Source organism: Methanothrix soehngenii GP6, assembly GCF_000204415.1.
GTDB lineage: Archaea > Halobacteriota > Methanosarcinia > Methanotrichales > Methanotrichaceae > Methanothrix > Methanothrix soehngenii.
Genome location: NC_015416.1, coordinates 1654011 through 1711681, shown reverse-complemented (window position 1 = coordinate 1711681; position 57671 = coordinate 1654011). Strand labels below are relative to the sequence as shown.

The window sequence follows — 57671 nt, the reverse complement described above, 5'->3', positions numbered from 1 at the left end:
GCAGTATGCACTGAAGATCCTGTTGAACAGCTTCTATGGCTACTCGGGTTACGCCCGGGCGAGGCTGTACAGCCTGGCTTTGGCCAATGCAGTCACCTCCTTTGGCCGGGAGAACATTATCCGGACGAAGAAGATCATAGACGATATAGGATCGGTCTATGTGATCGAAGGCCGGGCAGTCTTCAAGGACGAACTGAAGCTAGGAGCCCCGACAGGAAAGGGATTCGACCTCAATGTGGTCTATGGGGATACTGACAGCGTCTTCGTCCGTCTCAGTCCCCATAATGAGCCGGTCTCACTGGAGGATGCGGGCCTGATCGGAAAGAAGATCGCCGAGACGGTCACATCCAGCCTTCCCCAGCCAATGGAACTTGTCTTCGAGGCCTTCGCCCGAAGGGGCATATTCCTGGCCAAGAAGCGGTATGCCCTCTGGATCTTCGAGCAGATGGGGGAGGAATGGAAAGATAGGATCAAAGTCCGGGGCATGGAGACCGTGAGGCGGGACTGGTGCGGCCTGACCTCCGGGACCCTGAAGACATGCCTGGAGCTGGTGCTCAAGGAGGGGAAGGTGGACGAGGCGGTAGAGCATGTCAGATCGGTGGTGGTCCGGCTGCAGAACCTGGACCTATCCCAGGATCCGGGAATACTGGAGGAGCTGACCCTCACCAGGAGGTACACCAAGAGCACGGGCTCGTACAAGAACAAGCAGCCTCACATCCAGCTGGTGGAGAAGATGAGAGAGAGAGGGGGAAAGGTGCCCACTGTCGGAGACAGGGTGCCCTTTGTGATCATCCGGGGCAAGGGCGGCAAAAAGAACAAGACCCTTTTCGTGGACCGGGCGGAGGACCCGGAATTTGTGCTGGAGAACAATATCTCTCTGGATACGGAGTACTATGTGAACAAGCAGATCCTGCCGCCGGTGATGCGCATATTCGAGAGCTTCGGGGTGAACAAGGACCGGCTCTGCTCCAGCCGGGCGCAGAGCAGCCTGTTCAGCTTTGCCGGCGAATGCAACAAGCCACAGAAGCAGAAGTCTCTCTTCGACTTTTAGGGAGGTTTGGCCTTCAGCCTCCAGCCATTGACTGATAGATGTTCCAGGCTCCAACAGCCGCGAAGTTCACCGCCACTGCTCCCAGGATCAGGCCCATTACTCGGTTCAATACCATCACCCCGGTGATGCCCAGCACCCGATCGATGTAATCGGAGAACTTGAGGACGATCAGGGTCACAGTATAGGTCAGGGCGATTCCCAGGATGACAATCGACTTCTCTGCGATGCTTTCTGCCGATCCCATCAGGACCACCACCGTGGTGATCGCACCCGGTCCGGTGAGAAGGGGCGTGGCCAGGGGAAAGACGGAGATATCCTCCCTGCTATTGGCATCCTTCAATTCCTCTTCCGTTACCTTCTTCTGCTGGTGGACTCCTCTGAGCATGTCTATGGCCACCAGGAAGAGGAGAACTCCTCCAGCCACGGATAGGCTGTCCGTGGTGATGCCGAAGAGGCGGAGAACGAGATCGCCTGCCATGGCGAAGAGAATGGCAATGATAAAGGCGACCAATGTGGCCCTCTTATAGATACGGCTCTTTTCCAGAGGGGGCAAGCCGATGGTCAGGGTGACATAGACCATGGTGGCCTCGATGGGATTGACTATCACGAAGATGGTGCTGAAGACATATACGAAGTAGAGTAGGTAATCGCCTGCATCCATTGAATTTCCCTTTTGGCCATTTTGTTCTGCGGCCTACAGCTCATATGTGGCCCTTGCCTTAAATAGATCATCTCATCCAATCCAGCTCTCCCAAAGGTGGAGGATGGTTACGGAGAGTATGGCCAAAAGGCTGATGATAACCAGGGCAGTGAAGGCCAGATGCTGTTTTGACCATCTGTCCCCTGGCTTATCCCGGGGAGATATGCCCTGCACCAGAAAGGTGCCAACCCCTGCCAGGTTGATGCTGGCGATGTTCACCAGGAAGAGGAGGAACGCTCCATAAGCTAGAGTGGTGTATCCCGCCCCTAAGAGCAGGCCGGAGGTCACCAGCGGGGGGAGGAGGGCAACTGCCACTGCTACTCCGATCAGAGTTGCCGGGGCGCCAGAGGTGAAGGCCAGCGTTCCCGCGCAGCCTGAGACCAGGGCGAGGAGTACCTCGTCCAGGCCCACGGCCGTTCTGGACTCGATCTCAGGAATGGTGGGATCGACGGCCAAAAAATAGCCCATTGCAATGGAAAGGGCGGCGGCAATGGCCAGACCAACCACATTTGTCTTTAATGCATTCTTGGCCAGATTGATATCGCCCAGTGCGGCGGCTAAAGATAAGGCGACATTGGGGCCCAGCAAAGGGGCTATGACCATGGCACCGATTATTATTGCTACGCTGTTATTCCATAAACCAATGGCAGCAACTATAGCAGAGAGGATCACCAGAACCACATAGACACGGGTCAGCTTTGTGGCAGTGGAGATATCCTCGTAAAGCTCCTCCCTGCTCAGCCGGAAGCTCTTGTTCTCCTTATCCCCGGAGAGGTCAGCGGCGTCAGTGGATTTCACTGCCATCTCTTCCGCGGGAAGGGAGGCCTCGACGGGGATTATATTTATTCGGAAACCATCCTCGTCCGAGAACCTCTCCTGCAGGGACTTGAGCAGACTCTCGCTCTCCTCGGCAAAGACGAGGATCTTCACCAGGATTTGTTCTTCTGAGAGGCGGCTGTACATCACACCCTTTACCGGATGCTTCCAGACCCCTATGATATGCTGCATTCTAACATCTAAAGCTTCCTTTCTTTCGCTGAGCAGCTCTTCGATCTGCTCTTTCTTCCCTTCAGGAAGGGTTATCTCAATTGAACGCAGGGCCATTATTCACTCCAGCAGCCGCCTTCTTGTCCTCCTGTTTTAATAGAGGCATCTTGCTTATAAATTCTGCCATGTTGGGCCAAATAGGAAGCTAGCTTGAGGGATGGCGTTTTATACCCAAAAACCAGTTCATCGGCTGTGTGAAGGCCATGGCAGAAAAGGGATCCATTCTTTTGGCAGTATCGCTTGCGTTCATCCTGTTCACGGGCCCTGTAAATGGTGATATCACCGTCCATTCAGGCGACCGAATTCAGAAGGCGATAGATTCTGCTGCCCCAGGAGAGATCATACTGGTTTCTAGCGGCAGCTACAATGAGAGCCTGGTGGTGGACAAATCGCTCGTCCTCCGGGGGATAGATACTGGCGGGGGCCAGCCTCAGGTGCAGTCCGACGAGGGGCCGGCCATAATCCTGTTGGCGAAGGGGGTAACCATCGAGGGATTTGCGATAAAGAGCCAGAGCAGCAGGAGGGAAAGCGCTGGTATACTGATCCAATCTAATGATAATCTGATAATCGATAACCTGGTCCATGGCTGTGGGAATGCGGGTGTTGTCCTGAGCCATGCTATAAATAACACCATCCTGAGCAATCTGATAGAAGGAAACGGCAATGAGGGTATGTACCTGAAGAACTCCAGCCGAAACCGCCTGGAAGGGAATCGGATTAGGGATAACAGGTACGGCCTGAGGCTGGAGGACTCCCATACCAATGAGATAGTCGGCAATCTATTGCAGAATAACCAGTTCGAGGCCATGTATCTCCAGGCCAGTCACTCCAATCTGATCGAAGGCAATCTTGCTGAAGATAATGAGGTGGGGCTGGTGATGGAGAAGAGCCGGAGCAACGTGGTGGCTAGGAACGATATCCAGGGAAATGAAAAGGGCATCTCCCTCACAAGTCAAGAGTCTTCTATAGCGGTCTCAACAAAGGGAAAGGGGGTTTTCATATCCTATAATGCCACCCCTTCCGGGGCAATAACCCCCTCCAATAACACCATTTATCTGAATAACCTTTCCAACGAGGCGAATGCATATGACGATGGCCTAAACCGCTGGGATGACGGCCTCATCGGCAACAATTACAGCGATTTCAATGATCCAGAGGAGGGATGCAGAGGAAGGACGATCTGCGCTACCTCCTATTCGATACCTGGCGGCCCCAGCATAGACGAGCACCCCCAGGCTTCTCCAATCCGGGAGCCCGGCCTTGTCAGCGGCAGGGGCGGCGCCTTCATGCAGCTTTCTGGCACGAGCTTCCTTCCCGGGGGCGAGATGAGGCTGAACTATACAACCCCAGCGGGTATCGATGCCTGGCTGGGCCTCCAGTCTATTGCCCTGGATGAAGAAAATCTGGCCCAGGATCTTTATCTGGGAGAGAACATTTCCGGAGACATCCTGCTGACTGCTCCTTATATGGAAGGCTCTTTCAAGCTCGTAATGCACGATTCTAATGCTACTGCCGTCATATCCCTGCCGTTCAATGTCTCCTCCCCCCAGATCAGTGCATCGCCTTCCTCCGTCCTCACCTGCGAGAAGATCACTGTCTCCTTCCAGGGAGCGCGGGGAGGGGAGAAGGACTGGATCGGCATGTACAGGTCTGAATCATCAAATGCCCTTTCCAGCCAGAGCCTGGCGAGAAGGGAAAGTGGTGCCGTCACATTCACCGCTGAGGAGGCTGGAAGCTATGTGTTCAAGCTGTTTGCCACGGGAGAATCAATTCCACTAGCATCAAGCAATGCTGTCGAAGTGAAGGCCGACTCCGGCCATAAGATGGTCGCCGAGCCATCCCAGGTGGCTGCAGGGGGGACGGTCACAGTCACCTACTGGGGCGCCGCACCGGCGAGCGTCATCGGCATGTATGGCCTTACCAGCCCGGACAAGTTCGACTCAGGAAAGCGTTCCACCGGAGGCAAGAGCTGCGGCAGCATGGTCTGGCAGCTTCCGTCCAAGCCCGGGCAGTACGACTTCCGCCTTTTCGGAGATGATGTTAACCGACCGATCCTGGCCTACAGCAATGTGGTGACTGTGGCATAGGGCAGATGATGCAGGAGTACTGCCGGCAGGACTTCATCCCGCCCAAATCCACATTTTTTTCGAGCGAATCCGGGGCGGGGAGCTCCTGTCTCATGCAATGAAGCTAGTTATTTATGCAAATAAGATGCATAATTCAATTGATGATCGACTCCCTCATGCTTCTGATTATCCTGGCAGTTTTACTCCTTGTAGCAGGCTACTTTGTGATGACCTATAACCGCCTGCAGAGCCTGAGAAATGGCGCTGATGCCACCCTCTCCCAGATTAAAGTGGCCATGAAAAAGAGGCTGGACACCATCGAGCAGCTTGTAGACTCCATAGAGAGCTATGCCCATTTCGAGAGACAGACCCTGGAGAAGATCACGGGGATGAGATCGGGGCTACAAGAAGCGGGGGCGCAAGAATTGGGAAGGGTGGAGAAGGAGAGCCGCGGGGTTTTGGGCAACATCCGCCTGGTGGCAGAGAGCTATCCCGATCTGAAGACCTCCCAGGCAACGATAAACTCCATGAATGCCATCCGGGAGCTGGAGGATGAGATAGCCAGACACAGGTACACCTACAACAACATCGTGCAGGAGTTCAATACCATGCGCGATACGTTCCCCTCCCGCTGGATAGCTGCCTCCATGCCCAGGCTCGACTACCTCAGCTTCGAGGAGGATGAGCTGCGCCGGGCGGGATATTATACCGGAGAGGAGACAGAACCATCACGGCCAAAGGTGGAGTGGAAATAATAACATTTGACCACAATCCGCAGCTCCAAGAATGAAGGTGGCATGGGATGAAAGAGGAGAGGCAAGCAGCTGTATTAATTGGCATTGTGGCCCTGATCGGCCTTGGCGGGCTTTATCTAACCGGAGGCATTCCATTCCTGGAGGAGCCCTTCCCGGCAGGCCTCTTTTTGGGGGATGTGTATGTTGACAGCTACCGGGCAGATCTGTACCTCAACGGCACTCTGGCTGAGAGGTTCGACTATCAGGTGAAAAGCTCGGGGAAGTACCGGATGCTCTACCGCAATTGGAAAATGCCCCTCTCCAGCCAGAGCCTGGACATCCCTTATATAGAGCCCCTGAGTATCCTCCCCACCTCGGGGGCTGTGCCCTATGTAAGGGATCATAATGGCACAGTTCAGATATTATCGGCCTCAGGCAATCGCTACAATAGCGAGATCGCCTCCCTGGCCCTGGTGAATGAGGCGGGAGGCTACTATCCCCAGAGGTTCTCTACCGGGCAATATCAGATGGAGTATCTCTTCCGCATTCATCCCTATCTGGAGTGCGACCAGGAGTTATGCCACTGGAACCTCATGCTGGCGAATGAGCATCTGCCCTACCGGCAGATTGCGATATACATTCATGACCCGGACGAATTGATAGTAGAGCTTTTCACTCATCCTCAATTGAGAACTCAAAAGGAGGGAGAGATTTGGGTCATCACTGGTGGCAGCCCCAAAGATGAGCTGATAGAGGTTGAGATGCTTCTCCTGCCCCAGACAGCGAATATCATCGAGGGCATCACCCGAGAGGTCTCGAATGTCTATCAGAGGACCATCACCGCTCAGGAAAGTGAGGGATCAAGCCTATTGTTCGTATTGCGCTTTTTAGTGGCTGCACTGCCAATGCTATTGATTCTCGTCTACCTGCTCATTGGCAGGGAGAAGAGATATACCGTGCCCAGGGCCCTTTCCACCCCACCCAGCAGGAGAAGGCCCTGGCAGGTGAATATGCTCTTCAAGGGGGATGCCTTCGATTTCGATCAGGACGGATTCTATGCCACGTTGCTGGATCTGCATAAGCGGGATATCATCAGGATAGATACATCCCACATCCCGCATGTCTCTCATCCGATATAGCATTTTTCACATCCTAGGCCGAACAACTTGATAATTTTAATTTGTTCTTCATTTAGATTAATGACCTCTCGATGAACCGATCCCTTCAGTTCAATAATTGCCTCATTTATATTCCTGAACTTTTGGAATATCCATTTCAACGTAGGACATTGCGTGGGTTTCCCTAGCTGGTTTAACACAGTTTCTCCTGATTCTTTCAGCCTCTTCCGAATCATCCATTCTGCAATCGAATAGATCAACAGAGATAGAACCATTATCATGGATAGAGCTTCGATCCTTTCCTCTTTCTTGAGATAGACTTCTGCCACTCGGAAGCTTTTGTCTTTTAGGAATCGAAAGCCTTTCTCGACAGCGTTTTGGCCTTTGTAATATTGAAGCATCAATTCCCCCTCGAGAGTCTTATCGTTACTCGCCAGGACGAATCTGCCAAGTCTAGATCTCTCGTTAGCGATCGTTGCCTCATTTCGCTGAACTTCTCCTTCAATGAGATAGCCTTTCTCAAGCTGCTCATCCTTCTTTGGACGGCCTCTCTTTGAGTCGATGCGTTTGGAGATTTCACATATACTTAAGCCAGTTAGTGTGAAATGAGGATTTTCCGATATCCATCGATCTGCAGCCTTTCTGGCATCAGCTTCACACGCAAAAACTATATATCCCAGTTTCTTAAGCGATTTTCGCGCTTCAGTGAACTCTTTGCCGATCCGTCTATCGAAAGTCTTTGCCTTACTAGCATGCATTTCTCTGGAATCGACCACAACCCACTTCTGATCTATTCCTCCATAGTTAATTTCCGTCTCAAAGATACTATATCGATCATCAGAGCATGTTTTCATCTCTAGATCTAGTCTCTGAAGATCTTTAACCTCACGAACGGTTGTTGGAACGCGAGTTATCCATAGAGTGCTATCGCCAAGAAGACGAATATTCTCGGAACTGAAGAGGGCGCTATCTGCCGCAAAGTAGTTCTTTCCGGAGAAGTCCAGATTAGACTTGAACATCTGAATCGTCTCAATAAGAGTTTTCTTATCCGATTTATTTCCTGAATGGGCCTGGACAAAGAGAGGAATACCGCATTGATTGGTCACCATGCTCACAATGAACTGTTTTAGATCCCAGCGACCGTCTTTAGGATGACCAAGAGTTATCTCCATAGCAGGATTGCAGTCCAGTCCTTCGTAATCGCCATGAACACCAAAACTCGTGGTATCAACATGGTAGATATTAGTGCCAAAAGCGAGCTGTTGCATGCATTTCATGGCTATATTATTGAAAAGAGCCGTCGAGCCAAATTTATTGATCCGGTCGAGGGTTCTGCCGACAACATCCTCGTTAAAATCTTCTGGGACAACACCAGGATTAAAAAGACGTTCTAGCGCTAAATTTTCAAAGTAGCTGGGAAATATATACAGTCTGCGTTCCGCGAAACCCAATCCGTTGATCACCATTGCTTTTATTATCGCAGAATGGCTCAGTTTGCAGTTACGAGTCTTAGGAATCGATTCATCAATCACCTCTGAAATTCCCAAAGCATCGAATATCGCGGCAACTAAACCTAAGTGGTCAAGCGATAGCGTTGATAATTTCATTTCAAGCCCCTTCATATCCCTTTTCCACTTAAAAGATCATGTCAACATAAAAATGTTTCATAAAAGAAATGCCACCTGCGGGATGTGGGATACATTATCCGGGACCGAGATAATGGTCCTCTCCCCATCTGCACCGGATCTCGATGACTATGAGAGAAGGGTGATCGAGTTTCTCCAGGATAACTCTCGAGGAGGGGCGTTCTCTGCTCCGGGCTTTGAGGCGGAGGTGAAATCCCTGGCAAAGTCCAACGATACAGTCCAGCTGGCCAGGCTGCGCAGCGCCATGGACGAGATCCTGCATTACGTTGACAAGGATGTGGTTTCCCGTCATGCGGTCGGCAGGGGCATCAGAGCCCTGGGAATCGGGATTCAGACCAGGCATCTAATCCTTCCCCTCATCTGGGGAGCTCTCTTCATCGTCCCCTTTATCATGGGTTCGGGCGTCCTGGGAGATCCGGTGGCAATCACGGCTATGATTCTGCTCTTGCAGTCAAGCCTGGCGGTATCTGCCCCCTCCACCCTCTTTGGTCGCTGGAAGGAGGACTACTATAAAGAGAAGCTGGAGTGGGATGCCTTTCGAACCTTTTTGGGCGACTATGCCATGATCCAGCGGTATTCACCCAGTGACCTGAATATGTGGAAGGAGTGGCTGATCTATGGCACTGCTCTCGGGGTGGGGGACAAGGTGGAGAAAGCATTGAAGGATTTTAACATCCCCATTCCCGAAGCGGTGGCCATCCATACCATCCATACCAGCTTCGGCCATGCCTACTCCTCCAGCTCTCCCAAGTCCAGCAGCTCCGGAGGATTCGGCGGGGGAAGCGGGGGCGGATTTGGCGGTGGCGGCGGTGGGGGAGGAGGCGGTGGAGGGGCGAGGTAGCACCTCCCTCCCCTCACCGTCTGATACTTTAGGAACTATTATGAGCATTATCTGCGCATCGAATTTCCTCTTTTGGCGGCAAATTAGGGGCAATAAAATCCTCCAGGCCATATGATCAGATCATGATCTAGAGAGGAATAACGCAATCCTCCAGCGTTATCTTCAGAGATCCAGAAGAAAACGGATATGAATTATTATGATCTTTTCTTAAATAGCTTTAAACTTAAAACATAGATATTTATGGTTTGGCTCTGGCAAAAAGGGCCAAGCTTAAATAAGTGGAGATTTGGACAGCCCATAAACCGTGGTTCAAGAGAGTGGGAATAATGCTCAGCGTGGAGAGAACAAATAATAAAGGAGAGGTCGAGGTAGCGATCTGTCCGTTGTGCAACTTGCAGGTGGAATTCATGGGCGCACCAATGGTCAGGTGTTATACCACTGGGGAGACCTATGAGCAGGATGAGATCGTGTGGACTCCCAAATCCAGGGTCTCCAAGAGGACAGGGTATGATGCAGAGAACATAAGAGGAAATGGTGTAGAGGACTTCCTGCCTAATGCCCTTCCCGCAGAGGAGGAGTGTGAGGAGTAGCAGCATGGGCCGAGCGGGCTACTGATGCATATTTTTCCAACAGAGTGCAATTTGCATTTAGCCGTTTGATTTGGCTGATCTATTCGATTCGTGGATCCTAAATCATGATGAAATGCATATGGGAAATTGAATTGTTCGGGCACTTTCGCTCGGCCCCCCCGCAAAAAATACATTAACTTATCCTGTTGCTATTTTCAGTGAGTGATATATATCCCAAAGAAGTATTCCTCAACTTCTGGTAGTCGAATTTGAGTTTTTCTTCTCGCGAACCTCGAAATATATTTGTGTTATCAATGAATATCATTAGCCGCTTCATTGAACCACGTAGGTCCAACCTTATTATGAGATTAAGAAGCTAACTGTGATTTAACTGGTAAAATAGCGCCGAGGGTGGGATTCGAACCCACGATCCGCGGAGCGGAACAGGTTTAGCAAACCTGCGCCATACCAAGCTAGGCGACCTCGACTCTGACCCTCGAAGCTTTACCTAAGACTATTTAAAATCTGCGTTGCGGCAGCAGCAAACCGCCAGTCGCGAATTTCTAATAGTCATGCTCCTATGTTGCATCAACCCCATACAAGGATAAATAGATTGCTGATACCACAGCGCTTAACTTGTATCATACATATATCACTTTTTTCGAGTGTGAAGCAAGCCATCCAAGCATTCTACGCCACAGCGACATAAAGACAACAATGAAATACCTGAACCAAGCCGACGATATCAAGCGATCCAAGTATGATAAGTTCCTAAAGCTGTAGGCTGTAATACTCATGCCAAATGCTACTATCTTTACCCAAAATTATTTCTAGCAAGTAATCTATCAGAGATTTAGAGTGATTAATATGAAAATCAAAAAAAGATCTTGGGAAATAGAATCAGAACGTGTGGGCGAGATTGAAATAAAAGGAACTGGACAAGGCTTGACGGGTGGTAGACAAACAACTGTGGTCTTATCTTCTTTGACACTTACCGAAACAAGTCCGAATGGAGAAAAACGCTATGACGGTACTTTTGAAACTGAAAATGATTCTCGCTTGGATAGTGTCGGCCAGCAATTTCGGATTATTTTGAGCCCAAATGGAGATGAAGCACCACCTTTCAGGGAACTAAGAGGATGCGGCATGATAGGTTTAAGGAATACGCGGACATCATTTATGGCGTCAGAAGTTATCTGGGAATAAACTCCAATGGACTATTTGGCTATTCACAGTCCTAATTTGTTAAGACAAGGGACATAGTGTATAACTAAATGTTGCTGCAAAAAAGGTGCCGGAGAAGAAGTGAAGTCTTAACCTGCTTCACTTCACCTTTTTCTCAATATGTAAGGTCTCCAGTAATAACGCAACGTCTTTATCTTGATCAAGATGTTGAGTATGCACTTGCACAAAGGTGTTTGAATCCAATGCGTATGATACTACACACATATGCGGTTTATTCGGTCGTTCAGAATTAAATGACTCGTATTTTCTTCCAGTATGTCCATCTATCCTAAAAATGCTTCCATAATCAAATACCTTATAACCTCTCCTGTCCACAAGACTTAGTGAATCAAATGGATTCGTTGGTTTATATTTTGCAGGCCCTATATAATCTGCTATTGTTATTATTAGGTCATGATCATGACCCATTACAAATAAATCCATCGTGAAGTTTTCTGTATGGTAATACTTACCTGTTCCTACTGTTTTTGACACTACATTAATACATGGTATTATTTCCATTTCATAAATAGTTCTTATTTGAAAACTTATCTCGCAATTATTCAGTGGAACAGTAACTAACTTACTGGATTCGTAGTCTCCTGTTGTGATTTTGATACCAGTATCATTGAAATACGATTGATATCTTTTCTTTCGTTCTTTTTCAGCTAGTATAGACGCAGCTGATTCTGCTTGTTGTCTTGCTTTAGTATCATCAAATTCGAAATAACGTGCAATACCATCACGATCTTGTTCCATACCTCGATCTACACCAGCATTATATGTGCCCATGTTACTATGTATATCTGAAAGTACATAGGCAGCAGTAGTCCCATATTCTAATATTGAAGGAGTAACTGTCCGCAATTTCAAGAATCGGTAATAACACTCCACCGTACCATTGTAGTCATTTTGTTCAAATAGAATGCTAGTTTCATTAAGCAAATTATTGCCAAGTACTATGAGCGCATCACATTGTCGAATAAAGTCATATGCTTCATTTTCGGTAAAATACAATGACTCATCATATTTTCCTACATAATCAGAATTATATCGTTTTTCTTTATAAAAGTTCTTCTGATCTTCTAAAATATCACCTAGTGCTAATAATGTTATATATGATTCATTGGTCGCGTCGTATTCATAATATCTTGATTCGATTATTTTTGAATAAGAATATGGACCAATGGATTTGAGATACGAATCGCCGGCTGATACGTTGTATATACCTGTAGTTTCGTTGTACGTGTAATCCATTCCCTGTCCTGAACCGTCTCCAATACAATTGCATGCTATCAAGATCACACACACCGCAACTAAACTGATTTTTAGCAATGAAATTCCTCCAACGCGACCCGTAATCATCCATTAAATCATAAAAAGGTTTTGACCGCGGCCAGTGAATCACACTACGCCTCATATCCATACGATTTCCTGAACCTGTGGGCCGTTCTCTCAGCGTCTTCTTTTTCCAGCTGACATGGTCGGGCTCCAGAGCCTACGGCGTCCCCCTTCACAAGTGAAGGGACGCCTTCGGCCCCTTCGCCCTTCCCCCCCTTTGCGTCGTTTGCGAAAAAAATAGTGTTCACGCGATAATCGGCTCAACATCTTCTGAAAACACTTCGCTGCTGCTGTCTTCCAGGCTAATTAAGACGCATCTGCAATTCGGGTGAAGTCCCGGACACATTACGCCACCAGAAAACATTTCATCGATAGGTACAACCTCATAATCCATAGCGACACATTCCGGGCAGCTTCTTTCATCGTTAGGACATCGCCACATCTTGTACTTGTGGCCAGCAGCCTTTGCCCGTACCACTATGCCCTCATTTTGGGCTCGAACGTACTCCGTCCTATAGATCTTGTCTAACCTTGCAGGCCCCTTATATTGATCCTCAAAAGCGGCTCTAAACGCATCCGGACCCTTGCCCCAATTCTCAACCATCTGGCCCTTAAGAATCTGGATGTCGGTCGTTGATAAAGTTTTCACTAATTCCATTCCATGCTCTAAAAAATATTTAATAGCTGCATCAGACCCTACTAAAGCCGGTGCTACCGTTCCAACTGTATCGCCAACAGTGCCCATCTCAAAAGCCCCTTGTATAGCGTCTTGCCACGCCTTTACCCACAACTTCCAATTAGCGTCTTTAATGCCTTTGCTAAATTTCGCTAGCACTAAAGGCCATATAGTCACAAGCCAATCCGGGTCTTCTTCCTGATCGTCTTCCAATACAATACTATCAATCAGGTCTTGTATTTCTTTAGGGATATCAGACATATCTATCCCGAATTATTTTTAAAATATCCGATATCCTTCAAGGTGCTAACAATATCCGGCATTAATGGGGCCTTTTCAATCCCGCCTTGCTTACTAGCATTACTTATTTCCTGTCCGTTCATAGGAACGGGTTTTGCCCATTGTTGTGGTGGCGGTGCTTCTCGCTTGATGCGTTCCATCTCTTCATCAGCTTCTTCTCGCGTGCAACCATCCAAGCGCATAATTGCAGACGACCTCGACGTTAGTCCAGAATTGGCTCTTGTCTGCTCGATCATGCTGTTTTCAAGGTCATCGCTAGGCAGTCCATCCTGCCAACTGATTATGCTAAGTTCCACAACAGTAGCATTCTTTATGCGGCCATTAACATCCAGAATGCTTGCAGCCTTTATTGCCCGTTTAAGAACTTGATCAAAACGAACCCTGATCCTATTACAATGCGAAATTGTCCTCAAAAGCAGTCGCCTTAAAGCACTACCAGAAGCAACCGCTCCCCCACTAAAATCTCCAATCGCTGCCGGATTCAAATCCGTCACAGCATAAATCATACTAACAAGTCTGTCCATTTCTTGGAAGCTACTATCCAGTTTCCCATCCCAAGTAATGTATTCGGGCTTATCCTCGTCCTTATTGACCGCGAAGAACCTGCCGTTTATGCGCATCGTTTCTTCGCCCGTTTCCATATCGGTAGTGAGCATAGATGAAGGCCCTGTCATCGCGGGCCTTGAATGAATATCAAGAATAGAAGATACTTTTATAATACGTGTTTCAAGTTCCTTAACAAGGTTTTCAATGCTATCATAGTCGCTTATGCCATAAACGTCATTGCGCTTCTTGATATTAGACACTACAAAAACAAGGGGGTAAGGCACTCCCGTCTCAATATGCTTAGGCACATTAATATATTTACTACTTATATTTAATTCGACTTCATGATCTATCTCATCGCCATTCATCCAATAAAGATGATTATCGATAGCGCCAGCAGTGTGTACTTCAGTCCTAAGCAAGCTGGCCACACTGCTACCAACCATCTCTTTAAACTTCCAGGCCAATACATGACAACTGTATTCATTAACATTGTCAGGATTGACTACCGGGAACCAGATACTTGGATCCACATTTTCTATAATACTGCCGGGTTCTGATCCTGTCCCAACAAACCGGACCTTCAGAATAGCATTACCAAACTGAATAAAATTATTACAAGCATTATAAAGCACAACACTCAGATCACTTCTATTAACAATGCCGTCCAATTCAGTTTGTCCTACCGGATTCATAAGGCGTGGCGGCTCTCCTACCACCATATCACTATAAACGCTAGTAACCACCTTAAACCAGTTCATCGGTAGCTTCTTGCCATTGTATATCCTCGCAAAGAAAGTACTAACCACATCAATATTATCCTCGATATCCGCAAGGTCCCATAAGTCGCCCCAGACCGCTTCATGTCGTCCCTCATATAGCAAATTATATTTATCATAAGATAATAATCTGCCTTTTTCATCTTCTGGCGGAAAATGACTTCTTGGCATCAGCCAATTCATATCAATAAGCATAAAAACTCCATAAACATTATATAAACATTATATAAACATTAATACTATTTTAAACGCGTATACTATTAACAGCATATCTAAGTGCATCCACAACATGGTCATCGATCTTTTGGGGCTTGTCTTCGCCCCTGTCAGCAGCAGATTGATCCCAAGCATAAGTTTCCATTTCGCTAACAAGCACCGGACATTTCTCACTATTTATAATAAGATCGCCATTGCCAATCATAGATGCTATTTTCCTGATACCGCCCAACACATCATTATCAGCAGCCCGTGCCTTATGCAATCCATCTCGCTGCAATTGCAAAATAAAGGAAGCCGCACTCGGATCTACTTCTATCGTGCTGGCATACATCTTGCTGGTATTGTCCCCATAAGTAATACCGGGCTGTCCCGAACTATACCCCCACTGCTCAGACGCAAACTTAGCCATGTCCTTACTATAATCAGCATCCGTTTTTTGGGCATGCTCCACCACGCTATCCCAATAGTATTCGCGTGCTACATACCATGTGGGTTTTGCCCTACCAGGCACCAGATACTTCTCCAGGGCCACAAAAGCACATGCATTATGCGTGCCATAATCCGCTCCGATCCGCAATTCCTTGGGCCTCAATGTAGCCGGTGGCACCTCACAATGCATACCCCTAGCAAACAGTCCGAAAACCCTGCCCTCTGCCGCTACCCAATTGCCCAAAATAAACCTATCATAAAAGACAGTCCCTTTAGGATATTCCTTTTCAAGGTCTCTCTTGTATTCCAGGGGCAGGTACGGATTATCATCCAGCGTGAACTTCCAGACCTTAATATTAAGTTCATCCTGCCGGGCTATCCAATTCCTATAAATGTAATTGCGGGGTGTCTCAGGATTACAGGTAAGGTACAGGCAAGCGCCTTTATCGCTTAACCTGCTCAACAGCATATTAGTAAAGTTCTCCGGGATAGTAGTGCCTTCATCGACATATGCCCTTAACAATGACTCGCCCTCAATCTTCTTGTAAGAACTCGTATTGTCAGCGCCTTCAATCCAGACCGTCCTACCAAATATTTCGCATTCTTTTTTGCCAGCCCTCAACTCAAAGTTCTTCTCGCCCACTAAATCCTTAATAGGCGTAAGCACATTGCGGTACAGACTGGTACCAGTATTACCAACAAACAATATATTACCAGTCGGCAATGTCAAAATATCCTTAAGGATTTTTATATTAACCGACCAAGTCTTAGTACTTCTAACAGACCCATACAGCAAATTAATTCTAGCAGGCTCTTCTAAAATGAAGTCCCGCTGTTTGCCAACAGGCAGCTCTAGCTCGCCCATTACTTCTCGCCCAGCTTCTCAAATAACTTCACTAAAGCGGCCTTAGCACTGTCATCTGTTCTGCCTTGCTCGATCTGAAACTTATCAATAAGGATTCCAACGCTAACGCAAAGGTCCCGAATTTCATTTGTCTTTTCGCTCTTTTCAATCAATCCAGCGACCTTCACCATAATATTTGCAAGTAGTTCCTGCCTACCCTCGCTTTTAAGGTACTGCCGCCAAATCTCCAGACCTGCCGCCACATTCCCATCAACTACTATAGCATCCTGGTCGATCTTCTTTCTAATTTCGTCAGACAGCTTATCCCGATTCCTTTTAGCCGCATTCACTACGCTATCCCGATGCTTTCCAACCAAATGGCTGACCTCACCCGGATTCTTGCCACTAAGTAACAGCCTAACGATTTCTTCATCCTTACTAGTATCAGTCATTTTTTTAATCCCATTAAAATACTTTTCAACCAAAAAAGTAATCAAAGTAAATGAAAAGTAAATAATTATTATAATACATATTCAATATAAGTAACCATTATTCACTTTTACGATTCAAATCTATAATTTTAAAACCGTTATCGGCCAACAACTTTATTAGGATTTAAAAACAAAACCGGTATTAGTAAACCCCTTATAGAAATCTAATAAAAACACCCTATACTACTATAAAGTATTTCTAATTTATTTTACTCTACTTGTACTATAATAGTATAATAGTATAAGGTTAGTAGTAAATTAAGGCTCTTAATAACGATTTCAAACCTTATACTTTTAGTAAAAAATCTATTTGGAAGTATTTGCTTTTTTCCATTCGATAAACTTCTTAAGATCTATCATTGTGTCTGGCCAGACAGCTACTGACTTTCCATCTTTCCAGGCACTATAATTGCTTTTATGATCGCCTTTATTATCATAAATGGCTCTTTTTTTAATCCATTCTACATTAGAAGTTATATATCTGCCAAGCATACTCATAGATCTTTTAGGCAGCCCTAATATTTCACAGTATTCATTGAAATACATTGCCAGCATATTTTTTGCTATAGTTTCTCCAGGAACTTCGACTACAAATTGATCAAAGAAAGATTCTTCAGGTGCACTTCTGTCTTTGTACATTGATTTAGCATCTTCAATATTAAGTTGGTTGGTAAAGGCATTTCTAACTAATAAGTCACATAATATACTTACTACTTTATTAAATAATCCAGATATTTCTGCATCACTTGTCAAACTATCTAAGAAATCTTGATCAATTTCATCTGCCCCAAATACATGCATAAAAGGTATTATTTCATATCTTCTATAAAATCCAGATGTGTCATCTTTACTGGACGGCAGATGATTAGCGCTGAAAATCGGTTTAGCGAAGTTCACAAAATTAAAAGCTTTTTCGCCTTTTCTCTGCGCTCTTATTCTATCTTTGTTGCTAGTAAGCTGCTTTAAAGTAGCAACTTGATACATTGCAGTATTGTCTAAGTCACCACAAATATTAGCCAGCTTTTTATATAAATCACTAGATGCAAATCTATCTTTGGCTAAATCCTGCATACTGACATTAGAACAATTTACATCGCCTAACATCCGTTGTACTACATCCAAGAAATAGCTTTTGCCAGTTCCACCAGGTCCAAATAGCACAAACATCTTCTGAATAGGATAGCTCCTATATAAACAATAAGCAAACATTTCATAGCACTTCATTCTATCCTTTTCATCTGCAACAATATTAATCATCTTATCGATGTTTGGGCACCTTGCATCCGGATCAAACCTAACAGGTATTTGAATAACACTATAATAATCAGGTGTATGCGGCAAGAATTTCCCGGTTTGCCAATTATATAAGCCATTTTCCATATTAATTATAGAAAGGTCACTATCAAACTTAGCGATTTCTGTATAAGTGCTATCCCTAAGCATTGCTAAAATTTCACTTTTAACATGCCGACTATAGATAGGAACACCACTATATCTATAAATATTATTAAAAGTACTGGCAAGAATCTTGCTTATATATTGCTCGCCACCAGATATATAAATGCCATTATAATAAAAAAGCATTTCGCCCGTTTCTAAGATAGTTCGTACTGGCATATTTTCTTGCAGCCAGTCAACAGTCTTAAAAACGTCTAACCTTTCAGGCATACCTTGCTTGTCACGCAAAATGCAAGGAGCACAATCAGTTAATGTTATTGTCATTCCTCACACCTGCCTGCCCAGACGCATAGTTTTAATTTCATTTCGGTTTTGCATCCAGCGCCTGCCGTTCCTGCCCTCGAACCAAAGTTCATTGCCTAAGACAGCAACCAATCGGCCTGCAAATTCGCGTTTATCATTCTCGACTATCATTATTTTAGATATATAATCATATATCGGATCATCAATGTTGCTCATATTATATTCTCCAGATTGTATATTAAATTGCATGGACAGTTGCTCCCAAATACTGCCAATGCAGTTATATTTTATTCTTTTAAACCACAATATTAAAAATATTGCGTTCTTTTATATGCTGAATGCTGTCAGCAATAAGCATCCTGGTCACATAGCTTTTAGATACGCTATTCTGTTCAGCTATTCTGTCAATTACTTCTTTGTCAATTGCATTTATTGTTGCACCAATGAATACAAACTTTTCCTTTGTCATATACAATTCCTCATATAAAAATATATTTTTCTAAAAAGTAATTAACTTTCTAGTATATATAGTTTATGGTTGAAAGCATTAAAATAGCCAGGGACAGAAATGTTTTAAAAATGCTTCGTTGTAGCCCATTTCGGGCTTTTGTATTGGCTGTCCGTCTATGCAAATAAGTTCATCGAAGATGGACCAAAAGCTTTTTATAGTACTAAGTTCATTTACCATATATAAGACCACCATTTTAAAAATGCATGGGAGCGTTCGTAGCGCCCTTATGCAATTAATATTATTTCTTTTTTATAATTGTATTTCCAATTCTCTTATTTTCAAATTTCTTTTATATATTTCATCTAAACCGATACCTATCACGTACCTACAATATTTTGATAGATCCATATCCTTGCTATCGGCCATATCTTCCAGGAAGTCCTTCAATTCGGACTCCAATTTGAAACAAATAGCTGCATCCATATTCACTGTCACGTTTTTTTCTCCTAATAGTATTACCTTTTTCTATAAAAAAAATATTAAAAGCTTTGGATAAAAAGACAAAAATAAATTTTTGCCTTTTTCCTTAGCTTCAGGTAGGTAATAACAGACTGAAATATAAGCTCCCCAATTCCAAAAAAGAACTTATATTCAATATAATAAAAGTAAACACTTTTACGGAAAATGCGCTATTCTAAAAATGCGCTATTCTAACCACAAAATACTGATAATAATCTATGCCGCCATCCAGATTAGGCACAACCTTCACTTGCTTGATCCAATACGGCTTCCCTTCTTTTATAAAGAACCGCAATTTGTAAGTCAAATCAAAATCGATAAAAACATCAGAACTTACAACTGCATTAATCGGTTCATAAGTTTCCGTCAGACCCACAATTTCTTTTGTAAGATCTTCCCACCGCACCATTAAATTAATGGCTGTAGAAAAATAAGGCGCAGTACCATAATATTCGCTATTGCTGTCGGAAAGAACAACCGGCGTATTCAAGTAGAAAGATATGCTAGAAGGCGTTGTAACAACCATCTTACCGCCTCATAGCATAACTTTTACCAAGATATTTTTTCATAATGCGGACAGCTTCTTTACTAAGTAGTGCAGACACCTTGCCATCAAAAGTCTCAGAAATTGACCCAACGCTAAAGTTCGCAACACCTTCAAGCTTAAGCTTATACCTCGAAGTATTTCCATATTTTAGGATAGCCAGCGCTTCCTCGCAGCAAGCCTGTTTCACATCTTCAGGAACCGCACTTTGTGTATATTCAGTACCATCAGGCTTAGTATAAATTCTTGGAAATTGATTGACTTGCGTAGTCAAAACTTTCTTGCCCGCTAAATTCAGCCCATCGATCTTCCTGGTAGCTTCGCACAAACAGGGCAACTTTGGCGCTACATAAGGATCTGCACCGCCATACAAAAAGACAGCACTATGATCACTATACGTCGTATTTCCATACTTTATGACATCGCTTAACAGGGCCATAACAGCAGGCGTAGCCAGCATCAAAGTCCTGATCTGATAGGTTGCGCTTCCGCCAGTCGCCATTTGTATCAAAATATGCGTGCCCGTAACCACAATTGTTAAAGCGCCACCCGGACCCGTTCCAGTCTCACAAGTAACACTTACCAGATTGCCCGCGATGCCCGGATCTTTCGCAACAAAAGTTAGCCTTTCAGCCAGCGGCAGTGACATATGTGTTGTGACTTGTGCAGTAGCTCCCGGTGTGGTAAAATTCCATTCGCTGCAATACATGTGGTTATCTGTTGCATCGAAATAATCATTCGACTCCAATACGCTTGCATAAGGCACCGTATCTGCAATAGTCATGCTGCCACAACCCCAATCTCATATGTAGTGTGATCGCCCGCCACCGCATCCTGGACACTTATTGCAACCTTTGTAAATGCACCCTCCATATTTAGCCAATGTGGGTCATTGTCGGGCTCAACAATATTGTCGATATAGGTAACCTGCATATCGTCCACATAAAATTCAACTAATACCTTCAAGGAATTTGTGCTTCCCGTATTTTTTACAACGACAGATTGCGTTTTAGTGCCCGTCAATTCAACAGTTTTTACGACAGTTAAATCAGCCGATGTCAATGGCGCATCTAAAGCTCCAGGTGTCCAAATCGTATTCGGAAACGCCCCATTCAACAACAAAGTATTATATTGCTCTTCTGATATTATTCCCGTTTGCCAGGCATCCCATAAAGAAATAGAAGGCATTTTATAGCCCTCTATTTCTCAATCAAATACAGGAATGCAGTTCCAGCGATAGTAGATCCAGCATAATCTATGTAGATCTTGCCCTTGTCGGTTACCGCATTCTGAATCTTAAATCTAGCAGTCTCCAATGGCCCGCAAAGCACTTCTTGTACACCGCCAGTTAGGCTTAATACAAGATCGCCTAGTCCACTTCTAAAGCCATCTCCTGCCTTGATAGTTATGGTATCAGCAGCGGTAGCTGCACTAATAGAAAATCTAAGCATCAAGGCCTTATGATCAGCCTGCGCTACATCAGCAACGCTAATCTCAGCATCATCAGCTTTGTCAATAGCGACGCCAACATCTTCATTCTGGAACGTATTCCAAGCAACGTCATTTCCCGTTAAAACATCTCTTACCATTTTGAATCACCTAAGTTGTTGCCCGTGCAGTCAGCAAAGCCAGTGCAGACGGTCTTACAACCTTCATGCCATAAACATGTAAGCCTTTAACAGCATCCGCAAACCTCTTATCAGGTCGATAAGCCTCAACCTTGTTCACGCTATCCGCAAATGTAATAGCAGATGGAACTCCCGCAATGATCTTGTAGTTGGTCTTGCCTGCATCTCCGCCAGATCCAGCAACAGTAGGCACATTATTAGACTCCAGAATATCAAATCCAGCAGCCCTCTTAACACTACCATTAAGCAGTGCATCTGTAGAACCGCTTGCGCTTGCATCAGTGAATCTTGCATCAGCAGCCAGCTTTTCTACAAACCAGGGCGGTACAACAACCCAGCGGCCTTGTTTCTGAACATTAGCCTCAGATAGCTTAGTGCCCATCTGCAGCAGGTAATCATACGCAGTTGTCCCAGGCGTTGTATTAGGAACCTTGCCAGCAGTATCAGATCCGATCTTGTTAGCAGTTGCAACATCAACATAAGAAGATCCTGCAATAAACTGATCAGCGACATCTGACAGATTATAGGCAGCCTGCCTCATAGCAGCATCCATGATGTTATTAGACATCTGGGCCCTGCTAACATCATCCACGGAGAAGTTAAAGTATTTAGCTTCAGTAGCGGTTAATGTCGCCTGTGCATCATTAAGGGCTTCCGGATCAGATATGTCGCTGTCTTTAGTATAATTTCCAACAGTGATGTCACCGATAGAAGTTATTTTGACAGTAGATCCTTTGCCGCTTATTTCGCCTTCATAATCCCGATTGATAACACCGGGCTGTCCAAAAACCAAACTCTTTTGTAGGTTCTCTAATAGTCTGGCACTCCAAACAGTGCCAATAAATCCTTCAATAGTCATAATAATTCCTTAATATTATTTTACTAGACCAGAAGCCAACTGCTTCTGTATGTTAGTCCAATCCCTGTTTATTTCAGCCGGTTCCATTTGCTCCAATTCGGCTTTCGTGTAAACTTTTGGTGAGGTGTTGCCACCAGCAGGATTAGTTGATCCACCTACGTTTGGTCCGGGCCCAATTCCCGTTATCAAAGCATCAATCGACTCACGCATACTATCTTCATCGGCGCCTTGCACAAATCCCAAAAGACCATCCGGAAGCTTTGCCTCCCGCGCCAGCCTAGTCTTAATCTTCTCCAGACCATGCGCAGCATTTTTTTCTTTCTCATCAGCAAGCTCTTTTTTCAGCCCATCAATTACACTAGACTCTTCCGCACGTTCTTTTCTATCGCGTGCAAGCCGTTCTCCGATAATACGATCAAGATCAGCTTGTGAAAAAATTTTATCTTCTGCCATATATAATACCAACTTTTATGGAAGTCGTCACCAAAATATTAATCAAAATAATATATACAAAAGCGAATTTTACGACCAACGCCATATTTATATACCTAATACTTATATATTATATATCCTTATATAACATAATATAGTAAGTAATATAGTAAATATAGTAAGTACATAGTGAATATATAGTAATATAGTAGTTATAGTGTAAAAGTAATAAGTCCACAAACTTGTAGTAATAGAAGCCCCATACTATATTACTACATTACATGGTTTGCCCATATTGATTTTGCTCAAAATCCTTCTTATAGGGTAGTATGGTACCTACACCTCATCGAAAAGTTAGAAAACAAGGAAAATCTTGTCTCCTGGCTTTCCGGTGTTTTTGGGGGCACCTAAAAAACCATGATTTCGTTTATATACTCCCTCGCGAAAAACGCGGTTTTCAGCGCCTAAAACCCACGATCTCTCATCGGACGTATAATTATTGTCTGAAAAAAAGAACCGCGATTTTAGGGCTCATAAAGCCCCTTTCTTCGCTTGATATCATTTTTTTCGCAAACAAAACAAGGGGGGAAGCGCAAGAACCGAAGCAGCGCCTTCATTTATGAAGGGGCGCTGCGTAGGTTCGCGCAACACCATTTTGGTTAAGATAAACCATTAACTAAAGACTGTGAATAAGCTTCATATAACTAAATTACTAAAATATATATAATTTTTTTCTATTTCTAATACTAATAATACACATAAAACAGCGAAATCTCACTGTTTTTTGCATTATTGAAGCAAACTAAATTTAGTCCCAGAAATCAGTTAATGGTTTATCTAAACTAATTCTCCAATTTCTATTTTAACATTATTATCTTTTTACGCTTATCCATGTGATATGGATTCACTTCAATGTGGTCTTGCATAGCTGCCAATAGTTGGCTGAATTGACTCTTCGACAGGTGCATCTTCTGACGTGCTTCCTTCTCAAGCATCTTACCGCCATTCGCTACAAGTAAGGCCCTCAAGATCTCTCCTCTATCCTTTTGCATGGGCTGTGGCTCTCTCTTCGTTTGAAGTTGCTTGATTAGCCGGGCCTGAATCTCCTGGTTCTCGACAAGATGGGCTTGCATAGCAGCCATAGCAGCATTTTCTTCCTGCAATTTGACTATTGTTGCCTCTAGGTCAGAAATGCGATCCTGTAAGGGCTGAAGGGCTTTCTCGAAAAGTGCCAGGCTCGCTCACTCAGTCCTCCTCCTGGATCTCCTTAAGGATTTCCTCCAACTCCACTATTCGCCCTTGAAGATACCTGATATCATCAAGTGCTGCATAATATTTTGCATATAATTCTTCACAAAAAATGTTCATCTTAAATCACCTCCACAGGCCCATGCGCTCCGCCAGGCCACCCAGGCAAGCCATCGCGAAGGTTCGCTTCTTGCGGGAAGTATTTTTTCTGATGCTTGCAAGGCCCGTGATGATATGTCGCTGCTGGGCAAGAACATCCCTTTGCAGTCACCGTGTAGTATGCATCCTTTTTGTTGCTTAAAACCAGCACCAAGCGGCTATCTCCATCTCCCATTTCCACAAATTCGGGCAATGGATCGCATGATACCTTTTTCCATGCCAAAAGTGCTTTCACAGCATCGATTCGTTGGGTTATGGGGCTGCCGCTAGCTAAAAGCGTTTTTTCAACCATTTGGTTCACCAATTAGTCATATGTGCCTGATACTTAATTAACTTTTTGGTGCGATAAAATTAATAATTAAACTCGTATAATAATATTTCGATTGAATGAATACATCAAAACGATGAAATGCATGCATAAAATTCCCGAATAATAGAAGAATGGGCAGATAAACCGCCCATCCCTTGCCGTTAGATTTGGTGAACCAAACGGCACAAAAAAGAAGACTCTTATTGCATATAGGGTTTTTCATCATAGCTTCAAACATTGGTTATAGCGCTCCCGAAGCGTCTTATCCGCAACATGGGCATATCTAAGCGTTGTCCGGATGTCCCGATGCCTAAGCAATTCCTTAACTATTCTTATGTCACAGCCATTCGCAATCATTAGGGTGGCTGGCGTATGTCTGCTAAATACATGCAATCCCCCTGCTTTCTGAACATTTGATTTATGCTTATATATAATAAACATTCTATAAAGATCTTTTCGATCCCATCTTCTCCCACGATCCGTATAAAAAAGCGGCTTCCTTCCATCAATATCTATCGCGGGCCTAACCTGCAAGTATTCCTTCAAAACCGCAATACACTCATTTGATAAAGGAACTGTGCCAGACCTACCACCCTTACCATCCCTTATACGCAGCGTCATTAATCCCAAATCAATATCTTCATCGTCAATAGCCGTTAGTTCTGAAGCGCGCAAACAGCCATAGAAAAGAACATTAAGCATTGCAAGATGCTTTATGTTATGGATAACGCAAAAGATCCTCCTAACATCGTCTTCATTGAAATAATGCGGTATCCCTTCCGACCTCTTTAAATACGGTATTGAAATTTCTTGCCCAAGCATTTCATGATATTTTTTAATACTCGTGATATAATTATCGATTGTGCTTCCCGCAAGCTTCCTATTATGAAGCCCATCCAAGAAATCCGGCACTGATTTATTGGCTTGAATGTACTTTGAAATACACATAAGATAGCTATCTATCGTAGATGGCCGATGACCATGGTCTCGAAGATAACGCCTGAATTTATCCAAATCAAATTTTTCTGGACTTTTTATAGTCCAATCAATATCCAGCTTCATCTTTGTCTCTCCTTAAGGTAATCAGGAGCAGACTTGTAACATCGCATATGCTGTAATGCTGAAAATCGCGACCTGCCGATCCCCAATATGACAAATTAATCTCGTCAGGTTTAGCAAACCTGCGCCATACCAAGCTAGGCGACCTCGACTCTGACCCTCGAAGCTTTACCTAAGACTATTTAAAATCTGCGTTGCGGCAGCAGCAAACCGCCCCAAGAGAATCGTGGATTCTGCCCCATACCTCATCTCACGCAGGCCAGCAGATCCTTGCTGGTGACGATGCCCACCAGGGCCCCATCCTTCATCACCGGCAGCCTTCTGATCTTATGCTCAATCATCAGCTCCGCCGCCTTCTGGGTGGAATCATCAAGATCGATGGTGATCAGTGGAGCTGGAGTCATGATATCAGAGACCTTGACCCTTGCCGGGTCCAGCCCCCTGGCGAACACCTCCAGGAAGATCTGGCTGGTGGTGACGATTCCCAGACACTCCTTGAGGAGGCGCTCTTTTGCCACCAGAACGCTGCCCTTCTTCTGCGCGGCCATCACCTTTATAGCATCCAGCACCATGGCCTCGGGGGGCACGGTGACAATGGGATAGCTCATCAATTCTCTGACCTTCATGGCACGACCTTTCCTTCGGGCGGACAATAAGAATAAAGCCGCCGTTTTGCATTTCCAATTCACCTATTGCCGCTCTATCAAGATAAATCAGACGCTCGGATTATGATAAGATAATAATATCGTACCATTTATATTCTTGTTTTAGATCTTCTGGAAAAGGAGAGGAGGAGGAGGAAGATGAGGAGAGCCACCTATTGCTCCAGCTCTCCCCACTCGATCTCCAGACCTACCGCGGGCTGCTCCAGGCCGAAGCTGCGCAAGAGCAGGGGGTGCAGCTCTCCAAAGCAGCCGATCCTCTTGCCTTCTGCGAAGAGGTCCGCCCCCCTTCCCGGCATAAAAGCTCTGTCCTTGGTGGGAACGATATCCGCCTCGAGGTCCATCTCCCTCAAGACGGCATCCACAACCGACCTGATCTCTGAATAATTCGCCCCGCTGTGAATGGATGCAGCAGCCAGATTCATCCTGGTCTTCTTGTCTTTCACCACATCCCCGGCAGCGAATATCCTCTGGGGAAGAGGATGATGCTGATTGAGGGCGAAGATCTCCAGAAGGGAGCTGAGAAGCGAGGTACGGAGGATGGTATGCAGCTCGCTTATGGGGTGCAGCACCCGCACCGCTCCCGCCGCCTCCGGAGCAGCAGATCGGCGCATCCACTGGAAGTGCACCAACTCATTGGTCAGGGTGAAGGGCATGGTCTCCAGATACCCGAGGCCGGCCATGATCTCCCTGATCTCTCCCTTGCGCACTTCAGAAGAATGGGCCCGGCCCACGGTCACCGTCTGGGGAAGCCGGGCTTCCAGATTGTCGTAGCCATATGCCTTGGCCGCATCCTCGAAGATGTCCCAGGAGTGCATTATATCCGCCCGGTAGGCCGGGACCTGCACCACCACGATATCATCCATCTCCTCGCCGGCGGTGACGGCTCCAAAGCGCATCCTCTTCAGGCATTCAGCCAGCTCTGCTCCCGTCAGATCAAATCCTATCAGCCGGTTGGCCTCCTCAGTTCTCACCTTCCAGCTGGCGGGCGACAGATCCGGGCTGAGAAAGTCGCCCTCGCTCCTCTTGACCAGAACGCTCTCTATTTTCCCTCCCCGCTCCGCCAGAGAGGTGACCACGATGTTCAGGGCCTTGTGGACCACAGGGTCGGTCCCGGTGACATCGATGAAGAGATCCTCCGTCTCCTCGGTGACGCTGGTCAGCTCGCCATTGATGATCGGCGGGAAGGATAAAACCCGATCATCTGCATCCACGATCAGTGGATAGACCGGACAGTCCTTCAGGATATGGCCGTAATCCTTTCCTTTGGGGTGATTATGCAGGATCTCCTCCATGGTCATCTCCTCGCTATAGTCCAGAGGGACAAACCTGCGTTGAGGGCTCTCGCCGAAGTAGCGGAAGGGTGGCCGTACCCTGGATATGTCGTGCACTCCTATGGCCACCTTCCGCCGGTTCCTGCCCAGGCCCCAGTGCAGATCCTCTTGCAGCCCCATCAGGGACTCGATGGCCTCATCGGTGAACTCGAGACCCCGCACCACTGCACAGCCGATCAGAGGGCGCACCGATTTTATTGATTCCTCCACCTGAACGACGACAGGACCGGGGGAGACGCTGTAGCTGACTAGATCGGTCTTGATCCCCAGGAATCCTTGCATCGCTCTGGCCACCCCCTCCGAGCTATAGAGGTCCGGCCGGTCGGGGAAGAACTCCACATCAACATACTCCTCTTCCGCTCTCTTTCCTATGTCTGCACCCATCATGGCCAGCCTGCTCATGATCGTCTCTCGAGAGGCGCCAATCAGCCTCTCCATATCCTGATAATAAAGTCTGACAACGGGCATGGTATACTCCTCACAGCTTGATGGAAACCGGCGTCTGGCGTAGCCATTCGATATCCGATTGATAAAGCAGCCGGAGGTCCTTCAGCCCCAGCCTTAGCATGGCCACCCTGGAGACTCCCAGGCCCCAGGCCAAAACGGGATGATCGATGCCGAATGGGGCTGTAACCTCCTTTCTGAAAACACCTGCTCCACCCAGCTCCACCCATCCCAGGCCGTCGATATAGACCTCGGGCTCGACTGAAGGCTCAGTGTAGGGGAAGTAGCCCGGGCGGAAGCGCACCTCCTCAAATCCCATCTTTCCATAAAACTCCTTCAAGATGCCCAGGAGATGGCAGAAGCTCACGCTCTCGTCCATCACTATTCCCTCCAGCTGCTCGAACTCCGGGGTATGGGTGGAGTCTATAGCCTCCCGCCGGTAGACCCGATCGATTCCGAAGGCCTTGACCGGCGGCCGGGGATGCTCTGCCAGGTATTTGATCGTCACTCCGGTGGTATGGGTACGCAACACCTCCTGCCGGGCCACCTCCGGACTCCAGCAGCCTCCCCATCCGGTAGACCCTACGCTGCCGCCACATTCATGCATCTCTTTGATCCGGGCGTAATCGGGGATATCCCCCTGGCTGTTCAGATAGAAGGTGTCCTGCATCTCCCTGGCCGGATGGTCCTGGGGCTGGAAGAGGGCATCGAAGTTCCAGAAGCTGGTCTGAACGATCGGCCCCTTGATCTCGACAAATCCCATCTCCAGCATGATCTCCCGCATGTTATCGATCAGTCGCTGGTAGGGATGCCTTTTTCCCGGAAAAATCCGATCGGCAGGGAGAGAGACGTCATAGGGGCGAGGGCGATAGACTGAGCCTCTGTAGCCCAGATATAAACCGTCCACATCATCCTGCCACTCCCCCGATTTTATCATCTCAGCAGTGAGAGCAGGCATATCCAGTACCGCGTTCTTTGTGCCGGAACGCTTTGGCTCGAGCTTTGTTATTGCCAGGCTGCCAGCTTCGGTGATGATGTAGCGCCACTCTTTGCTCTTGCTGGAGGTGACAAGCCCCCGGCTTTTCAAAGCAGCGAGGGCCTTCTCGTCCCATTTGGGATTGGAGCTGACTCCATCACTCAGAGCCTCCAGGATCAGCTCATCCTCGCCCTTGTCAGCGTCCTTTAGGGGTTTGATCATCCCCCCTTCGATCGCCGCCCAGCCCTTCTTACGCAGCCAGCCCAGGCCGATCTTGAGGGCAGGGTCCTTCACCTCGGACATGTGCATACCCCCTCCTAAAGATAGAAGGAGCCTTCTCTCTGGCAGGCCCTCCCTGACATAAGCAGCCCCCTCATCGGTGAGGGAGAAGGTCTCATTCACCGACTTATCCACCTGGATCAGGCCCTGCTCGGCCAGCAGGTCTGCTGCCGCTCGGGCCGCCTCGATCTTCATCTGCCGCTTTTCGGCAATGCTCTGCGGATCCGAAAGTCCTTCTGATATCGCTTTCAGCACTAGAAACTCGTTATTCGATAAATCTGATAGCATAGTATCGTCCCTGCTCTGATTGATTTTCGGGGCAACTGCCAGTTGCCCTCAAAAGAAAGAAAAGACTGTGTGGCTCCAGACTCCCAAAGCCTGCCCATTCTGCTTTGAGAGCATGGTTCTGTGATTGATAATTGGGATCTTTGCTATATTCTGAGGCACGTTTTTTTCGGTTAGACTGATGATACATAAACCTGTCGAACAGCGCCCCCAGTGAAGGAAGGCAAGATGAAGGGAACAGCCTCAGGATTTCATAGGAATCAGCGTTAAGTATTTCTACAATTGACGGACTCCACTTTATCCCAATGCGATAGGGGTCTGAAAGACTGTGAACTGGCACACAATGACAACGGATGAGGTCTTATCCAAGCTGGATTCCGACCAAAAAGGCATAAGCTCGATGCAGGCAAAAGAAAGGCTCTCCCAGCACGGCCCCAATCAGCTTGAAAGCACTACCAAACCCTCGCCATTGAAAATATTCATAGGCAAGTTCAAAGACTACATGGTCCTGGTGCTGATCTTTGCCGCTATCATCTCTTTTATTGCCGGAGAGACCACCAATGCCTATGTCATTTTGGGGATCGTCGTTTTAGTTGCCATCATCGGCTTCGTCCAGGAGTACAAGGCAGAGAAGGCTATGGAGGCGCTGAGGGAGATGGTGGCCCCAGAGGCGGATGTGATCAGAGACGGTCAGATGAGCACCATACCTGCTGCAGACCTTGTTCCAGGGGACGTGGTCTTCCTGGAGGCGGGGGATAAGGTGCCAGCCGACGGCCGCATCCTGGAGGTGACCTCCCTTCAGGTCATCGAGTCCTCTTTAACCGGAGAGTCCATGCCGGTGGAAAAGTTGGCCCAGACCCTGCCCGAGGATATAGCGCTGGCAGACAGGAAGAATATGGTCTTCATGGGGACCATCATATCTCAGGGCAACTGTCGGGCAATAGTCACCGCCACCGGTCTCGGCACAGAGCTAGGAAGGATCTCAGGCCTGATGAAGCAGGAGCAGGCCGAGCCGCCTCTCAAGATCAAGCTCCAGCAGCTGGCGAAAAGGCAGGCCCTTTTAGTGATGGTGATATCGGCGATCGTCTTCATCCTCATGTTCAGCCGGGGGTTGCCGGTCATAGATGCCCTCATCGCCTCCATCGCTCTGGCAGTAGCCGGCATCCCTGAAGCCCTTCCCTTCATAGTCACACTGGCCCTGGCCTTTGGAACCCAGGCCATGGCAAAGAAGAACGCCATCATCAGAAGGCTTCCCGAAGTGGAGACCCTGGGCTCGACCACGGTGATCTGCACCGATAAGACCGGTACTCTGACCACAGGAGAGATGACCCTTCGTGAGATCCGCACCTACAGAAAGATCGAGGTCACGGGGGCAGGATACGATCCATCCGGCCAGTTCATATCCCAGGGAGCAAAGCTCGAGCCCACAGAAGAGGACCTGGCGAGGATTCTCAAGATTGGAGTGCATGCCAACAACTCTGCCATAGAGAGGGCCAATGGCGGCTGGAGGGTGGTGGGCGATCCTACGGAGGGAGCGCTTATCGTGGCAGCCAAAAAAGCAGGGATTCTCGATAAGATAAAAGATAGCAGCAGCAGGTTCATTGAGTATCCCTTTGACTCCGAGCGCATGAGGATGACCACTGTGGACGAGGTTCATAAAGAGGGCTATATAGTCTCCATGAAAGGCGCTCCAGAGGTGGTGCTGAGCCACTGCACAAAGACCACGACCCCCAATGGGACGAAGACCCTGACGGAGGAGGATAGAAGATCGATCCTGGCAGACGCAGACGATATGGCAGAGAACGCCCTCCGGGTCCTGGCCCTCGCCTGGAAGCCCATATCGAACAACGACCCGGTTGAAGTGGATTGCATAGAGTCCGGGCTGATCTTCGCCGGCCTGACCGGCATGATGGACCCACCGAGAAAGGAGGTTCCTGAGGCGATAAGAGTCAGCAAGATGGCGGGCATAAGAACGGTCATGATCACCGGAGACCACCGCCTGACCGCCAGGGCCATCGGCAAGGAGCTGGGGATAGGCAACGGAGAGGTAATCGAAGGAGTCCAGCTCGATCGGATGAGCTCCGAGGATCTGCGTGAGCACATAGATGACGTATCAGTATTTGCCAGGGTCACCGCTGAGCACAAGGTCCGCATAGTGGAGGCCCTGAAAGCAAGAGGCCATATCGTAGCCATGACCGGAGACGGAGTGAACGACGCCCCTGCTCTGACTGCTGCCGATATCGGCGTAGCCATGGGCAGGACGGGCACCGAGGTCACCAAAGAGGCCTCGGATATGGTCATCGCCGATGACAACTTCGCCACCATCGTCAGCGCCATAGAAGAGGGGAGGAGGATCTTCGACAATATCAGAAAAGGCACCTCCTATCTGCTCTCTGTCAGCTTTGCCGAGCTGGCCACCATCTTCTTCGCCGTTGCCCTGGGATTTCCTCTCCCCCTTCTTGCCGCCCAGATCCTGTGGATCAACGTGGTGGCAGAGGAGTTTCCCGCCATCGGCCTGGCCCTGGAGCCCTCTCACTCCGATATCATGAAACGGAAGCCCCGCGATCCAAAAGAATCGATGCCCTCCCGGCCCCTGATGATCTACACCCTGGGAATCGCTGCCGCCATTGTAGCTGGAACCCTGGGGATGTACATAATAACCCTACAATCGAATCCCGATCTGAGCTATGCCCGGACGGTGGCATTCGTGGGCCTGGGCTTTTTCACGGTTTACAATGCCTACAGCAGCCGCTCTTTGCAGGAGTCCGTCTTCAGGATGAATCCCCTGGGGAACAAGACCCTGCTCATGGGAATTGCAGCCTCAATTCTGGCCATACTGGCGGTGGTCTACATCCCCTTCATGCAGTTCATATTCGAGACCAGGCCGCTTTCATCCGAGAGCTGGATTCTGATCCTGACAACCGGACTGGTGGTGGTCCTGGCTGCTGAGGTGATGAAAAAGATCCTCTCTGGATTGAGATGAACGCCCTGAACGGGCGTCACCTTCTAAATCATTTGAATATCCGAATCATCCAGACCCCCTGGATCCCGGCATTTTTCCGTTTTTTTTAGATCGAGGATCTCATTGAAGCTCTTTGTGCAAGCCTGTTTGAACAAGATCATCTTATAATAAAAGAATATGTACCGAAACACTTATATCTCGGCAATTGCCGTATATAACTAATGGCAAAGGTCGAATCTCATTTCTTTCCCACCCGAAAGCCTGACTTTTGCCTCCCTCCTCATTACATACTTTGATCAGCATTCTTTTCAGGCTTCACGCTATCTGGTATGGGTGAACTTGAATCGCAAATTCTCTGCATCTTTTCGCCTCTGTGGAAAGCCGCTATGCTCTGACCCAACCACAGAGATACAGAGGAACAGAGGCCATATTCTCAGCCTGAACTCATCCACATAATTCAGCGAAGAGCCTCTTTTCATCTTATCGGGCTAGAACTCGTTCAGCCTCTTTTGCGTTGATCCTGTCAGAAGCTCCGCCTTTTTGAGCCAGGAGACTTCAGGGGTATGCAGCCGGCCAGCCATCACCTCTCGAGCGGAGGAGAGGGCGTCAAAGCGCGTGGGATGAGAGCTCATCGCCTTTCGCGCCACCTCCCTCACCACCCAGACCCCTAGAGGTATCCTGTAGTCCTCTGAGATCTCCCTTATCGCCAGCACCCCTGCCTGCCGACCCCAGCGAGAGAGATGCTCCAGCACGGCGAGCCGAGCGGCATAGTAACCGCCGGCCAGAGGGCTGTAGCCCTTTTTGGGACGGGCGTCCTCCCCATCCCGGCCTATAAATCCCTCCTCCGCCCAGAGGGAATGAGGCCGCCAGATCTCAATCAGCTCGAAGCTGAAAGGCCGGGGAGAAAGGAGGACTTCAAAGTGGTTTCCCAGTTCCTCCCCAGAGAACAAATGGTAGCCTTTAACCTCGGGAAAATCAAGAACCTCATCCTTCAGGCTCTTGCCGATCATGTCGTCAGATGCCGTTATGGACCAGCGGGTGGGCACTAGCCTCCTCTTATTGCCGAGCAAGCCTATAGAGAGAAGTCGGGAGAGGTGATCGATATCTATGCCTGCAGAGTAAAGCTCCGCGATTGCCACATCGGCCGGAGCACCCCGGTCCAGGACGATCTGGTCCACCTTGCGGGGGATTAGGGGATTGGTGGTGATCTCCATCTTAGCCAACTCCCCGGATGGACCGGTGGGGGAGAGGACGCCATCGAACTGCAGCCTTCTCCGGGGCGGTTTGATGAAGGAGACCTCCGCTCCCACCGGGGCAGAGGACATAGCGATCTGCTGGCAGGCCTCCAGAAGCTTTCCAGGCTCGCCTGCCTCCAGTACCCTTATCTTCGTCTCGGAACGAACCATCCCCATGCGGGCAGAGATGATCTCATCCATGTTCATCCCCAGATGAGGCAGCTCTTCAGCCTGGACAGATGGGAGGACAGGCCCAGCTCTGACCAGGGGATAGCCGGACCGGCCCACGAAGACCTCCGGTGGGGTGAATCCCTCCATGCGACTGCCGATCTTGGGGAGGGATACCAGCTCCTCCAGCCGGCGGACTATGGGGCAGACCGGCTGGCCGCACTCTCCCCGGCCCTTGCAGGTGATGCAACTCACAATTCTCCGTTCTCTCTCATCTGAAAAATGTCTTCCCTTCCTTCTGGGCAAGGCCCTTATAGGAAATATCCACTATGATTTTTCTATATGAACGAGAGGTTGATTCCGGCCATCGCCCAGGACTGGAGGACAGGAGAGGTGCTGATGCTGGCCTATATGAACGATGAGGCTCTGGCCAAGACCCAAGAGACCGGCAAGGCTCATTACTGGTCCAGATCGCGAAATAAGATATGGCTTAAGGGGGAGTCCTCAGGCCACTTTCAGCTTGTCAGGGAGATAAGGGTGGACTGCGATGAGGATGCCATACTGCTCCTGATCGAGCAGGAGGGCGGTGCCTGCCATACAGGTTATAGATCCTGCTTTTATCGCACCATTGATGGCCGGGTGGTGGGGGAGAAGGTCTTCGATCCCCACGATGTCTATTGAGGAAAGCGAGGATGAATCCAGGCCAGATCGATCCAGAACCGAGTTCCGACACCATCACGGGCAGGTCCTATCCCCTTTATCGCAGCCCTCTGGTCCGGGCGGATGCCAGGCTGGAGGGGGATCGGGTGAAGATCAGGGTTACAGGACCACTTGCCAGCTTGCCCGCTATCAGATCCAGCATGGAGCTTTTCGATGGCCAGCTGGCGGTGCGGGCAGGAACAGAGCAGCTCTCCCTATCAACCTGGATTCCTCCCCTGCCAGGCAAAGCATTTGACCGGCTGGCAAATAGTCGCATCCGGGCTCTCATGGGCCTGCGCACCCCGGACCAGGTGACAATCTCCATCACCGAGGAATGCCCTAACCGCTGCTCGCATTGCGCCCTGCCCAACTCCGGAAACCGGCTGCGCCTCGATCCGAACGCAGTCCAAGACCTCATAAGCCAGGTTCTGGACATGGGAACCTCCCTGGTGATATTCGATGGGGGAGAGCCGACCCTATATCGAGAACTGCCGGAGCTGGTGAGACATGTGGACGACAGAGCCATATCCACCCTCTTCACCTCTGGAGCGGGATTTACCCTCTCCCTGGCAGAGCGGCTAAAAGATGCTGGCCTTTATGCGGTCAATGTCAGCCTGGACAGCCCCCTGGCTGAGGAGCACGATGCCATGCGGGGAAGGGAGGGCGTCTTCTCCGAGGCGATGCAGGCGGTGAAAAATGCCCTTCTGGCTGGACTGTTGGTTGACCTTTATGTCGTAGTTCGCCGGGAAAACCTCTGCCATCTGGAGAGGTTTCACCAGCTGGCCAGAAGCACAGGAGCGCATGAGCTGACACTATTCGAGGTGGTATCCACTGGCCGCTGGTCCGGTCGCGAGGGCCTGGCCCTGACCTCTGCGGAGCACGCCCATCTGGCGGAATTCGTCTCCTCCAGGGGAGCGCCCAGGATCTTCTCCGTTCCCGACGCCTATCGACGCTTTGGCTGCTTTGCGGCCAGAAGCTGGATGCATGTAACTCCCTCAGGAGAGGTCTATCCCTGCTCCTGCTACCCGGAGTCCTGGGGCAACATTATGAAAGAACCGATGAAGAGAATCTGGCAGCGAATGGGACGATTTCCGCACAAAGGGAAGAAGATATGCCCTATGAGGAAATAAAACAATTTTTCTGCCATTAAACAAGATTTTAACTGTTCAAGGAGGAACATGAGCAGGATTAAAATTAAACGGAATTTTCATAAGTCCCCTACAATCAATAGATCTATATAGGACATTAATCATGAACAATCTTGATCTAACCATGGATTTGACACCTGTTCAAAGAGATATACTAACCGCGCTGATCAACATCTATCGTGTTGAAGGAAGAGCAGTTAAGGGCGAAGAGATCGCCGAGCTTATAGACCGCAATCCGGGAACCATCCGAAATCAGATGCAATCCCTGAAAGCCCTCAATCTGGTGGAGGGGGTGCCTGGCCCCAAGGGGGGCTACAGGGCCACAGGATCCGCCTATGAGGCGCTCAATGTCGAGGCCACGGGGGATGTGGTGACCGTACCCGTTCTCAGGAATGGCGTGCTAATGGAGGGAACCACCGCCAGCGAGATCATATTCAACAAGGTGATGCACACTCAGCTATGCGATGGCGTGATCCGAATCATCGGCAACATCAGAGACTTCAATGTGGGCGATGAGGTAGAAGTGGGACCCACTCCCGTCAACAAGCTCTACATTCGGGGCACCGTCCGGGGCAGGGATGACACCATGAGCCGGCTGATGATCCACGTGGACGCGATGATATCCGTGCCCAAGCTGGCCATTAAGAAGATCGCCCGTCGCGCAGTGCGCATTCCCCCTGGAGCTTCCATGCAGGAGGCAGCGCGCATTCTGGTGCACAACGGCGTTCAGGAGGCACTCGTCGAGGACAGCTCCCCGGGGATGGTCAACCAGACGGACATCGTCCGGGCGATAGCGGACGGAAAGGGGGATCAGGAAGCGAGAGAGTTCATGAGCCGGGGATTTTTGACCATCGACTCCGAGGATACCATCTACGAGGCGATCAAGATGCTGGGCAAGACCGGCTCTGGCCAGCTGGTAGTCTCAGAGGACGGCACCCTCTGGGGATTCGTCTCCCCAGCGGACCTGATCAAAACCCTCACCCCTGCCTGATCTCAGTTCCACTGTGCCCACCCAGGGCACCTTTTTTCAGGTTTTCGATTTTTTTTCCGAAGACGATGGCGGTGGGAATCCGGCTTCGCTCTATGATCTTGGCTGCCAGGGGATCGACAGGGGAGCGGGAGCCGGCTTTCATATCCGTCTGGGCGGCCATTCTCGATAGCTCTCCGTGGGTCATACTGGCGATCTTCTCCGCTTTGGGATCTTTTTCCGGATCGGCGGTGTAGACCCCATCCACAGAGGTGGCGATGATCAATTTATTGGCGCCCACATACTCTGCCAGCAGGGCGGCGACAGCGTCTGTGGTCTGTCCGGGGGCCACTCCGCCCATGACCACGATCCTGCCGGGGCAGGCCAGGCGAGCGGCCTGGGCATAGGTCTCCGGGATCTCCTGGGGGGCAGCTCGTCCGAAGGCAGCGATGAGCAGTGCTGAGTTGAGCTTTGTAGCCCCGATGCCGATGAGGTCGCAGAACATCTCCGAGGCGCCCAGGGCACGGGCCTTCTCGATGTACTCGCGGGCAATCCTGCCCCCGCCCACCACGACGTAGATCTGGTGCGCTTTTGCTAGCTCTTTTAAGGCATCGGCGTACTCCTGCAGGCTTTTTGCATCGCGACCGGCGAGGATTGAGCCTCCCAGGGAATAGACAAGTATCATGAGGAGGGGCTAGCGGCGGGAGGGGATAAAAAGGTTGCTGGGGCACAAAATTACATTTAATCAAGAGAATGGAGAGGATGATCCATCCTCTCAATAGGGGCGACCACAGCATGGGCAAATCCCACCGCTGCCTCCTCCACCACAATTGCCCACATAGAAGGTCAGAGTATCGCTATAAGGACCGTTATCTATCTTATATCTCATTCTATGTGTTCCTGATGTATCGGCGAAGAACCAGGCTCGATATTGCCTAAATGCTGCCACAGTTCCATAATAGTAGGTGCGGACCTGATTGTTCGGATAAAGTTCCTCCATGATTAATTGTCCGGAATCTGAAGGTATAAAGGACAACCTAGCATAACGATTGCACGGGATATTGACTGAACGCCAATTCTGGTTGCCATCTCGAGAGACAATCCAGAAAATGTTCCTACTACTACCACCCGCGGCCATTGAATATGCTATATCGCGTTTGGCATATTGAGCAGAGTCTTCTTCAATTAATGTAGATGAGCTTTCTGAGATACTGCTCGGGAAGACGGCTTCATCACTTGATGTCATCTCTGCAGGAATTGGAGACCCCCAGGAATTGCTTCCGCCGTAATCATTGCTGCTCGATCCGATATTACCATCTCCACCACCTGAACCGCTATCCCAGCTTCCTGTGTCCGCGCCACTCCAATCGCCATCCCAACTACCGGCTCCTTCATCCACCCAGCCGCTGCTGTCGTCCCAAGGCTGTGCCGCATAGATTGCTGCCGTCGATATCATCAAAGCTAATAACAAAGAGATTTTTGCAATGCCGATCATGCCTTTGCCTCCAATATAACTATTAATGAGAATGATAGTATTTGAATATGTTGTCAATTTAATCTAACAGAGGTTGGCCAAAAATTTTTTAAAAAAATGATATCGAAGGCTCTATGCCCTCTTGTCCAGTGCCTTGACGACCTCGCCGAAGATAGCCTTGATGTCGCCCACGCCAAGCACCGTGGCCACAATGCCACGCTTGTTGTAGTAGTCAATCAGGGGCTGGGTCTGGGCGTGATAGGCAGACAGCCTCTGCTTGACCGTCTCCTCGTTGTCATCCGCCCTCTGGTAGAGGTCCGCTCCGCAGGCATCGCACTTTCCTTCAACCTTTGGCGGATTGAACTGAACGTGATAGGTGGTGCCGCACTTGCACATCCTTCTTCCTGTGACCCTCTTGACCAGTTCCTCATCGGGAACATCGATATTCAAGACCACATCGATCTTCTGGCCCAGAGTGGGCAGAATTTTGTCCAGAGCCTCCGCCTGGGGCATGGTTCTGGGGAATCCGTCCAGCATCCATCCGCCCTTAACGTCATCCTTAGCCAGGCGATCTTTGATGATATCGATCAACAGGGCATCCGGAACCAGCTTTCCTGCATCCATGAACTTCTTGGCCTCAACCCCCAGGGGGGTGCCGCTGCGGACGTTCTCCCTCAGAATGTCACCGGTAGAGACGTGGGTGACCTTGTACTTGTCGGCAATCATCTTAGCCTGTGTGCCCTTGCCGGATCCCGGCGGGCCGAGCAGTATAATATTCATTTATCCAATCCTCCTATTCCCATAACCCAGCAGCCATTTGCTGCTTTTGAGCGCTGAAAGAGTACAATCCCCAGACTAAAAAACCTTTTCCATTGACCCCAAATGAGGAGGAGCTCTAAAAAAATGCTGCAGCCCCGGTCATCACCAGGCCGGAGAACACCGGTATGGAGAAGTTATCATCAAGGCTATTGCCGTTTATGATCACTGCCACGCCGTCGGCAATCGTTGCCGCAGCCGCTCCAGCCAGATAGACCGGAAAGGAGAGTTGGGTGATGCCCGAGACCAGATATCCGATCAGAAGACAGCTGGAGAACATGACGGCCATGATCGGAAGGGACTTGCAGCCCCACATCTTCCTTCTGCCTCGCACATCGGCGTTGGCCAGAATCGATCCTGCGAGGCCGCTGATGGTGTCGCCCAAAGAGAGAAACAGCACGGCGTTCACCGCTATCATCTTAGGAAGAAAAACGACGCACAGGAGGCAGCCAGTGATGTAATAGACGAAGCTGGCCACCTTGTGCTCCTCCTGGGCTCGCACCTCTGGAAGACGGATTTTTCCCTTCAGCCTCTGCCACTCTAGAATCAGAGAGATAGCCAGAGCAAGGGCCACAAAGGCGATGGTAAAGCTCCTGCCCAAGAGCAGAAGAGAGAGAGGGACAGAGAGGCCAGAGAGGTGAATGGCCTTTCTTCTCGCCTCCCCTATTAGCTTTTTCTGCCAGTCGGCGACGATATCAGGCAGGGATAGGACTCCCACCGAACGCTCCTTTCCCGAGATATCCATTTTCCACTCGCCTTTTTCCAATCAATCATTCTTTGCTGAACGGACCGGATCGCCAGCATCCTGGAACAGAAGGTCCCCATTGAGAAGGGCCTGCAACTTGTCGACAACCTGCCAGCGAGCAACCCTGACCTGGCTCATGCTATCCCTATCCCTGATGGTGACAGTGCCCTCTTCAATGGTCTCATAGTCAATAGTGACCTCATAGGGGGTCCCGATCTCATCGTTGCGTCGGTAGCGCCTTCCGATGGATCCCGAGGTGTCATAGTCAGTTCGCATGCCCCGGGAACGCAATTCCTCCAGGATCTTCTTTGCTGGTCCGACCAGCTCGCTTCTATCCATTAAGGGGAGAACCGCCACCTCAATTGGCGCAACCTGAGGCTTGAACCGGAGAACCGCTCTTTTCTCTCCATCGATCTCATCCTCATAGTAGGAGTGATCCAGGATGGAATAGAGTATCCGATCGATGCCAAAGGAGGGCTCTATCACATGAGGCACCACCTCCTCTCCCCGCACCTCCTCCTCCACGCTCTCAAAGGAAACCAGACTTCGGTCGATATCTATCGTCTCCCCATCAATATTTACCTGAATCTTCTCACCGGCCAATTGCTCTGGTGCCAGAGCGCGAAGGGCTTCTCCAACCGCTTTGGCCTTCGACTTGAACATCGGCCCCAAAGCCTTGAAATCAGGCTTGACCACGGTCTTCTTCCTCTTCTTCGGCTGGCCATAGTTCACAAAGACAGAGAGGTTCACCTTGCTGACTGTTGTATGGGCTTTGAGGTCATAGTCGGTCCTGTCTGCCACCCCCACCAGCTCTATCCAGCCCAGACGGTCCAAAAGGACCTCCGCATCCCAGCAGTCAGCAGCATAATGGGCCATCTCATCGGACTTGTGCTGTCGGAAGCGGAGCTTTTGCGGGTCTATGCCCACCGCCAGGAGGTACTGATAGGTCCTGGCCACATAATAGGCCAGGGTCTGGTGAGCGACAACTCCCCTCTCCACCGCTTCGCCAAAGCTCATCTCCTCCTCCACCCCCTTCTCCTGCGCCTCCTGGGAGTAGAACTTCATCCGGATTGCCTTGACCTCATCGAATCTGGGATGGGTCTTGTCTCTTGGGTCGATGAAGATCTCTGCCTCGGCCTGGGTGAACTCCCTCAATCTGATCACACCCTGGCGGGGGGAGATCTCATTTCGATAGGACTTGCCAATCTGCACTGCCGCGAATGGAAGAGCCCCCCGGAAGTAGCGCAGGAGCCGGGGGAAGTTGATGAACATCCCCTGGGCAGTCTCCGGCCGCATGTAGCCGGTCATCTTGTTTCCCGGGCCGATCATGGTCTTGAACATGAGATTGAACTCATAGACACTGGAGAGCTCGCCGCCGCACTCCGGACAGGTGATCTCATTCTCCTGCATGCAGCGATAGATCTCCTCATTCGTCAGGGCATCGGGAACCTCTATGATATGCTTTATCAGGTGATCCGCCCGGTATACCTCCTTGCATTCCTTGCATCCGGTGAGGGGATCAGAAAAGCCGCTCAGATGGCCTGAAGCCTGGAAGATGCCCTCCACCCCGATGGTTGGGGCCTCGATCTCTGCAAACCCTTCGGCAATTACGAAGTACTGCCGCCAGATGTCTTCAATGCGCCTCTTGAGGGGTGCTCCCAGAGGGCCGTAATCATAAAATCCCGCGGCTCCGCCATAGAGCTCGAAAGCGGGCCAGAGAAAGCCACGCCTGCGGGCAAGCTCATTTACCAACTCATTCCTGTCCATTTCCCAATCCTCGGTATGGTTTCAGAATACCGGGGGTGATTTAATCTTTGTTATTAAAAAAGAGGGCGTTTTGCATATCTCTGGATAGGCCGATATCATCCCTTTGCTTTGTCTGGATTTTTGCCACTCTATCTAGCAGGAGGCAGAGAACGCCAGGAGCATAACGAAGGCAGCCATAACAGTACATAGGAGGATTACATCCCCATACTTGCCGTGCATAATCCTGCTGAGGCCCAAAAGTATGCCCTTTTGACCCCCATCTCCAAGCTCAATCCCCTGACCCCAAATCTCACTCATCTGCTGCATGTAATCCACATAATACGAAATCATTTAAGTAATTGTTTTTCACATTGGCCTTTTATTAGAGCATTATCCCATCATTTTAGATCATATGAGTTTCATATAGCCCATATCTAGGCATAATATGTAAAATTACTCGCTGATTATCATCGATTCCGCGATATGCGGCAGATCACTGAACGGGCCGAAGAAAAATAATCAGAGCAGGACGACATAGTCCCGCCCATTGTGGACCTCTTTCATCCACCTCAGTCTATCTTCACCTCTTTTCCTTTTCTCTTCTCCTTTTTATCCAGCTCCAGAGTGAGTATGCCGTTCTTGTAAGAGGCCTTGGCGCTATCCGGATCTATGGTGGAGTCCAGATATATCATCTTGTAGAACTTCTTCTCGTCATCGGTCTTGATCTCCACGCTGTCATCCGCTACATCCAGCTTTACCTTCTCCTTTTCAACTCCTGGGAGCTCGACGAATACCTTGAACTTGTCCTTCTCGCTCATGACGTCGACCAATGGCTCTCTGCCCTCGCTGGGCTCAATTCCCCGATGAGAGGGCTTGATGTTGCCAAACTCCTGGAATATGGGCTCCTTTCCCGGCTCTGCAGTGTAGCTGAAGCCATAGACGAAGGGGCCATAGCGGCGAGATACGCCAGAGGGAGTCTTCTCCTCCCGAACAAGTTCATTGAACTCCGAGGGCATAGATTCCTCGAACCTCTGGATCATGCTCTCAAAGGGCTCTTTGAACCAATCATCCTCGAACCTCTCCTTTCTCTCGAAGGGGAAGCCCTTTGTGAAACTCTCAAATATATCGAATATAGATGGATATTTCTTGTCCCACATATCTATTTCACCTCACAATTACTTTTGCATACTAACCATAAGATAGTGATAGGATATAAATTTTTGCTTTCTCATCCCGTCTCAGCTAATACATGGTTTAGGCCACATCCCCTTTGAGCACGCGAGCATCCGGGGAAGAACAACAATGTTCAATAGGAAGGAGAGATTAATAACAATAGCTATTAAGCAGCAAATGGCCGGAACAGGTGGATGAAGAAGATACAGCCAGAGTATTTTATTTAAAAAGGATGTGAGTTCTTATGGTTTATGGCTTGGTTCAGTTTGAGGCGGAGATCCAGAGCTTGAATCAGATCCGGTCCAGAGTGATCTACGCAGAATCGGATGGCCCCTGGATTGAGGGGAGGGTGGAGGACCTTATGGTCCACTTCACCTATGCCAGCTGGACGGCATATAACCTTGGCTATGCATTATCTATGTTCCTCTCCAGCAAAGAAGAAGACCTGGGCAGGAGCATATCGGAGATGATGACCAGAATGATCTCCTCCATGGGGGCAATCCAGCTGGCAGAGATCAGGCTCACCCCAGAGGCCATCAATGAACTGAAGAAAGATCGCATTGAGCCATAATTCAAGACGAGAGAATAGCCCGGCCAGGATTCGAACCTAGGTAAGGAGGTCCAGAGCCTCCTGTGATTGACCGCTACACTACCGGGCTTCGCCACTAACCTTGCAACAGGTAGTTATTAATCTATCGATCCGCTGCCCCTAAAGCCAGATGAGCGTCTGCTGACGGCGCGGACGTTCTCAATGGCTATTTGATCCTGGCATCCACCACAGAGTGAACCACTCCTGGAGAGTACTTCTTGACCCGGATACAGCCTAAAATCTCAGATCGTCTCCCCAAAGCTCTTGCTGCCTCCTCAATGTCGCATACCGCTCTTTTTGGGTGCATCCAGGAGGGCACAGTCTGATGATAATGCAGCACTCCGCCGGAGCGCAGAGCCCCGATCCCCTTCAGAAGATATCGATCCGTTACCTGAACCATGCCCATCACCACCCTGTCAGCCACCCCCTCTGGGGTCACTTTCGCGCAATCACCCAGAACGGGCTCCACGATCCTCTCTACCCCATTCTTTTTGATATTCAGACAGAGGTAGTGGTAAGCATTGGGGTTCAGCTCAATGGCCAGGACCTTCCTGGGCCGGGAATGGACGGCCATGGGAAGAGAGAAATAGCCGATACCTGCGAACATGTCCACCACGTACTCTCCCCGGCCGAGATTGCCCATGCGCATGCGCTCATTCAGATTGCCTGCTGAGAACATCACCTTCCTGGCATCAAGATGAAAGGTGACCCCATTCTCTCGATGCACGGTCTCCGTTCTTGTGCCTGCGATGATCTCCCGCACCGGCTCTCTGAAAGGACCCTCTATGCCATAGTCGCGCAACACTGTATGACAGCGAGGATAAAAGTTCAAAAGGGCCCGTGCTATGCGATCCTGGTGAGAGTCAAGGCGAGGATGGATCTTGACCACTATCACATCCCCCTGGATATGCCATCCACGAGGAAGAAGCTCCATCTCCTCTGGCAACAGCTGGTCACTCATAGCTTCTGCCAGATCTGGAGCCCTTCGATAGTACATCGGACTCTCCTGAGATATGACAAGTAAACCGGGGATGTTGCACCTGACCGGTATCTCCACATGACCGCTCTTCTCCACCACCTTGCGGCCGCGATCAAGGAAGCCTTGAGCTATGACCATCTTCAGAGTAGCTGGCGCATCCTCTCTCTTCGCCCTCACCGCCAGAAGGGGCGGACTAGGATTTTTCGGCGTAGCTCTGCTCAAACTTCACGCCATCCCCGGTCAGATTCAAGCTCAAGATCAGGGTATCATTCTTGCGAGTGACAAGGTAATCCTGGCTATGGACCTGCAGACTGGTATCATAATCCTCAGTGCCCGAAAAGTTAAGGGTCAAGGGGACCTGGGACCAGTTGTTAAGCAGATAGATCTTCACGCTGGCGTCTGTGCTGGTGTTCATCCTCACCAGGGTATCAGTACCATGAGCTATGGTGACGATTCCTCCCCTGGCGCTTATGCTCTCATCGATGTTTGAGGGCAGCTTCATCTCAATTAGATTGGGCATCCCATGAGGATTGCTTATGTCAAAGCCCAGGTAGCTTTCGTTGCTGGAATTGATCAGATAAGCAGAATAATCAACAAAAATCAGAGGCTTGCTTGACGAATTTTGGGGAATGCCGCCGGATAATATATAGCCTCCCACCGCCATCAGCATGATCAAACCAGCCAGAGCTGCTACTATCATCTCTTTGCTCATTCTTCCTTTCGCAGGGAGCGATGGTGGCTCTTTTCCCGAGGATGGGGCAAAGGTGGCGGTGGCAGAGGGCTTTGGAGGAGCGGCTTCTTCCGCCTTCGCGACGGGAGGCTCGGGCAAGTCAGCTTCCTCATCCTCAGTTGCGGTTGTATTCGCGGCCTTTTCGAATATACGGGAATAGGATTCCGGCCTGGGCTCAGGTGCGGCTTTGTCTTCGGGTTCCGCTGAAAATTCTATATCCTCCTCCGTCTCGAAGGAGGCAGCTTCCCCTTCCTCGGTGGGGGGCACCGTCGTCTCGGCAAGAGAGGGGGTCTTCCTGCGGGTGGGGAGGACCGCTGCCCCTTCATCGAAGTTCAGAATCAGATCGGTATACGTTCCCGTGGAATCCACGAACTTGAGGGCGCGCGGAACCAGGTAAGAGACGCCGGATATCTTGACCTCCTCGAAGAACTCGGTGTTCTTCATCAGGCGATCCTTGAATGCATAGACGGCACCGCTCTCCATCTTTGCATCGATCTCGCTTAAGCTGGGGAAGCGGTCCTCCTGCGCGGCCAACTCTTTGGTGGCGACGACATAAGCCTCGAAGAAAACCCGGCTCATTCGATTGAGCCTGTTGGTGTAGCGCCTATCGAAGAGGAAGGAGAAGCTATCCCCTTTGAGCTGCAAGCTCTCTTCGCGCGAATGCCGCCAGGCAGAGAAAGAGACGTCCATTAGATATGCATATCTTCAATCCAAATAAGTATTTTATGTATGGCCAGATTGAATTTCTCCTCTCCAGAGATAGAAATCGTGATCAATACCGTGAATAGATCTCATATAAATCTCGTATGACAGCTATCTTTAAATCTCGCCGGAAAAAATATGGAGTCGATGAAACACTTGGGATTGGTGTGGGTTCTTTTGCTCCTGGGGATTGGAGCGTTAATGGGACCGGCTACGGCACAGCTGACAGCCGGCCAGAGCGTACCTCCATCGGTGAACTTGGGCGATAGTGCAATGGTTACAGTTACGCTGACCTATTACGGCAACAATGCCACTCAAGCGGTAATCACTCCCGGACTTCCTCCTGGGATTGAGACCAGCTATCCACAAGGCCAGACAGCGCAGCTATATCCTGGCATAACAGCGCCCATCAGCTATCCCATAAGAGCAATTCAGTGTGGCACTTATGTTATAGCTTCTCATGTATCGTATTCCGAAGATGGGACCTGGAGGAATTTGTGGCTGGAGTCGCCCCTCACAGTAATCGGACAGCCAACGCCGCAACCCGGCCAGATGGATCCCGCTGGCATGGGGCCTCTGCCTGGAGACACTCCGCAGGGGATGAATGGATCTGAATCGTATCCTCCCGGCTCTGTGCCGGCAAATCAGAGCGTTTGGGAGCCTAACAGCCCTCTGCCCATAAGTCCGGATGACAATGGCGATGCCCACCCGGGGGATGCCCCTGATTTGCAGGACCAGACACCGGATCAGATGCCTGAGACAGATAAGAATCGAAACCATTGAAATGGGGCCCCAGGATTTGAAGTACCGACCCTGAAGACGACCCGGATTGCATGGCGGAGCATGTGCTCTAAAAGCCTTGATCCCAAGGCCGAATCCCAGCACAATTGATTTTCAGGTTTTTTATCATTCCGCCTTTTTCTTATCCAGTCCCAGATCGCTGCGATCATATAGCGCCTGCAGGGAGAAGCCGCGCTCTTCGATAACCTCCCGTCCGCCCTCCTCGCGGTCGAGTATTGTCAGTGCCTGAACCGGCTCATAGCCGGCAGCGGCAATCCGGTCAATGGCTCTTAATAGTGAGGCTCCGGAGGTTACCACATCCTCCACCACCGCCACCTTTGACCCCTTCTCCAGCGCGGGCCCTTCCACATAGCTCATGGTGCCATGCTTCTTGGGCTCCTTTCGCACGATCAGCGCTGCCAGCCCTCTGCCCTGCAGATGGCTCAGGACGGATATGGATGAGACAATGGGGTCTGCTCCCAAGGTTAGCCCGCCGATTGCCGATACCTGCGGATGGATCTGCTCCAGCATCAGCTTGGCGGTAAGATAGGCCCCTTCCGGGCTCAATGTGACCCTTTTGCAGTCTATGTAGTAGTCGCTCTTCCTGCCCGAGGAGAGAGTGACCGGCCTTATCTCCAGCGATCTCTCAATCAGCAGCTCGAGGAGGCGATCTCTATCATTCACGTTCAAATCCCTCTTATTCTGAATGCATAGCTGAGGAAGAGGTGATAATCCTTGCTGTCCTGAATTGATAGATGCCGGTCAAATCGATCCATGCGGGTCAGATTGGCCAATCCCCAGCCGCCTTTATCTCCGCCAAGAGGCCTAGATCGGTTCCATCCAGCAGATAGAGGCGTGCGTGCTCCATATTGGCCATCGCCAGGAGGGGACCACGCATATCCTCTGCCGGCTCATTGAGGGCCAGTCCTCCACAAAGAGGATTGAAGGCAGGCATGATGATGATCTCCCCAGAAGAGGCAAAACCGTAATGCTCCTCTACCACCTCCGTTTGTATGGGCGCTCTGGCCCAGACTGGATGGGTCTGGAAGTTGCCCAGGGGATCCTTGAGCCTCACTGCAGGGTGAAGATGAGCCGCTACCATAAAGCCAGAACGCACGACCTTTTCCTCCGGCCAGGTATGACCATGAAAGTAGCCCCTGCCTTCCCGCACAATTCCAGTGGAGGGATGGACTCTAACCCCCGGGGGGGCCATGTCTGCTAAGTTGCTGTCATGGTTTCCCGAGACTATATCCACCCTCACCTGGGCAGATAGCTGACGGAGGAAATCAGGGACCTCTCGTTTCTCCTGCCAGCTCGTCTTGGGCACATTGTGCTTCAAGTCCCCCAAAATCAGCAGCCTATCAGGCATAGTCATGTCCAGGTATCCTTTCAGGAGAGCGAGGATCTTTCTGGTCTGGCTGGGAATGGATACCCCTCCCAGCCACAGCTCATGCTCCAGGCCCAGGTGGAGGTCGGAAGCAATGAGAAGCCGCTCCTTCCCCTCAGCCAGAAGGAGAGGGGCGCCAAAGACTGGAGCAATGGAATAAGCAGGAGAGTCAGAATCCGGAGCGCTCAATCCAGCTGCCTCTCTAGCTCGGAATAGAGCTCATCGATATTCGAGGATATGCTCAGGCAGGAGAATTCTATCATCAAGTTGACCCGGGATCGTTCAGACTCCCCCGCTTTTCTGATATCCGTCCTTATTCCCAGAACTTTTTTTCCCTGAAGGAAGAATCGGCCGATCTCCCAGGCAGTGCCGTCATCCACTAAAGGCCCGTCCAGGATGGCCACCATCAGATCGCAGCGGTCCAGAGCTCTCAGGTTCTCCCCGAAGATCTCCTCCGGCTCCAACTGATTTATTGATAGCTCATAGGGCCATATGACCTGAACGCCGGCATTTGCCAGCCTCTCGCGCAGAAAGGAAGAGAGCTCTCTTCCCCAGGCGATCTCGCCCGCGGAGAAAAGGGGACCCGAGAGATAGATCTTATGCCGGCAGCCCATATCCGCCATCGTTCTCCCTCAGGCAGGGGAAGCGGCCGCTGCTAGCCTGGACCTGACAAAATCCCTGTCCAGGCTGGCCAGGAACCAGCCCACCTTCGGACCCTGCCTGTCTCCCAGAAATGTCAGGTATATCGCCTGGAAGAACTTCTTGGAGTCCAGGTCCATCTCCTTGGCCACGACATAGACCAGATCGTGGATCTCGGCAGCGCTCTTATCCTCGATCCTTCCGGCGAGCAGGCCCAGGGCCTGGCGTTCGGCGGGGGAGAGGTTGTTTACCGCAGCAGGAAGAGTCTCCTGCAGCTGGAATTTGACATATTTGGGTGCATACTTCTCCAGCCAGACCAGCACGTTCCTTGCTCGGCCCAAGATCTCCTCCCTTCTGGATATGACATCATAGCCCGACCTCTTCAGGGCGACGAAGAGCTGTTCCTCATCTCCCCGGGCGATCTGGACGGCAGTGACCATATGCCTGAATGGTATCTCGAAGGGGCCGCTCTTGCTGATGTTGGAGAGCTCGATGGCCCTCTCATCCCCTTTTCTCTGGTCGTACTCGTCCACCAGGCTCAATAGCGGCAGGCCGGGGTCGAACTCGATGTGCTTTTCCGGCTTGTTCCGGATGATCAGGTAACGCAGGACCTCGGGCGGGACGACGTCCAGCATCTCCTGGATGGTGACCACAATCCCGGTGGAGCTGTGCATGGCTCCCACTCCCTTGAGGTGGATCCATTCGTAGACCATGGGGAAAGGAGCGGGATAGCCATAGATCTCCTCGCTGATCCTCTTGCCGGTATCGTATGAGCCGCCCGCAGTGGCATGATCTTTGCCGAAGGGCTCCACAGTCACCCGGAATATGGGCCAGCGGGCCGGCCAGTCCACTCGCCAGACCAGCTTTCCCCCGCCTGCCATGGAGACAGTGCCCTGGCTGCCGCAGGAGCAGACATAGTCCACTGTCTCGGCATCCAGGTCGAATCCCGTAACGTGAGTGGTGTTCGTCCGGCCGCAGACCTTGCAGATGGCATCAAACGGGCTCCAGCCCTCGGGGACTGCGCGGCCACTGACCTCTTTCAGTATGCGAGCTATGTCGTCCTTCCGGGAGAAGGCGGTCTTGATGGCATCGTTGTATTTGCCCTCTTTGTAGAGGACATCTGCCCGGTAGACCTCCGGTTTTATGCCGAGCCTTTCCATGCTCTTCAGGAAGGGAGTGAGGAAATGGTCGGCATAGCTGGCGCAGCAGCCCTCAGGGCAGGGTATCTGGGAGAGGGGCTTGCCTATATGCTCATTGAAGCTCTCCGGCAGGAAGGGGTAGAGCCGGCGCAGCCGGTCGAAGGTGTCGGCGATGTAGATCAGACGCGCTTGTACCCCTCTGTCCAGGAGAGCGCGATAGACGGCCTCTGCGGTCATGACCTCGCGCATGTTGCCGATGTGAACCGGTCCGGAGGGGGTAATGCCGGTGGCGATGGTATGGGGGCCAGAGCCTTCCAGCTTCTCGGCTATGACATCAGCCCAGTGAATAGACATGTTCCGCAATCGATGCAAGGAGGAGATATTAAGCTTCCGTTGTCATCCTCTGAGGGCCAGAAGTCTCATAGAGAGCTTATTAAGCAAGAGGGCAGCTATCCAGGCTGATGCCCTCTATCGAACGTCCCGGCCTGGATGAGTACTTTATGGAGATAGCCATAGTGGTGGCCAAGCGCTCCACCTGTCTGCGCAACCAGGTGGGAGCTCTCTTTGTGAAGAACAAGAGGATCCTGACCACGGGGTATAACGGCGCGCCTGCGGGTCTCGATCACTGCGATGTGGTGGGCTGCGCCCGGGAAGGTGTCCAGAGCGGCACCCGCCACGAATTATGCCGGGCGGTGCACGCCGAGCAGAACGCCATCATCCAGGCGGCGATGCACGGCATCTCCATCGAGGGAGCGACGCTCTACTGCACCCACCAGCCCTGCATCCTCTGCGCCAAGATGATGATCAACGCCCGAGTGGCCAAGGTGGTCTACCTGCACTGCTACCCCGACCAGACTGCACTGGATTTTCTAGAGCAGGCGGGAATTGAGGTGGTGAGGGTGGAGGAAGAAGTCTTGATATAAAGCATTGGAGCTATCAGAACAGATAGCTAAATCCCACCTCCCACAACTGACAATTTTGCCTGCATTTCCGGAGTCAATTGCTTGACAAGCTCTGCATCGTATGAACCAGTGGACATTGGATCTGGTGTCATGTTGAATATCTGCCGAGTTGCTGCCGCATAAGAACGCGATATTGCAGCGAGCGACCCCTCTCGGACTGCCGGATCAACGTCGGTCGCAAAGATTGAAACAGTATTGTCGCTGTTGCGGACAATCTCGAAAGTGCGCAGCTGCTGAGGGAAATCCCTTAATGACGCGGTTTCAACCTCCCAAAAGCCGAGTTCAGGACGGGCAGCATCCGGTGATTTTAGTGCGGTAACGATATTGAGATGACGATGTCCCGCGATCCACAGGATGAGATTCGGATATTCATGGAGTTTGGAAATCAGCTGCGCTTCGGATATTGGAGCTGCTGGGTTCCACCCCATCATTGAATCTGCCTGTTCGACGCTTATAGGTATGTGAGCTGCGATGATCATGAGCTTGCCTTCAGCCTGACCCTTATCAAGTTCTTTTACAAGCCAGTCATATCGTTCGTTGTCGAGAGAGGCATGTCCATAGCCGAGAGAATCTGGGTTGTTGAGATCATCATCCCTTTGGGTATCGTCAAGAACGATAACCTTGATCGGTATATTCGACTTCGGCTCGAAAGTATAGCAGGCGAATCCCGTCCTTACATTAGAGGGCTTCGATTTATCCTCTGTTAACACAGGTTTAAATTCTCGCGTTAATATTTTCAATCTTTATAGTCCAAATTCTTCATGATTTTGCTCCAATTTGTCTTCATGGTCGCAATTTAGCTCATTTTCTTCCATTCTTTTACATGTTTTTAGATGGCCTCCGCTAGGTTAGAGGTTTGTTTGCCAAATGTCTCAACTGTACCAGGTTATAAACGAATGCGCTCATCATGAATTTCATCCCTGCCCTGGCAACGGTAGTCACAAGGACATGTCCTGCCTTATGGGCTCGTTTCATAACCGCAAAACACCTTTCGATATGTGACCGCTTCTTGCTGATTCTCTTGTTTCTAAGGATGTCTCTGATTCCTAACTTGTGCCCCCTGGTAGCTTTCTTTATAGCCGAAGAAACTCTTGACGCCCTTTTTTTGCCCAGCTTCCTTCATTTGTTGGCTCCTCATCAGATCTTGTTGGTTTGGCCTGGCTATTAATAATATTAATAGAAATATCAAGTAAGACTTTATCAAACTTATGTTATAAAAGTCGCGTCCTGAATAGAGCCCTCTTTTACAGCATACCCTTTCTCTTCCATCTGCCTTTGAAGCTCCTTCCAAAGGTCCTTGGATTTGCCGCTCTTAATCAAACGCTCGCGAAATAGCCAAACAGTACTGAAATCGGGAACCGCCTCAGTAGTGCCAAGGAAGATTCGAAAAGAGATCCTATCGGCAACTTGTCGTTCTAATTCGGGATCTGATAAGCCAAACCAACGCTGGAGTACGAGCAGCTTTATCATTATCACAATATCGATATTGGGACGGCCTCCTAGACTGGTTTTATTCTTATACATCAAGGGCTCTAGAAACCTGAAACGCTCCCAATCGACTTGCGATCCGATATCGCACAGATCGTCTCCGAGTGCTTTAATCCGAGCATATTCTGCTCTAACGGCAAAATCAATGAGGGTCCTCATACATATTATATTATAGTATCAATAGTATATAAATATTTCGATTGATTAGTTTTTCGAAATCCTCATATGTCAGCTTGGCTGCATAATTGAGACCGAGAGCGTCTGCGTTCCCTTTATTATCAGTGTCTGTTAGAATGTACCAGACTTTTCGGCCATCTTTCATCTGGCCCTGATAAAGCGGCAGAGTTATCGTGCCAGCATCTAGATCGATCATGCCTGATCTCAACAGTTGATAGGGGCCCACGAGTTCACGCTGAACTGTTGAGGGAGCAGTCCAAAGTAAGTTAGGGGAACATCTGCACCAATCGATGCCGGTGCTGGGGCTATACTATCCGATTCGATAGCAACTCCTACTGATTTCTGTGCAAAGGTATTAGCGCTTAAAAACAGTATAGTTGCTAATGCTAGAACAACATAGATGCGTAGGTTCATTTAGTCTGACTCCTTTATCTTTTTAAGATCTGTTTATCTGTAATTGCATTCCAGGAAAAAAGTCGGAATTTCCAGATCAATATAATGAGTTCCTTAAAGATATTAAAAGGTTTCCTCTATGAATTTCAAGGTTATAAATATATACAAAATCCAATCTGGTATATTTTCATAACGCTAAAGTATATATGTATAACCGAGATAATTAGTCATGTGCAAAAGAATTGTGCGCGAGAAATAAAACGCGCCAGTGATCGAAGGCCAGCGGAATTCGTGTAAAGTTAGCTCTAAGAGGTAAAAGATAATGACCGCAGAAGTTAAGTTGGATATTTCCCCCATGTATGAAGGGGAACGCATCAGGAAAGAGGACCTGTGGGTGGAGATGGGCGGCCCGAAAGCAGATGGATTCGAGCTAAGCATAGCAACACTTATGGATCAGATCGAGGATGGAAAGGTGAATATCATCGGTCCCGACCTCAAAGATATCAAAGAGGGCTCAACCATACCCTTCGGAATGAGCTTCAAGGTTGGCGGTGAGAAGGTCGAGAAGGACCTGGAATCAATCATCGAGAGGCGCAATCATTCCCTTCTCTCTTATATCAGCGGCTTAATGCACCTGAATCAAAGGTACGACATCTGGATGAGACTGGGCAAAAGTTTGCAGAAGAAGGGTGTGACCTCGTGGGAACAGATATTCAAACCGGTCATCGAGCTGTACAAGGCTGAGATGCCCTTCATAGAGAAAATGGAGGTCACGGTGGTTACCGATCCAGCAAAGGTGAAAGAGGAACTTGCCAGTGCCATGACCATCTACAAGGCTCGTGATGAACGCGCCAAGGGGCTGCACGATGAGGATGTCGATGTATTCTATGGATGCACTCTTTGCCAAGCATTTGCTCCTACAAGCTCATGTGTAGTAACTCCTGATAGGCCATCCCTATGTGGTGCTATCACCTGGTTCGATGGACGCGCTGCGGCCAAGGTAGATCCAGAAGGACCCCAATTTCCGATACCTAAAACAGGGCTTAAGGACGCAATTGCTGGTGAGTATGAAAGCGTCAACGAGGCAGCTGCAAAGAGATCTGGTGGTGAGTATAATATCATGAAGCTATATACCTTCTTCGACGCCCCTCATACCTCCTGCGGATGCTTCGAGACCATAGGTTTCTACATACCTGAGGTTGACGGCATAGGATTAGCGGATCGTGATTTCAAAGGCTCAGCTCCCAACGGATTGCCTTTCTCGACCATGGCAGGACAGACTGGCGGCGGCAAGCAGGTTGTGGGATTCCTGGGGATAGGCATTCTGTACTACTTCTCATCTAAGTTCTTGCAGGCAGATGGCGGCTGGAGAAGGATCGTATGGATGTCCAAGAATCTCAAGGAGAGAGTAAAGGAAGGAATTCCAGAGGAGATATATAGCAAGATCGCTACTGAAGAGGATGCTAGAGATATCTCCTCCCTCAAAGAGTTCCTACTCGAGGTCGACCATCCGGTCGTAGAAGGTGTTGTGAGACCTGTCGATGACAAGAAGATTACTGAAGGGTGGAAGTTAGAGGAAGTCACCGATGAGGATAAGCAAAGGGTCATCTCATTCATCGAGGAAACCGGGGGAGAGTTCACGTCCTCAGATATACGTTCCAAGCTAAGACTGAGTGAAGGACAACTGATGCAAGTAGTCGAGGTATTGCAGGAAGAAGGCATTCTAGAATGACCCTGAATTGCAGAGGAAGAAATGCTTAACCGAAACTGAAGTTAGAGAGGCTGCAATTTATTGCAGCCTCCTTTGGCCCTAGTTTCAATAACAATGAGCTTTTAGCTGGCTATGTCGTCGAATGTCGTCGGTTTTCAGAAAAACTAACCGAGTGTGATCAAAGGGTTTACTATGTATAAAGTAGTCGGATTGGACGGGAACGAAGTGATAAATGCTGAAAGCTTCTGCGAAGCTTTAAAGTTTTTTCATGAACATTGCATTAGGCCTATCGCTCAAGGTAAAACATTCCGAAACTCAGAAACAACGTGTTACATTGAAGCAAAAGGGGGAAACAGCAAATGCTCGCATGTATCCCACATCCCGCATGTCTCTCATCCGATATAGCATTTTTCACATCCTAGGCCGAACAACTTGATAATTTTAATTTGTTCTTCATTTAGATTAATGACCTCTCGATGAACCGATCCCTTCAGTTCAATAATTGCCTCATTTATATTCCTGAACTTCTGGAATATCCATTTCAACGTAGGACATTGCGTGGGTTTCCCTAGCTGGTTTAACACAGTTTCTCCTGATTCTTTCAGCCTCTTCCGAATCATCCATTCTGCAATCGAATAGATCAACAGAGATAGAACCATTATCATGGATAGAGCTTCGATCCGTTCCTCTTTCTTGAGATAGACTTCTGCCACTCGGAAGCTTTTGTCTTTTAGGAATCGAAAGCCTTTCTCGACAGCGTTTTGGCCTTTGTAATATTGAAGCATCAACTCCCCATCGAGAGTCTTATCGTTACTCGCCAGGACGAATCTGCCAAGTCTAGCTCTCTCGTTAGCGATCATTGCCTCATTTCGCTGAACTTCTCCTTCAATGAGATAGCCTTTCTCAAGCTGCTCACCCTTCTTTGGACGGCCTCTTTTTGAGTCGATGCGTTTGGAGATTTCACATATACTTAAGCCAGTTAGTGTGAAATGAGGATTTTCCGATATCCATCGATCTGCAGCCTTTCTGGCATCAGCTTCACACGCAAAAACTATATATCCCAGTTTCTTAAGCGATTTTCGCGTTTCAGTGAACTCTTTGCCTATCCGTCTATCGAAAGTCTTTGCCTTACTAGCATGCATTTCTCTGGAATCGACCACAACCCACTTCTGATCTATTCCACCATAGTTAATTTCCGTCTCAAGGATACTATATCGATCATCAGAGCATGTTTTCATCTCTAGATCTCGTCTCTGAAGATCTTTAACCTCACGAACGGTTGTTGGAACACGAGTTATCCATAGAGTGCTATCGCCAAGAAGACGAATATTCTCGGAACTGAAGAGGGCGCTATCTGCCGCAAAGTAGTTCTTTCCGGAGAAGTCCAGATTCGACTTGAACATCTGAATCGTCTCAATAAGAGTTTTCTTATCCGATTTATTTCCTGAATGAGCCTGGACAAAGAGAGGAATACCGCATTGATTGGTCACCATGCTCACAATGAACTGTTTTAGATCCCAGCGACCGTCTTTAGGATGACCAAGAGTTATCTCCATAGCAGGCTTGCAGTCCAGTCCTTCGTAATCGCCATGAACACCAAAACTCGTGGTATCAACATGGTAGATATTAGTGCCAAAAGCGAGCTGTTGCATGCATTTAATGGCTATATTATTGAAAAGAGCTGTCGAGCCGAATTTATTGATTCGGTCGAGGGTTCTGCCGACAACATCCTCGTTAAAATCTTCCGGGACGACACCAGGATTAAAAAGACGTTCTAGCGCTAAATTTTCAAAGTAGCTGGGAAATATATACAGTCTGCGTTCCGCGAAACCCAATCCGTTGATCACCAATGCTTTTATTATCGCAGAATGGCTCAGTTTGCAGTTACGAGTCTTAGGAATCGATTCATCAATCACCTCTGAAATTCCCAAAGCATCGAATATCGCGGCAACTAACCCTAAGTGGTCAAGCGATAGCGTTGATAATTTCATTTCAAGCCCCTTCATATCCCTTTTCCACTTAAAAGATCATGTCAACATAAAAATGTTTCACAAAACAAAGCCACCTGCGGGATGTGGGATGTATTACCCATATGTGTTCGAATTCGCTATAAAGGCAGGATTAATTAAGAATGGCAAATTAGTTGAGCCGTTAAGAGAGCCTCCTGTAACAGAATTGATCGCCGCGTTCAGTAAAGCTGCAATCCTACAAATGACGCAGGGAATGGGTTGCCACTAAAATGAGACACCATTGAATGCGCATTTGTTGGATAGGATCGATCATTTTGTTGGAAGCAAAGTAAATGGAGATTTCTCTTCATCTTTAACCGCTTACTCAGTGCTACATTAGCGGCTCAGGTTGCTTTTCAATAGGCGTATACGGTAAACTTGCCCGATGAATGATCAGTCCGTCTTCGAAATGTAATGCCCGATTCAGTATCAGCTGCTTTCCCGCCTGAGTCATTCCGAAGACCGGGATAGAGATTCCGATCTGAAGCTTCGATCTTTTTCCTACTATTTCCCTAACCTGCTTTGAGGCGCAGGCCCATACAATATCACAATAATCAGACAAAGTTTCCGCTTCTTCAACGCTAATGCCTGTATTATGAACTGAAACGACGACCGGTTTAACACCGGAGATTTCGCCCAGTTCCTGTAACCGCTTAGCCTCTGATGCCTTATGTCCGGTTATGGTCACAACTATTTTCCTGAAACCAGCCTCCACTGCCATTATATAACCTTCGACCTGATCAATCGTGCATTGCTTATCAAGAAGCAAGCAACCTTTCTGTTTCAAACCATCCTGTATCTCTTTAATAGGCTCGGTGCTTATAAGACCTGTCATGTGTGCCCCCACGGCCTGAAGCACTTCTGGTCTTGTGATTATCACCGTTCCTGCACCTTCACAGACAACTACTGCGGCATCCACAAGACCCTCTGTCATGGCATCCACTATGATTTCCGAAGCTCCGAAGCTCACTGGCTTCTGATCGCTCTCCAGTACACGATTGGGACCGTACATCCCGAATTCTTCGATATGCCTTCTCAAGACCTTTTCTACGGTCTTGTGGTTTTCTTCCTCGAAGCCATACAAGTCGTTCCTTAATGGACAATGGCGGATTGTGGGTTTGATCAGTACTTCGATCATCCCGTCCTTCACTTTCACCAGGGCTTTGGCCATTTCTATAATGTGCTCTGACATAGTGATGCCTCGATTTACAGAAATTATGCTCACTGAAAATAATAGGGAGTTCTTGAAAGTCCCAAGCTCCAATTTTGATATTTCTTTTTGCCAACGATTCAAGGTTGCGAACTCATAACTCTCGACATCTATGCTTAAGCTATTTTCGCA

The 57671-nt window shown here is 49.1% G+C and carries 58 protein-coding genes, 2 tRNA genes and 1 pseudogene (2 of these 61 cut by a window edge); 15 read left to right on the top strand and 46 right to left on the bottom strand.

Annotated features, from left to right (window positions below; genetic code table 11):
- Positions 1 to 1051, top strand: partial view of a DNA-directed DNA polymerase gene (locus tag MCON_RS08620; protein ID WP_013719610.1) — the end only. The gene continues 1625 nt to the left of window position 1, outside the view; the window shows 1051 of its 2676 coding nt (coding positions 1626-2676); the start codon falls outside the window, past its left edge; its stop codon occupies positions 1049 to 1051.
- Positions 1052 to 1064: 13 nt separating this feature from the next.
- Here MCON_RS08620 and MCON_RS08615 read toward each other — a convergent pair whose 3' ends face one another.
- Both MCON_RS08615 and MCON_RS08610 read right to left on the bottom strand, forming a co-directional pair.
- Positions 1065 to 1712 carry a MarC family protein gene (locus MCON_RS08615; RefSeq protein WP_013719609.1) on the bottom strand — a complete coding sequence of 216 codons (648 nt, stop codon included), beginning with the start codon at positions 1710 to 1712 and terminating at the stop codon, positions 1065 to 1067.
- A 72-nt stretch (positions 1713 to 1784) separates the two neighbouring features.
- Positions 1785 to 2855, bottom strand: a complete 1071-nt coding sequence (locus tag MCON_RS08610) for a TIGR00341 family protein (protein WP_013719608.1) — start codon at positions 2853 to 2855, stop codon at positions 1785 to 1787.
- 146 nt (positions 2856 to 3001) lie between these two features.
- On the opposite strand from MCON_RS08610, the gene MCON_RS08605 reads away from it, so the two are divergent.
- From MCON_RS08605 to MCON_RS08595, 3 genes are all read left to right on the top strand, one after another.
- On the top strand, positions 3002 to 4885 hold the full coding sequence (locus MCON_RS08605; RefSeq protein ID WP_013719607.1) for a right-handed parallel beta-helix repeat-containing protein: 1884 nt from the start codon (positions 3002 to 3004) through the stop codon (positions 4883 to 4885).
- Between the two features lie 140 nt (positions 4886 to 5025).
- Positions 5026 to 5619 carry a LemA family protein gene (locus MCON_RS08600; RefSeq protein ID WP_157863747.1) on the top strand — a complete coding sequence of 198 codons (594 nt, stop codon included), beginning with the start codon at positions 5026 to 5028 and terminating at the stop codon, positions 5617 to 5619.
- A gap of 47 nt (positions 5620 to 5666) precedes the next feature.
- Positions 5667 to 6737: a DUF2207 domain-containing protein gene (locus tag MCON_RS08595; protein WP_013719605.1), complete on the top strand. Its 1071-nt coding sequence runs from the start codon at positions 5667 to 5669 to the stop codon at positions 6735 to 6737.
- Here the strand turns inward: MCON_RS08595 and MCON_RS08590 are convergent.
- The gene (locus tag MCON_RS08590) at positions 6725 to 8323 is read right to left on the bottom strand and encodes an IS1634 family transposase (protein ID WP_083804763.1); all 1599 of its coding nucleotides are present in this window, start codon (positions 8321 to 8323) and stop codon (positions 6725 to 6727) included. The genes MCON_RS08595 and MCON_RS08590 overlap by 13 nt on opposite strands.
- Positions 8324 to 8375: 52 nt before the next feature.
- On the opposite strand from MCON_RS08590, the gene MCON_RS08585 reads away from it, so the two are divergent.
- Both MCON_RS08585 and MCON_RS08580 read left to right on the top strand, forming a co-directional pair.
- Positions 8376 to 9203 carry a DUF2207 domain-containing protein gene (locus MCON_RS08585; protein WP_013719603.1) on the top strand — a complete coding sequence of 276 codons (828 nt, stop codon included), beginning with the start codon at positions 8376 to 8378 and terminating at the stop codon, positions 9201 to 9203.
- Between the two features lie 326 nt (positions 9204 to 9529).
- Complete coding sequence (locus MCON_RS08580) at positions 9530 to 9793, top strand: hypothetical protein (RefSeq protein ID WP_048132219.1); 264 nt, start codon at positions 9530 to 9532, stop codon at positions 9791 to 9793.
- 382 nt (positions 9794 to 10175) lie between these two features.
- Here MCON_RS08580 and MCON_RS08575 read toward each other — a convergent pair.
- Positions 10176 to 10260 (bottom strand) — tRNA-Ser (locus MCON_RS08575).
- Between the two features lie 370 nt (positions 10261 to 10630).
- Here MCON_RS08575 and MCON_RS08570 point away from each other — a divergent pair.
- Positions 10631 to 10978, top strand: a complete 348-nt coding sequence (locus MCON_RS08570; protein WP_157863746.1) for a hypothetical protein — start codon at positions 10631 to 10633, stop codon at positions 10976 to 10978.
- A gap of 117 nt (positions 10979 to 11095) precedes the next feature.
- Here the strand turns inward: MCON_RS08570 and MCON_RS08565 are convergent, their stop codons facing one another.
- The 22 genes from MCON_RS08565 to pheS form a co-directional block, all read right to left on the bottom strand.
- Positions 11096 to 12295: a hypothetical protein gene (locus MCON_RS08565; protein WP_157863745.1), complete on the bottom strand. Its 1200-nt coding sequence runs from the start codon at positions 12293 to 12295 to the stop codon at positions 11096 to 11098.
- A gap of 286 nt (positions 12296 to 12581) precedes the next feature.
- Positions 12582 to 13274 (bottom strand): phage head morphogenesis protein, encoded by a 693-nt coding sequence (locus tag MCON_RS15235; RefSeq protein ID WP_052297553.1) that lies wholly within the window; start codon positions 13272 to 13274, stop codon positions 12582 to 12584.
- 2 nt (positions 13275 to 13276) lie between these two features.
- Positions 13277 to 14833: a phage portal protein gene (locus MCON_RS08550; RefSeq protein ID WP_013719600.1), complete on the bottom strand. Its 1557-nt coding sequence runs from the start codon at positions 14831 to 14833 to the stop codon at positions 13277 to 13279.
- A gap of 49 nt (positions 14834 to 14882) precedes the next feature.
- Entirely contained in the window at positions 14883 to 16151 is a 1269-nt protein-coding gene (locus MCON_RS08545) for a PBSX family phage terminase large subunit (RefSeq protein WP_013719599.1), read from the bottom strand.
- Positions 16151 to 16615, bottom strand: a complete 465-nt coding sequence (locus MCON_RS08540) for a hypothetical protein (RefSeq protein WP_157863744.1) — start codon at positions 16613 to 16615, stop codon at positions 16151 to 16153. The genes MCON_RS08545 and MCON_RS08540 overlap by 1 nt, the downstream gene beginning before the upstream one ends.
- Before the next feature lie 312 nt (positions 16616 to 16927).
- Complete coding sequence (locus MCON_RS15230) at positions 16928 to 18343, bottom strand: DNA primase family protein (RefSeq protein WP_052297552.1); 1416 nt, start codon at positions 18341 to 18343, stop codon at positions 16928 to 16930.
- A 3-nt stretch (positions 18344 to 18346) separates the two neighbouring features.
- Positions 18347 to 18538: a hypothetical protein gene (locus MCON_RS08530; RefSeq protein WP_157863743.1), complete on the bottom strand. Its 192-nt coding sequence runs from the start codon at positions 18536 to 18538 to the stop codon at positions 18347 to 18349.
- A 79-nt stretch (positions 18539 to 18617) separates the two neighbouring features.
- On the bottom strand, positions 18618 to 18791 hold the full coding sequence (locus tag MCON_RS16190) for a hypothetical protein (RefSeq protein ID WP_013719595.1): 174 nt from the start codon (positions 18789 to 18791) through the stop codon (positions 18618 to 18620).
- A 291-nt stretch (positions 18792 to 19082) separates the two neighbouring features.
- A complete protein-coding gene (locus MCON_RS16185) occupies positions 19083 to 19262 on the bottom strand; it encodes a hypothetical protein (RefSeq protein ID WP_157863742.1) in 180 nt (59 codons plus the stop codon).
- A 205-nt stretch (positions 19263 to 19467) separates the two neighbouring features.
- Positions 19468 to 19818, bottom strand: a complete 351-nt coding sequence (locus tag MCON_RS08525) for a hypothetical protein (RefSeq protein ID WP_048132209.1) — start codon at positions 19816 to 19818, stop codon at positions 19468 to 19470.
- Position 19819: 1 nt separating this feature from the next.
- Positions 19820 to 20620 carry a DnaT-like ssDNA-binding protein gene (locus tag MCON_RS08520; RefSeq protein ID WP_013719592.1) on the bottom strand — a complete coding sequence of 267 codons (801 nt, stop codon included), beginning with the start codon at positions 20618 to 20620 and terminating at the stop codon, positions 19820 to 19822.
- Positions 20617 to 21024: a hypothetical protein gene (locus MCON_RS08515; protein ID WP_048132208.1), complete on the bottom strand. Its 408-nt coding sequence runs from the start codon at positions 21022 to 21024 to the stop codon at positions 20617 to 20619. Before MCON_RS08515 ends, MCON_RS08520 begins: the two co-directional genes overlap by 4 nt.
- Before the next feature lie 11 nt (positions 21025 to 21035).
- On the bottom strand, positions 21036 to 21425 hold the full coding sequence (locus tag MCON_RS08510) for a hypothetical protein (RefSeq protein ID WP_048132206.1): 390 nt from the start codon (positions 21423 to 21425) through the stop codon (positions 21036 to 21038).
- Between the two features lie 10 nt (positions 21426 to 21435).
- Entirely contained in the window at positions 21436 to 22323 is an 888-nt protein-coding gene (locus tag MCON_RS08505; protein ID WP_013719589.1) for a P22 phage major capsid protein family protein, read from the bottom strand.
- A gap of 15 nt (positions 22324 to 22338) precedes the next feature.
- A complete protein-coding gene (locus MCON_RS08500; RefSeq protein WP_048132204.1) occupies positions 22339 to 22776 on the bottom strand; it encodes a capsid assembly scaffolding protein Gp46 family protein in 438 nt (145 codons plus the stop codon).
- An 836-nt stretch (positions 22777 to 23612) separates the two neighbouring features.
- The gene (locus tag MCON_RS08495; RefSeq protein ID WP_013719588.1) at positions 23613 to 23918 is read right to left on the bottom strand and encodes a hypothetical protein; all 306 of its coding nucleotides are present in this window, start codon (positions 23916 to 23918) and stop codon (positions 23613 to 23615) included.
- An 82-nt stretch (positions 23919 to 24000) separates the two neighbouring features.
- Positions 24001 to 24123 carry a hypothetical protein gene (locus MCON_RS16915; RefSeq protein ID WP_269798789.1) on the bottom strand — a complete coding sequence of 41 codons (123 nt, stop codon included), beginning with the start codon at positions 24121 to 24123 and terminating at the stop codon, positions 24001 to 24003.
- A gap of 1 nt (position 24124) precedes the next feature.
- The gene (locus MCON_RS08490) at positions 24125 to 24454 is read right to left on the bottom strand and encodes a hypothetical protein (RefSeq protein ID WP_048132200.1); all 330 of its coding nucleotides are present in this window, start codon (positions 24452 to 24454) and stop codon (positions 24125 to 24127) included.
- 240 nt (positions 24455 to 24694) lie between these two features.
- Positions 24695 to 25534, bottom strand: a complete 840-nt coding sequence (locus MCON_RS08480; protein WP_013719586.1) for a tyrosine-type recombinase/integrase — start codon at positions 25532 to 25534, stop codon at positions 24695 to 24697.
- Positions 25535 to 25776: 242 nt separating this feature from the next.
- Positions 25777 to 26157 (bottom strand): CBS domain-containing protein, encoded by a 381-nt coding sequence (locus tag MCON_RS08475; protein ID WP_013719585.1) that lies wholly within the window; start codon positions 26155 to 26157, stop codon positions 25777 to 25779.
- A gap of 191 nt (positions 26158 to 26348) precedes the next feature.
- On the bottom strand, positions 26349 to 27995 hold the full coding sequence (gene pheT, locus MCON_RS08470; protein ID WP_013719584.1) for a phenylalanine--tRNA ligase subunit beta: 1647 nt from the start codon (positions 27993 to 27995) through the stop codon (positions 26349 to 26351).
- A gap of 10 nt (positions 27996 to 28005) precedes the next feature.
- Positions 28006 to 29514, bottom strand: coding sequence for a phenylalanine--tRNA ligase subunit alpha (gene pheS, locus MCON_RS08465; RefSeq protein ID WP_013719583.1), 1509 nt, complete (start codon positions 29512 to 29514; stop codon positions 28006 to 28008).
- A 340-nt stretch (positions 29515 to 29854) separates the two neighbouring features.
- Between pheS and MCON_RS08460 the strand changes: the two genes are divergently transcribed.
- Complete coding sequence (locus MCON_RS08460) at positions 29855 to 32494, top strand: cation-translocating P-type ATPase (RefSeq protein ID WP_013719582.1); 2640 nt, start codon at positions 29855 to 29857, stop codon at positions 32492 to 32494.
- Between the two features lie 467 nt (positions 32495 to 32961).
- Here MCON_RS08460 and MCON_RS08455 read toward each other — a convergent pair whose 3' ends face one another.
- Positions 32962 to 34131, bottom strand: a complete 1170-nt coding sequence (locus MCON_RS08455) for an Nre family DNA repair protein (protein ID WP_013719581.1) — start codon at positions 34129 to 34131, stop codon at positions 32962 to 32964.
- 87 nt (positions 34132 to 34218) lie between these two features.
- Between MCON_RS08455 and hisI the strand changes: the two genes are divergently transcribed.
- The 3 genes from hisI to MCON_RS08440 all read left to right on the top strand — a co-directional run bounded on the left by hisI (position 34219) and on the right by MCON_RS08440 (position 36714).
- On the top strand, positions 34219 to 34557 hold the full coding sequence (hisI, locus tag MCON_RS08450; RefSeq protein ID WP_013719580.1) for a phosphoribosyl-AMP cyclohydrolase: 339 nt from the start codon (positions 34219 to 34221) through the stop codon (positions 34555 to 34557).
- 11 nt (positions 34558 to 34568) lie between these two features.
- Entirely contained in the window at positions 34569 to 35705 is a 1137-nt protein-coding gene (locus MCON_RS08445) for a radical SAM/SPASM domain-containing protein (protein WP_013719579.1), read from the top strand.
- A 121-nt stretch (positions 35706 to 35826) separates the two neighbouring features.
- On the top strand, positions 35827 to 36714 hold the full coding sequence (locus MCON_RS08440; RefSeq protein ID WP_013719578.1) for a CBS domain-containing protein: 888 nt from the start codon (positions 35827 to 35829) through the stop codon (positions 36712 to 36714).
- Here the strand turns inward: MCON_RS08440 and pyrH are convergent.
- The 7 genes from pyrH to hsp20 all read right to left on the bottom strand — a co-directional run bounded on the left by pyrH (position 36701) and on the right by hsp20 (position 42628).
- Positions 36701 to 37375, bottom strand: coding sequence for a UMP kinase (gene pyrH, locus MCON_RS08435; protein WP_013719577.1), 675 nt, complete (start codon positions 37373 to 37375; stop codon positions 36701 to 36703). The two genes, MCON_RS08440 and pyrH, sit on opposite strands and share 14 nt — an antisense overlap.
- A gap of 90 nt (positions 37376 to 37465) precedes the next feature.
- On the bottom strand, positions 37466 to 38185 hold the full coding sequence (locus MCON_RS16180) for a hypothetical protein (protein ID WP_013719576.1): 720 nt from the start codon (positions 38183 to 38185) through the stop codon (positions 37466 to 37468).
- A gap of 111 nt (positions 38186 to 38296) precedes the next feature.
- On the bottom strand, positions 38297 to 38944 hold the full coding sequence (locus tag MCON_RS08425; RefSeq protein WP_013719575.1) for an adenylate kinase: 648 nt from the start codon (positions 38942 to 38944) through the stop codon (positions 38297 to 38299).
- A gap of 115 nt (positions 38945 to 39059) precedes the next feature.
- On the bottom strand, positions 39060 to 39725 hold the full coding sequence (locus tag MCON_RS08420; protein ID WP_013719574.1) for a diacylglycerol/polyprenol kinase family protein: 666 nt from the start codon (positions 39723 to 39725) through the stop codon (positions 39060 to 39062).
- Positions 39726 to 39746: 21 nt separating this feature from the next.
- A complete protein-coding gene (gene glyS, locus MCON_RS08415) occupies positions 39747 to 41492 on the bottom strand; it encodes a glycine--tRNA ligase (protein WP_013719573.1) in 1746 nt (581 codons plus the stop codon).
- A 132-nt stretch (positions 41493 to 41624) separates the two neighbouring features.
- Positions 41625 to 41789, bottom strand: coding sequence for a hypothetical protein (locus MCON_RS08410; RefSeq protein WP_157863741.1), 165 nt, complete (start codon positions 41787 to 41789; stop codon positions 41625 to 41627).
- 251 nt (positions 41790 to 42040) lie between these two features.
- A complete protein-coding gene (gene hsp20 / locus MCON_RS08405) occupies positions 42041 to 42628 on the bottom strand; it encodes an archaeal heat shock protein Hsp20 (protein WP_048132188.1) in 588 nt (195 codons plus the stop codon).
- A 260-nt stretch (positions 42629 to 42888) separates the two neighbouring features.
- Between hsp20 and MCON_RS08400 the strand changes: the two genes are divergently transcribed.
- Complete coding sequence (locus MCON_RS08400; protein ID WP_013719571.1) at positions 42889 to 43215, top strand: hypothetical protein; 327 nt, start codon at positions 42889 to 42891, stop codon at positions 43213 to 43215.
- Positions 43216 to 43230: 15 nt separating this feature from the next.
- Here the strand turns inward: MCON_RS08400 and MCON_RS08395 are convergent.
- The 3 genes from MCON_RS08395 to MCON_RS08385 form a co-directional block, all read right to left on the bottom strand.
- Positions 43231 to 43303: transfer RNA gene (locus MCON_RS08395), tRNA-Gln, on the bottom strand.
- Positions 43304 to 43399: 96 nt separating this feature from the next.
- On the bottom strand, positions 43400 to 44434 hold the full coding sequence (locus tag MCON_RS08390) for a class I SAM-dependent methyltransferase (RefSeq protein ID WP_232844267.1): 1035 nt from the start codon (positions 44432 to 44434) through the stop codon (positions 43400 to 43402).
- Positions 44406 to 45632 carry a hypothetical protein gene (locus tag MCON_RS08385; protein WP_013719569.1) on the bottom strand — a complete coding sequence of 409 codons (1227 nt, stop codon included), beginning with the start codon at positions 45630 to 45632 and terminating at the stop codon, positions 44406 to 44408. Before MCON_RS08385 ends, MCON_RS08390 begins: the two co-directional genes overlap by 29 nt.
- A gap of 159 nt (positions 45633 to 45791) precedes the next feature.
- Between MCON_RS08385 and MCON_RS08380 the strand changes: the two genes are divergently transcribed.
- Positions 45792 to 46427, top strand: coding sequence for a COG1361 family protein (locus MCON_RS08380; protein WP_013719568.1), 636 nt, complete (start codon positions 45792 to 45794; stop codon positions 46425 to 46427).
- Positions 46428 to 46550: 123 nt separating this feature from the next.
- Here the strand turns inward: MCON_RS08380 and pyrE are convergent, their stop codons facing one another.
- The 4 genes from pyrE to lysS all read right to left on the bottom strand — a co-directional run bounded on the left by pyrE (position 46551) and on the right by lysS (position 49943).
- Positions 46551 to 47108: an orotate phosphoribosyltransferase gene (pyrE, locus tag MCON_RS08375; protein ID WP_013719567.1), complete on the bottom strand. Its 558-nt coding sequence runs from the start codon at positions 47106 to 47108 to the stop codon at positions 46551 to 46553.
- 97 nt (positions 47109 to 47205) lie between these two features.
- Entirely contained in the window at positions 47206 to 48000 is a 795-nt protein-coding gene (locus tag MCON_RS08370; protein ID WP_013719566.1) for a metallophosphoesterase, read from the bottom strand.
- Entirely contained in the window at positions 47997 to 48434 is a 438-nt protein-coding gene (locus tag MCON_RS08365) for a nucleoside 2-deoxyribosyltransferase (protein WP_013719565.1), read from the bottom strand. Before MCON_RS08365 ends, MCON_RS08370 begins: the two co-directional genes overlap by 4 nt.
- 9 nt (positions 48435 to 48443) lie before the next feature.
- The gene (lysS, locus tag MCON_RS08360) at positions 48444 to 49943 is read right to left on the bottom strand and encodes a lysine--tRNA ligase (protein ID WP_013719564.1); all 1500 of its coding nucleotides are present in this window, start codon (positions 49941 to 49943) and stop codon (positions 48444 to 48446) included.
- A 107-nt stretch (positions 49944 to 50050) separates the two neighbouring features.
- On the opposite strand from lysS, the gene MCON_RS08355 reads away from it, so the two are divergent.
- Positions 50051 to 50512 (top strand): deoxycytidylate deaminase, encoded by a 462-nt coding sequence (locus MCON_RS08355; protein ID WP_013719563.1) that lies wholly within the window; start codon positions 50051 to 50053, stop codon positions 50510 to 50512.
- Positions 50513 to 50538: 26 nt separating this feature from the next.
- Here MCON_RS08355 and MCON_RS08350 read toward each other — a convergent pair whose 3' ends face one another.
- Positions 50539 to 51261 (bottom strand): metallophosphoesterase family protein, encoded by a 723-nt coding sequence (locus tag MCON_RS08350; RefSeq protein ID WP_013719562.1) that lies wholly within the window; start codon positions 51259 to 51261, stop codon positions 50539 to 50541.
- A gap of 133 nt (positions 51262 to 51394) precedes the next feature.
- Positions 51395 to 52198 (bottom strand): annotated as a pseudogene (locus MCON_RS17135) (transposase).
- A gap of 733 nt (positions 52199 to 52931) precedes the next feature.
- Between MCON_RS17135 and cdhC the strand changes: the two are divergent.
- The gene (gene cdhC, locus MCON_RS08335) at positions 52932 to 54341 is read left to right on the top strand and encodes a CO dehydrogenase/CO-methylating acetyl-CoA synthase complex subunit beta (protein ID WP_013719557.1); all 1410 of its coding nucleotides are present in this window, start codon (positions 52932 to 52934) and stop codon (positions 54339 to 54341) included.
- A gap of 371 nt (positions 54342 to 54712) precedes the next feature.
- Here cdhC and MCON_RS08330 read toward each other — a convergent pair whose 3' ends face one another.
- The 3 genes from MCON_RS08330 to MCON_RS08320 all read right to left on the bottom strand — a co-directional run.
- On the bottom strand, positions 54713 to 56311 hold the full coding sequence (locus tag MCON_RS08330) for an IS1634 family transposase (protein ID WP_083804761.1): 1599 nt from the start codon (positions 56309 to 56311) through the stop codon (positions 54713 to 54715).
- A gap of 349 nt (positions 56312 to 56660) precedes the next feature.
- Positions 56661 to 57521: a methanogenesis marker 8 protein gene (locus MCON_RS08325; RefSeq protein WP_013719555.1), complete on the bottom strand. Its 861-nt coding sequence runs from the start codon at positions 57519 to 57521 to the stop codon at positions 56661 to 56663.
- 134 nt (positions 57522 to 57655) lie between these two features.
- Positions 57656 to 57671, bottom strand: the final stretch of a protein-coding gene (locus MCON_RS08320; protein ID WP_013719554.1) for a pyridoxamine 5'-phosphate oxidase family protein. The gene runs 389 nt beyond the window's last position; the window shows 16 of its 405 coding nt (coding positions 390-405); the start codon falls outside the window, past its right edge; its stop codon occupies positions 57656 to 57658.

Excerpts from the sequence above, each read along its gene's own strand:
- MCON_RS08615 (WP_013719609.1), bottom strand. The coding sequence starts at position 1,712 with ATGGATGCAGGCGATTACCTACTCTACTTCGTATATGTCTTCAGCACC.
- MCON_RS08610 (WP_013719608.1), bottom strand. The coding sequence starts at position 2,855 with ATGGCCCTGCGTTCAATTGAGATAACCCTTCCTGAAGGGAAGAAAGAG.
- MCON_RS08605 (WP_013719607.1), top strand. The coding sequence starts at position 3,002 with ATGGCAGAAAAGGGATCCATTCTTTTGGCAGTATCGCTTGCGTTCATC.
- MCON_RS08600 (WP_157863747.1), top strand. The coding sequence starts at position 5,026 with ATGATCGACTCCCTCATGCTTCTGATTATCCTGGCAGTTTTACTCCTT.
- MCON_RS08595 (WP_013719605.1), top strand. The coding sequence starts at position 5,667 with ATGAAAGAGGAGAGGCAAGCAGCTGTATTAATTGGCATTGTGGCCCTG.
- MCON_RS08590 (WP_083804763.1), bottom strand. The coding sequence starts at position 8,323 with ATGAAATTATCAACGCTATCGCTTGACCACTTAGGTTTAGTTGCCGCG.
- MCON_RS08585 (WP_013719603.1), top strand. The coding sequence starts at position 8,376 with ATGTTTCATAAAAGAAATGCCACCTGCGGGATGTGGGATACATTATCC.
- MCON_RS08580 (WP_048132219.1), top strand. The coding sequence starts at position 9,530 with ATGCTCAGCGTGGAGAGAACAAATAATAAAGGAGAGGTCGAGGTAGCG.
- MCON_RS15235 (WP_052297553.1), bottom strand. The coding sequence starts at position 13,274 with ATGTCTGATATCCCTAAAGAAATACAAGACCTGATTGATAGTATTGTA.
- MCON_RS08550 (WP_013719600.1), bottom strand. The coding sequence starts at position 14,833 with ATGCTTATTGATATGAATTGGCTGATGCCAAGAAGTCATTTTCCGCCA.
- MCON_RS08545 (WP_013719599.1), bottom strand. The coding sequence starts at position 16,151 with ATGGGCGAGCTAGAGCTGCCTGTTGGCAAACAGCGGGACTTCATTTTA.
- MCON_RS15230 (WP_052297552.1), bottom strand. The coding sequence starts at position 18,343 with ATGACAATAACATTAACTGATTGTGCTCCTTGCATTTTGCGTGACAAG.
- MCON_RS08530 (WP_157863743.1), bottom strand. The coding sequence starts at position 18,538 with ATGAGCAACATTGATGATCCGATATATGATTATATATCTAAAATAATG.
- MCON_RS16190 (WP_013719595.1), bottom strand. The coding sequence starts at position 18,791 with ATGACAAAGGAAAAGTTTGTATTCATTGGTGCAACAATAAATGCAATT.
- MCON_RS08525 (WP_048132209.1), bottom strand. The coding sequence starts at position 19,818 with ATGGTTGTTACAACGCCTTCTAGCATATCTTTCTACTTGAATACGCCG.
- MCON_RS08520 (WP_013719592.1), bottom strand. The coding sequence starts at position 20,620 with ATGACTATTGCAGATACGGTGCCTTATGCAAGCGTATTGGAGTCGAAT.
- MCON_RS08515 (WP_048132208.1), bottom strand. The coding sequence starts at position 21,024 with ATGCCTTCTATTTCTTTATGGGATGCCTGGCAAACGGGAATAATATCA.
- MCON_RS08510 (WP_048132206.1), bottom strand. The coding sequence starts at position 21,425 with ATGGTAAGAGATGTTTTAACGGGAAATGACGTTGCTTGGAATACGTTC.
- MCON_RS08505 (WP_013719589.1), bottom strand. The coding sequence starts at position 22,323 with ATGACTATTGAAGGATTTATTGGCACTGTTTGGAGTGCCAGACTATTA.
- MCON_RS08500 (WP_048132204.1), bottom strand. The coding sequence starts at position 22,776 with ATGGCAGAAGATAAAATTTTTTCACAAGCTGATCTTGATCGTATTATC.
- MCON_RS16915 (WP_269798789.1), bottom strand. The coding sequence starts at position 24,123 with ATGAACATTTTTTGTGAAGAATTATATGCAAAATATTATGCAGCACTT.
- MCON_RS08490 (WP_048132200.1), bottom strand. The coding sequence starts at position 24,454 with ATGGTTGAAAAAACGCTTTTAGCTAGCGGCAGCCCCATAACCCAACGA.
- MCON_RS08480 (WP_013719586.1), bottom strand. The coding sequence starts at position 25,534 with ATGAAGCTGGATATTGATTGGACTATAAAAAGTCCAGAAAAATTTGAT.
- MCON_RS08475 (WP_013719585.1), bottom strand. The coding sequence starts at position 26,157 with ATGAAGGTCAGAGAATTGATGAGCTATCCCATTGTCACCGTGCCCCCC.
- pheT (WP_013719584.1), bottom strand. The coding sequence starts at position 27,995 with ATGCCCGTTGTCAGACTTTATTATCAGGATATGGAGAGGCTGATTGGC.
- pheS (WP_013719583.1), bottom strand. The coding sequence starts at position 29,514 with ATGCTATCAGATTTATCGAATAACGAGTTTCTAGTGCTGAAAGCGATA.
- MCON_RS08460 (WP_013719582.1), top strand. The coding sequence starts at position 29,855 with ATGACAACGGATGAGGTCTTATCCAAGCTGGATTCCGACCAAAAAGGC.
- hisI (WP_013719580.1), top strand. The coding sequence starts at position 34,219 with ATGAACGAGAGGTTGATTCCGGCCATCGCCCAGGACTGGAGGACAGGA.
- MCON_RS08445 (WP_013719579.1), top strand. The coding sequence starts at position 34,569 with ATGAATCCAGGCCAGATCGATCCAGAACCGAGTTCCGACACCATCACG.
- MCON_RS08440 (WP_013719578.1), top strand. The coding sequence starts at position 35,827 with ATGAACAATCTTGATCTAACCATGGATTTGACACCTGTTCAAAGAGAT.
- pyrH (WP_013719577.1), bottom strand. The coding sequence starts at position 37,375 with ATGATACTTGTCTATTCCCTGGGAGGCTCAATCCTCGCCGGTCGCGAT.
- MCON_RS16180 (WP_013719576.1), bottom strand. The coding sequence starts at position 38,185 with ATGATCGGCATTGCAAAAATCTCTTTGTTATTAGCTTTGATGATATCG.
- MCON_RS08425 (WP_013719575.1), bottom strand. The coding sequence starts at position 38,944 with ATGAATATTATACTGCTCGGCCCGCCGGGATCCGGCAAGGGCACACAG.
- MCON_RS08420 (WP_013719574.1), bottom strand. The coding sequence starts at position 39,725 with ATGGATATCTCGGGAAAGGAGCGTTCGGTGGGAGTCCTATCCCTGCCT.
- glyS (WP_013719573.1), bottom strand. The coding sequence starts at position 41,492 with ATGGACAGGAATGAGTTGGTAAATGAGCTTGCCCGCAGGCGTGGCTTT.
- MCON_RS08410 (WP_157863741.1), bottom strand. The coding sequence starts at position 41,789 with ATGAGTGAGATTTGGGGTCAGGGGATTGAGCTTGGAGATGGGGGTCAA.
- hsp20 (WP_048132188.1), bottom strand. The coding sequence starts at position 42,628 with ATGTGGGACAAGAAATATCCATCTATATTCGATATATTTGAGAGTTTC.
- MCON_RS08400 (WP_013719571.1), top strand. The coding sequence starts at position 42,889 with ATGGTTTATGGCTTGGTTCAGTTTGAGGCGGAGATCCAGAGCTTGAAT.
- MCON_RS08385 (WP_013719569.1), bottom strand. The coding sequence starts at position 45,632 with ATGGACGTCTCTTTCTCTGCCTGGCGGCATTCGCGCGAAGAGAGCTTG.
- MCON_RS08380 (WP_013719568.1), top strand. The coding sequence starts at position 45,792 with ATGAAACACTTGGGATTGGTGTGGGTTCTTTTGCTCCTGGGGATTGGA.
- MCON_RS08365 (WP_013719565.1), bottom strand. The coding sequence starts at position 48,434 with ATGGCGGATATGGGCTGCCGGCATAAGATCTATCTCTCGGGTCCCCTT.
- lysS (WP_013719564.1), bottom strand. The coding sequence starts at position 49,943 with ATGTCTATTCACTGGGCTGATGTCATAGCCGAGAAGCTGGAAGGCTCT.
- MCON_RS08355 (WP_013719563.1), top strand. The coding sequence starts at position 50,051 with ATGCCCTCTATCGAACGTCCCGGCCTGGATGAGTACTTTATGGAGATA.
- cdhC (WP_013719557.1), top strand. The coding sequence starts at position 52,932 with ATGACCGCAGAAGTTAAGTTGGATATTTCCCCCATGTATGAAGGGGAA.
- MCON_RS08330 (WP_083804761.1), bottom strand. The coding sequence starts at position 56,311 with ATGAAATTATCAACGCTATCGCTTGACCACTTAGGGTTAGTTGCCGCG.
- MCON_RS08325 (WP_013719555.1), bottom strand. The coding sequence starts at position 57,521 with ATGTCAGAGCACATTATAGAAATGGCCAAAGCCCTGGTGAAAGTGAAG.